Source organism: Achromobacter sp. (genome assembly GCF_050285565.1).
In the GTDB taxonomy this organism is placed as follows: domain Bacteria; phylum Pseudomonadota; class Gammaproteobacteria; order Burkholderiales; family Burkholderiaceae_B; genus Achromobacter.
On the sequence record NZ_JBLZXG010000005.1, the window covers coordinates 392,106 to 448,634 of the forward strand.

At 65.4% G+C, this 56,529-nt stretch carries 49 protein-coding genes and 1 pseudogene (2 of these 50 running past the window's edge); 28 read left to right on the forward strand and 22 right to left on the reverse strand.

Annotated features, from left to right (window positions below; genetic code table 11):
* Both ACN6O8_RS13150 and ACN6O8_RS13155 read left to right on the forward strand, forming a co-directional pair.
* A protein-coding gene (locus tag ACN6O8_RS13150) for an SPOR domain-containing protein (RefSeq protein ID WP_427991471.1) crosses the window boundary here: on the forward strand, nt 1-478 show its 3' portion. The gene continues 239 nt to the left of window position 1, outside the view; 478 of the gene's 717 nt are visible here — the last part of the coding sequence; its start codon lies off the left edge, out of view; it ends in the stop codon at nt 476-478.
* 85 nt (nt 479-563) lie between these two features.
* A complete protein-coding gene (locus ACN6O8_RS13155; RefSeq protein WP_427991472.1) occupies nt 564-1,196 on the forward strand; it encodes a thiol:disulfide interchange protein DsbA/DsbL in 633 nt (210 codons plus the stop codon).
* A gap of 162 nt (nt 1,197-1,358) precedes the next feature.
* On the opposite strand, the gene metC is transcribed toward ACN6O8_RS13155, so the two are convergent.
* Complete coding sequence (gene metC / locus ACN6O8_RS13160; RefSeq protein ID WP_427991473.1) at nt 1,359-2,552, reverse strand: cystathionine beta-lyase; 1,194 nt, start codon at nt 2,550-2,552, stop codon at nt 1,359-1,361.
* Nucleotides 2,553-2,636: 84 nt separating this feature from the next.
* Nucleotides 2,637-3,335, reverse strand: coding sequence for a nitroreductase (locus tag ACN6O8_RS13165; RefSeq protein WP_427991474.1), 699 nt, complete (start codon nt 3,333-3,335; stop codon nt 2,637-2,639).
* A gap of 78 nt (nt 3,336-3,413) precedes the next feature.
* Here ACN6O8_RS13165 and ACN6O8_RS13170 point away from each other — a divergent pair, with 78 nt between their 5' ends.
* A complete protein-coding gene (locus ACN6O8_RS13170) occupies nt 3,414-4,040 on the forward strand; it encodes a LysE family translocator (RefSeq protein WP_427991475.1) in 627 nt (208 codons plus the stop codon).
* 102 nt (nt 4,041-4,142) lie between these two features.
* Here ACN6O8_RS13170 and ACN6O8_RS13175 read toward each other — a convergent pair whose 3' ends face one another.
* A complete protein-coding gene (locus tag ACN6O8_RS13175; protein WP_427991476.1) occupies nt 4,143-5,210 on the reverse strand; it encodes an MBL fold metallo-hydrolase in 1,068 nt (355 codons plus the stop codon).
* Nucleotides 5,211-5,283: 73 nt separating this feature from the next.
* Here ACN6O8_RS13175 and ACN6O8_RS13180 point away from each other — a divergent pair, with 73 nt between their 5' ends.
* Nucleotides 5,284-5,667: a MerR family transcriptional regulator gene (locus ACN6O8_RS13180; protein ID WP_427991477.1), complete on the forward strand. Its 384-nt coding sequence runs from the start codon at nt 5,284-5,286 to the stop codon at nt 5,665-5,667.
* Nucleotides 5,668-5,677: 10 nt separating this feature from the next.
* Entirely contained in the window at nt 5,678-6,010 is a 333-nt protein-coding gene (locus ACN6O8_RS13185; RefSeq protein ID WP_427991478.1) for a YnfA family protein, read from the forward strand.
* Between the two features lie 99 nt (nt 6,011-6,109).
* Here the strand turns inward: ACN6O8_RS13185 and ACN6O8_RS13190 are convergent, their stop codons facing one another.
* From ACN6O8_RS13190 to ACN6O8_RS13200, 3 genes are all read right to left on the reverse strand, one after another.
* On the reverse strand, nt 6,110-6,709 hold the full coding sequence (locus tag ACN6O8_RS13190; protein WP_427991479.1) for a hypothetical protein: 600 nt from the start codon (nt 6,707-6,709) through the stop codon (nt 6,110-6,112).
* A 323-nt stretch (nt 6,710-7,032) separates the two neighbouring features.
* Entirely contained in the window at nt 7,033-8,004 is a 972-nt protein-coding gene (locus ACN6O8_RS13195; RefSeq protein WP_427991480.1) for a Bug family tripartite tricarboxylate transporter substrate binding protein, read from the reverse strand.
* 72 nt (nt 8,005-8,076) lie between these two features.
* A complete protein-coding gene (locus tag ACN6O8_RS13200) occupies nt 8,077-9,255 on the reverse strand; it encodes a M20 aminoacylase family protein (RefSeq protein ID WP_427991481.1) in 1,179 nt (392 codons plus the stop codon).
* Nucleotides 9,256-9,500: 245 nt separating this feature from the next.
* On the opposite strand from ACN6O8_RS13200, the gene ACN6O8_RS13205 reads away from it, so the two are divergent.
* The 6 genes from ACN6O8_RS13205 to ACN6O8_RS13230 all read left to right on the forward strand — a co-directional run bounded on the left by ACN6O8_RS13205 (nt 9,501) and on the right by ACN6O8_RS13230 (nt 18,210).
* On the forward strand, nt 9,501-10,679 hold the full coding sequence (locus ACN6O8_RS13205; RefSeq protein WP_054475320.1) for an isovaleryl-CoA dehydrogenase: 1,179 nt from the start codon (nt 9,501-9,503) through the stop codon (nt 10,677-10,679).
* A 17-nt stretch (nt 10,680-10,696) separates the two neighbouring features.
* Nucleotides 10,697-12,580 carry a bifunctional isocitrate dehydrogenase kinase/phosphatase gene (gene aceK, locus ACN6O8_RS13210; RefSeq protein ID WP_427991482.1) on the forward strand — a complete coding sequence of 628 codons (1,884 nt, stop codon included), beginning with the start codon at nt 10,697-10,699 and terminating at the stop codon, nt 12,578-12,580.
* A 33-nt stretch (nt 12,581-12,613) separates the two neighbouring features.
* Complete coding sequence (locus tag ACN6O8_RS13215; protein WP_427991483.1) at nt 12,614-13,795, forward strand: acetyl-CoA C-acetyltransferase; 1,182 nt, start codon at nt 12,614-12,616, stop codon at nt 13,793-13,795.
* A 235-nt stretch (nt 13,796-14,030) separates the two neighbouring features.
* A complete protein-coding gene (locus tag ACN6O8_RS13220) occupies nt 14,031-15,638 on the forward strand; it encodes a carboxyl transferase domain-containing protein (RefSeq protein ID WP_427991484.1) in 1,608 nt (535 codons plus the stop codon).
* A gap of 57 nt (nt 15,639-15,695) precedes the next feature.
* Nucleotides 15,696-17,711 carry an acetyl/propionyl/methylcrotonyl-CoA carboxylase subunit alpha gene (locus tag ACN6O8_RS13225; RefSeq protein WP_427991485.1) on the forward strand — a complete coding sequence of 672 codons (2,016 nt, stop codon included), beginning with the start codon at nt 15,696-15,698 and terminating at the stop codon, nt 17,709-17,711.
* Between the two features lie 58 nt (nt 17,712-17,769).
* On the forward strand, nt 17,770-18,210 hold the full coding sequence (locus ACN6O8_RS13230) for a hypothetical protein (protein ID WP_427991486.1): 441 nt from the start codon (nt 17,770-17,772) through the stop codon (nt 18,208-18,210).
* On the opposite strand, the gene ACN6O8_RS13235 is transcribed toward ACN6O8_RS13230, so the two are convergent.
* The 3 genes from ACN6O8_RS13235 to ACN6O8_RS13245 form a co-directional block, all read right to left on the reverse strand.
* Entirely contained in the window at nt 18,207-19,151 is a 945-nt protein-coding gene (locus ACN6O8_RS13235) for a helix-turn-helix domain-containing protein (RefSeq protein ID WP_427991487.1), read from the reverse strand. The genes ACN6O8_RS13230 and ACN6O8_RS13235 overlap by 4 nt on opposite strands.
* Before the next feature lie 78 nt (nt 19,152-19,229).
* The gene (locus tag ACN6O8_RS13240) at nt 19,230-21,314 is read right to left on the reverse strand and encodes a hydantoinase/oxoprolinase family protein (RefSeq protein WP_427991488.1); all 2,085 of its coding nucleotides are present in this window, start codon (nt 21,312-21,314) and stop codon (nt 19,230-19,232) included.
* Nucleotides 21,315-21,324: 10 nt separating this feature from the next.
* A complete protein-coding gene (locus ACN6O8_RS13245; protein ID WP_427991489.1) occupies nt 21,325-23,094 on the reverse strand; it encodes a hydantoinase B/oxoprolinase family protein in 1,770 nt (589 codons plus the stop codon).
* 215 nt (nt 23,095-23,309) lie between these two features.
* Between ACN6O8_RS13245 and ACN6O8_RS13250 the strand changes: the two genes are divergently transcribed.
* The 6 genes from ACN6O8_RS13250 to ACN6O8_RS13275 all read left to right on the forward strand — a co-directional run bounded on the left by ACN6O8_RS13250 (nt 23,310) and on the right by ACN6O8_RS13275 (nt 28,210).
* Nucleotides 23,310-24,533 (forward strand): MFS transporter, encoded by a 1,224-nt coding sequence (locus ACN6O8_RS13250; RefSeq protein ID WP_427991490.1) that lies wholly within the window; start codon nt 23,310-23,312, stop codon nt 24,531-24,533.
* 241 nt (nt 24,534-24,774) lie between these two features.
* The gene (locus tag ACN6O8_RS13255; protein ID WP_427991554.1) at nt 24,775-25,614 is read left to right on the forward strand and encodes a hypothetical protein; all 840 of its coding nucleotides are present in this window, start codon (nt 24,775-24,777) and stop codon (nt 25,612-25,614) included.
* 79 nt (nt 25,615-25,693) lie between these two features.
* The gene (locus tag ACN6O8_RS13260; protein ID WP_427991491.1) at nt 25,694-26,302 is read left to right on the forward strand and encodes an isochorismatase family cysteine hydrolase; all 609 of its coding nucleotides are present in this window, start codon (nt 25,694-25,696) and stop codon (nt 26,300-26,302) included.
* A gap of 8 nt (nt 26,303-26,310) precedes the next feature.
* Nucleotides 26,311-26,835: a DUF4189 domain-containing protein gene (locus tag ACN6O8_RS13265; RefSeq protein ID WP_427991492.1), complete on the forward strand. Its 525-nt coding sequence runs from the start codon at nt 26,311-26,313 to the stop codon at nt 26,833-26,835.
* A 28-nt stretch (nt 26,836-26,863) separates the two neighbouring features.
* On the forward strand, nt 26,864-27,496 hold the full coding sequence (locus tag ACN6O8_RS13270; RefSeq protein ID WP_427991493.1) for a LysE family translocator: 633 nt from the start codon (nt 26,864-26,866) through the stop codon (nt 27,494-27,496).
* A 12-nt stretch (nt 27,497-27,508) separates the two neighbouring features.
* Nucleotides 27,509-28,210: a hypothetical protein gene (locus ACN6O8_RS13275; protein ID WP_427991494.1), complete on the forward strand. Its 702-nt coding sequence runs from the start codon at nt 27,509-27,511 to the stop codon at nt 28,208-28,210.
* Between the two features lie 13 nt (nt 28,211-28,223).
* On the opposite strand, the gene ACN6O8_RS13280 is transcribed toward ACN6O8_RS13275, so the two are convergent.
* Nucleotides 28,224-28,610 (reverse strand): YkvA family protein, encoded by a 387-nt coding sequence (locus ACN6O8_RS13280; RefSeq protein ID WP_427991495.1) that lies wholly within the window; start codon nt 28,608-28,610, stop codon nt 28,224-28,226.
* Nucleotides 28,611-28,725: 115 nt separating this feature from the next.
* Here ACN6O8_RS13280 and ACN6O8_RS13285 point away from each other — a divergent pair, with 115 nt between their 5' ends.
* The 3 genes and pseudogenes from ACN6O8_RS13285 (at nt 28,726) to ACN6O8_RS13295 (ending at nt 29,728) form a co-directional block, all read left to right on the forward strand.
* Nucleotides 28,726-29,064: a VOC family protein gene (locus tag ACN6O8_RS13285; RefSeq protein WP_427991496.1), complete on the forward strand. Its 339-nt coding sequence runs from the start codon at nt 28,726-28,728 to the stop codon at nt 29,062-29,064.
* 115 nt (nt 29,065-29,179) lie between these two features.
* A complete protein-coding gene (locus tag ACN6O8_RS13290; RefSeq protein WP_427991497.1) occupies nt 29,180-29,332 on the forward strand; it encodes a hypothetical protein in 153 nt (50 codons plus the stop codon).
* Nucleotides 29,329-29,728 (forward strand): annotated as a pseudogene (locus tag ACN6O8_RS13295) (type II toxin-antitoxin system VapC family toxin). The gene ACN6O8_RS13290 and the pseudogene ACN6O8_RS13295 overlap by 4 nt, the downstream one beginning before the upstream one ends.
* A gap of 1,520 nt (nt 29,729-31,248) precedes the next feature.
* On the opposite strand, the gene ACN6O8_RS13300 reads toward ACN6O8_RS13295, so the two are convergent.
* The 5 genes from ACN6O8_RS13300 to ACN6O8_RS13320 all read right to left on the reverse strand — a co-directional run bounded on the left by ACN6O8_RS13300 (nt 31,249) and on the right by ACN6O8_RS13320 (nt 43,773).
* Complete coding sequence (locus ACN6O8_RS13300) at nt 31,249-31,443, reverse strand: contact-dependent growth inhibition system immunity protein (RefSeq protein WP_427991498.1); 195 nt, start codon at nt 31,441-31,443, stop codon at nt 31,249-31,251.
* 19 nt (nt 31,444-31,462) lie between these two features.
* On the reverse strand, nt 31,463-31,750 hold the full coding sequence (locus ACN6O8_RS13305; protein WP_427991555.1) for a contact-dependent growth inhibition system immunity protein: 288 nt from the start codon (nt 31,748-31,750) through the stop codon (nt 31,463-31,465).
* 3 nt (nt 31,751-31,753) lie between these two features.
* Nucleotides 31,754-32,245, reverse strand: a complete 492-nt coding sequence (locus ACN6O8_RS13310) for a pentapeptide repeat-containing protein (RefSeq protein ID WP_427991499.1) — start codon at nt 32,243-32,245, stop codon at nt 31,754-31,756.
* The gene (locus ACN6O8_RS13315; RefSeq protein WP_427991500.1) at nt 32,242-43,026 is read right to left on the reverse strand and encodes a hemagglutinin repeat-containing protein; all 10,785 of its coding nucleotides are present in this window, start codon (nt 43,024-43,026) and stop codon (nt 32,242-32,244) included. Before ACN6O8_RS13315 ends, ACN6O8_RS13310 begins: the two co-directional genes overlap by 4 nt.
* Nucleotides 43,027-43,347: 321 nt before the next feature.
* Nucleotides 43,348-43,773 carry a toxin gene (locus ACN6O8_RS13320; protein ID WP_427991501.1) on the reverse strand — a complete coding sequence of 142 codons (426 nt, stop codon included), beginning with the start codon at nt 43,771-43,773 and terminating at the stop codon, nt 43,348-43,350.
* Between the two features lie 153 nt (nt 43,774-43,926).
* Here ACN6O8_RS13320 and ACN6O8_RS13325 point away from each other — a divergent pair, with 153 nt between their 5' ends.
* Nucleotides 43,927-44,433: a hypothetical protein gene (locus ACN6O8_RS13325; protein ID WP_427991502.1), complete on the forward strand. Its 507-nt coding sequence runs from the start codon at nt 43,927-43,929 to the stop codon at nt 44,431-44,433.
* Nucleotides 44,434-44,467: 34 nt separating this feature from the next.
* Here ACN6O8_RS13325 and ACN6O8_RS13330 read toward each other — a convergent pair whose 3' ends face one another.
* Both ACN6O8_RS13330 and ACN6O8_RS13335 read right to left on the reverse strand, forming a co-directional pair.
* On the reverse strand, nt 44,468-44,896 hold the full coding sequence (locus ACN6O8_RS13330) for a CopD family protein (RefSeq protein ID WP_427991503.1): 429 nt from the start codon (nt 44,894-44,896) through the stop codon (nt 44,468-44,470).
* Nucleotides 44,897-44,899: 3 nt separating this feature from the next.
* On the reverse strand, nt 44,900-45,220 hold the full coding sequence (locus tag ACN6O8_RS13335; RefSeq protein WP_427991504.1) for a DUF3817 domain-containing protein: 321 nt from the start codon (nt 45,218-45,220) through the stop codon (nt 44,900-44,902).
* A gap of 142 nt (nt 45,221-45,362) precedes the next feature.
* Between ACN6O8_RS13335 and ACN6O8_RS13340 the strand changes: the two genes are divergently transcribed.
* Nucleotides 45,363-46,319 carry a GlxA family transcriptional regulator gene (locus tag ACN6O8_RS13340; RefSeq protein ID WP_427991505.1) on the forward strand — a complete coding sequence of 319 codons (957 nt, stop codon included), beginning with the start codon at nt 45,363-45,365 and terminating at the stop codon, nt 46,317-46,319.
* An 80-nt stretch (nt 46,320-46,399) separates the two neighbouring features.
* On the opposite strand, the gene ACN6O8_RS13345 is transcribed toward ACN6O8_RS13340, so the two are convergent.
* Nucleotides 46,400-46,732: a hypothetical protein gene (locus ACN6O8_RS13345; RefSeq protein ID WP_006392221.1), complete on the reverse strand. Its 333-nt coding sequence runs from the start codon at nt 46,730-46,732 to the stop codon at nt 46,400-46,402.
* Between the two features lie 361 nt (nt 46,733-47,093).
* Nucleotides 47,094-47,864: a DUF1883 domain-containing protein gene (locus tag ACN6O8_RS13350; RefSeq protein ID WP_427991506.1), complete on the reverse strand. Its 771-nt coding sequence runs from the start codon at nt 47,862-47,864 to the stop codon at nt 47,094-47,096.
* Between the two features lie 597 nt (nt 47,865-48,461).
* Between ACN6O8_RS13350 and ACN6O8_RS13355 the strand changes: the two genes are divergently transcribed.
* From ACN6O8_RS13355 to ACN6O8_RS13365, 3 genes are all read left to right on the forward strand, one after another.
* Nucleotides 48,462-48,962, forward strand: a complete 501-nt coding sequence (locus ACN6O8_RS13355) for a TIR domain-containing protein (RefSeq protein WP_427991507.1) — start codon at nt 48,462-48,464, stop codon at nt 48,960-48,962.
* Nucleotides 48,959-49,825, forward strand: coding sequence for a DUF4231 domain-containing protein (locus ACN6O8_RS13360; RefSeq protein ID WP_427991508.1), 867 nt, complete (start codon nt 48,959-48,961; stop codon nt 49,823-49,825). Before ACN6O8_RS13355 ends, ACN6O8_RS13360 begins: the two co-directional genes overlap by 4 nt.
* Nucleotides 49,826-49,949: 124 nt before the next feature.
* Nucleotides 49,950-50,789 carry a hypothetical protein gene (locus ACN6O8_RS13365; RefSeq protein WP_427991509.1) on the forward strand — a complete coding sequence of 280 codons (840 nt, stop codon included), beginning with the start codon at nt 49,950-49,952 and terminating at the stop codon, nt 50,787-50,789.
* 337 nt (nt 50,790-51,126) lie between these two features.
* Here ACN6O8_RS13365 and ACN6O8_RS13370 read toward each other — a convergent pair whose 3' ends face one another.
* Nucleotides 51,127-52,320, reverse strand: coding sequence for an acetylornithine transaminase (locus tag ACN6O8_RS13370; RefSeq protein WP_427991510.1), 1,194 nt, complete (start codon nt 52,318-52,320; stop codon nt 51,127-51,129).
* A 213-nt stretch (nt 52,321-52,533) separates the two neighbouring features.
* Here ACN6O8_RS13370 and ACN6O8_RS13375 point away from each other — a divergent pair, with 213 nt between their 5' ends.
* Nucleotides 52,534-53,499, forward strand: a complete 966-nt coding sequence (locus tag ACN6O8_RS13375) for a Bug family tripartite tricarboxylate transporter substrate binding protein (RefSeq protein ID WP_427991511.1) — start codon at nt 52,534-52,536, stop codon at nt 53,497-53,499.
* 176 nt (nt 53,500-53,675) lie between these two features.
* Here ACN6O8_RS13375 and ACN6O8_RS13380 read toward each other — a convergent pair whose 3' ends face one another.
* The gene (locus ACN6O8_RS13380; protein ID WP_427991512.1) at nt 53,676-54,533 is read right to left on the reverse strand and encodes a hypothetical protein; all 858 of its coding nucleotides are present in this window, start codon (nt 54,531-54,533) and stop codon (nt 53,676-53,678) included.
* An 11-nt stretch (nt 54,534-54,544) separates the two neighbouring features.
* Complete coding sequence (locus ACN6O8_RS13385; protein ID WP_427991513.1) at nt 54,545-55,012, reverse strand: type III secretion system chaperone; 468 nt, start codon at nt 55,010-55,012, stop codon at nt 54,545-54,547.
* A 279-nt stretch (nt 55,013-55,291) separates the two neighbouring features.
* Here ACN6O8_RS13385 and ACN6O8_RS13390 point away from each other — a divergent pair, with 279 nt between their 5' ends.
* Together ACN6O8_RS13390 and ACN6O8_RS13395 are read left to right on the forward strand one after the other, a co-directional pair.
* Complete coding sequence (locus ACN6O8_RS13390; protein ID WP_427991514.1) at nt 55,292-56,074, forward strand: transporter substrate-binding domain-containing protein; 783 nt, start codon at nt 55,292-55,294, stop codon at nt 56,072-56,074.
* 24 nt (nt 56,075-56,098) lie between these two features.
* A protein-coding gene (locus ACN6O8_RS13395; RefSeq protein ID WP_076408188.1) for an amino acid ABC transporter permease crosses the window boundary here: on the forward strand, nt 56,099-56,529 show its 5' portion. It continues 238 nt past the right edge of the window; 431 of the gene's 669 nt are visible here — the first part of the coding sequence; it begins with the start codon at nt 56,099-56,101; the stop codon falls past the right edge of the window.

A 56,529-nucleotide genomic window follows, 5' to 3' on the forward strand; every position in this document is an offset into this window, starting at 1 on the left:
CTCCCCGCCCACCGGCCCGACCGCCACGGCGCCCGCGCCGCTGCCGGGCGCGGGCGGCACCGAGCCAGGGCGCAAGTCGGACGATCTGGGCGCGCTCATCGCCACCCTGCCGACTTCCAACCCTCCCCCCGCGCCCCCCCCGGCACCGGCGGCCAGCGCGCCGCCCACGCCCATCGCCAAGGTGGCGCCGACCCCGGCGCCGGCGGCCAAGGCGCCGGTCGCCAGCGCCGCTCCCACGGCTTCGGCCAACGGCTCGTACTACCTGCAAGCCGGCGCCTTCCGGGGCCAGGACGACGCCGAATCGCTCAAGGCCCGCATCATCCTGCTGGGCCTGCCCGTGGCGGTGCAGAAGGCCGAGGTCAACGGCAAGCCGATCAACCGGGTGCGCGTCGGCCCGTTCGCCCGCCTGGACGACATGAACCGCGCCCGTGGCCGGTTGGGCGAGAACAAGATTGAAACGGCGGTGGTGCGCCAGTAACACGGCGCCCGCATCCTGGTTTTGATTGAACTAATCCGGGCCTGGCCCTGTCTGTAACCTTTTTGTTCAGGAACCTCATCCCATCATGCTGTCCCCCAAGCTCATCCGCATTCTGGCAGCCGCCGCGCTGACCGCCACCGCGTTCTTCAGCCCGGCCAGCCACGCCCAGGGCACCCAGGCCTACGTGCCGATCAATCCGCCGCTGCCGTCGGACACCCCGGGCAAGATCGAGGTCCTGGAGTTCTTCGCCTACACCTGCCCGCACTGCGCCGCCATGGAACCCATGGTCGAGGACTGGGCCAAGACCAAGCCCGACGATGTCGTGCTCAAGCAGGTGCCGATCGCCTTCAACGCCGGCATGAAGCCCCTGCAACAGCTTTACTACACGCTGCTGGCCCTGGACCGCCCCGACCTGCACGCCAAGGTCTTCACCGCCATCCATGGCGAGCACAAGCGTCTGATCGACAAGAAGGCCATGGGCGAATGGGCCGCCGCGCAAGGCGTGGACCGCGCCAAGTTCGACTCGGTGTTCGATTCGTTCAGCGTCCAGACCCAGGTGCAGCGCGCCAACCAGCTGGCCGACGCCTATCGCATCGACGGCACGCCGTCGTTCGCGGTGGGCGGCAAGTTCATGACCTCGCCGGTCATGGCGGGCAACAGCTACGAAGGCGCCCTGCAGGAAGTGAACAAGCTGATTCCGATGGCCCGCGGCAAGTGATGATTCCCCGCCACGGCTGAAATCGAAGCGCCCCGTGCCAGTTGGCCGGGGCGTTTTGCATGGGGTCTGCGGCAATGCGCACATACCCATGATGGACGACCACAGCGACGCCCTCGCCGGCCGCGTGGGCACGTGGATCCGCGCCCACGCCTGAGCCCGGCGTCAGCCCTTGACCGCGGCCGCCTTCTCCAGCGCCTGGGTCAGGTCGGCGATGATGTCCTGCGGCGACTCCAGGCCGATGTGCAGGCGCACCAGCGCGTTCTCGCCTTCGCCCCAATAGCGATGGTGCGACAGGTCCTTGGGCGACACCAGTTGCACCAGGCTTTCGTAGCCGCCCCACGAGAAACCGATGCCGAACAGTTCCAGTTCATCCACGAACACGCGCGCGGCCGCCGGCGACAGGCGCAGCTCGACCGACAGCATGCCGTTCGAACCGGTGCAGTCGCGCTGCCACAGCGCATGGCCCGGATCTTCGGGCCAGGCCGGATGGAACAGGCGCACGGTCTCGGGACGGTGCTTGAAGAACTCGCACACTTGCAGCGCGTGGCGCGCATGCTGCGCCATGCGGATCGGCATGGTGCGCACGCCGCGCAGCGCCAGCCAGGCGTCGTCGGCGCTGATGGAGTAGCCCATGGCGTACTGGGTACGGTTCAGCTTCCTGGCGATGGCTTCGTCATTGGTGACAACCGCGCCCAGCATCAGGTCGGAATGGCCGCCCACGTACTTGGTGCCGGCGATCACCGACACCTGCGCGCCCAGCGTCAACGGCCGGTAGATGTAGCCCGAGCCCCAGGTGTTGTCGGTGGCCAGCACCAGGCCGTGGCGCTGCGCGACGGCCGCCATGGCGCCCATGTCGAGCATCTCGAACAGCAGCGAGCCGGGCGATTCCACGTACAGCAGCTTGGTGTTGGGCTGTACCAGCGCGTCCAGATCCTCGCCGGCGGCGAAGTAGGTGATCGAGATGTTCATGCGCTTGAGCACCGCATCCTCCAGCTCGCGCATCGGGCCGTAGACGCAATCGGCGATCAGCGCGTGGTCGCCAGCCGAGCACAGCGCCAGCATCACCATCGTCATGGCCGACAGGCCGGACGGCGCCAGGTAGGCATGGCTGCCGCCTTCGAGCTGCGCGAACACCTGTTCCAGCGCGGCGTGCGTGTCCATGCCCATGCGGCCGTAGGTGGTGGCGCGGCCGCCGGCGGCCTTGTTGCGCTGGGCCTTTTCCAGCGCCGCCAGGTTCTCGAAGCGCACCGTGCTGGCCCGCATCGGCGGCAGCGGCACCGGCGCCGTGCCCGTCTCGGGGTTGAACGGGGCGGTGCCCGCGTGCTGCAAAACCGTATCGATGTGTTTGGTAGCCATCTTCAGAAGAGAGTGCCTGCGTATTGTCGGGAATCGGAACCGTAGCAGGAACGCGCGCGAATGTCGCGCCCTCGGGATCCGGTGTCAGTCGATCCAGCGCACCACCGCGTCCAGGTCGGCGCGGCGGGTGCGGTAACTGTTGGCCGGATGCGCGGTATCGGCATGGCCAAACGAAATCGCGCAGACCACGCGGCGGTCGGCGCCGATGCCCAGTTGTTCGCGCAGCACCTCGGGATACATCGCCAGCGAGGCCTGGGCCACCGTGGCCACGCCGTTGGCCTGCGCCGCCAGCAGGAAATTGGCGACGTAGCCGCCGCAATCGATGGCGCCGTACTCGCCCAGGGCTTCATCGGTGGTGATGATGGCCACGTGCGGCGCGTCGAACAATTGGAAGTTGCGCAGCTCCTGGCGGCGGTAGGCCTCGCGGTCGCCGCGCGCCACGCCTACCGCGCCATAGAGCTGGAAGCCCGACTCGCGGCGCCGCGCCAGGTAGTCGCCCCGGTATTCGCGCGGGAATGGGAAATCGGGCGTGAAGCCGGCTTGCTCGGCGCGCGCCAGCAAGGCCCGGCCCAGGCGCCGCGCGGCGTCGCCCGACACCACCGTCACCTGCCACGGCTGGCAGTTGCACCAGGACGCGGTGCGCTGCGCCAGCGTCAGGATGCGCTCGATGGTGGCGCGCGGCAGCGGCTCGGGCAGGAAGGCGCGGCAACTGTGGCGCGCGCGCAGCCAGTCTTCGAGCGCGGCGTCGGGGCGCGCGACGGGGGCTTGCGGTGCGGCGGGCATGGTGTCTCCTTGGTTTCCTCGTATGATGCCACTTGATTGCCGGCGCGCAAGGCGCCGCCCGACCGATGGCGAGATTCCATGCTGCCCTTCGATTCCCTGTTCGCGTTTTTCGGCATTGCCGTATTGCTGGCCCTCACGCCCGGGCCCGACAACCTGTTCGTGCTGATGCAGTCGGCCATCTGGGGCCGCAAGGCCGGGCTGTTCGTGGTGCTGGGGCTGTGCACCGGCCTGCTGGGCCATACCGCCGCCGTGGCGCTGGGCCTGGCCGCCGTGTTCGCCGCCTCGCCGGCGGCCTTCACGGTGCTGAAACTGGCCGGCGCGGCCTACCTGACGTACCTGGCCTGGCAGATCCTGCAGGCGCCAGTGCATGCCGATGAGGGCGAAAAACCGGCGCCGATGAAGGCGTCCGCGCTGTATCGCCGCGGCATCGTCATGAACCTGACCAATCCCAAGGTGCTGCTGTTCTTCTTCGCCTTCCTGCCACAGTTCACTTCGCCCAGGCTGGGGCCGGTGGGCTGGCAGACGGTGCAACTGGGCGCGGTGTTCATGCTGGCCACGCTGCTGGTGTTCGGCGCCATCGCCTTTTTCTCGGGCGCGTTCGGCGAACTGCTGCAACGCTCGGTCACCGCCAAGCGCTGGCTCAACCGCGTCGCGGCGCTGGTGTTCGTGGGGCTGGCCGTGCGGCTGGCGACGGCCACGCGCTAAAGCCAGCGGCCGGCGTCAACCGGACAATCGGCGGCCCGGGCGCACGACGCCTGCCGCCTCGTACCCGCCTGGCGCCACCGCGCCACGTGGCGGCAAGCGGCCTCAGGCCGCCTTGAAGCGGACAATGCCGTCCGCGCCTTCGCCGCGCGTCAGCTTGCCTTCAAAATACAGCGCGTGCAGATGCGCCAGCGCTTCGCCCATGGCGAAGGTGAGCTGATGCAGGTCGAGCTTGCGCTTGAACAGCACCGGCACAATGTCGGAAGTCGATTGCGGGCCGGCCTTACAGGCCTCCAGCACGTCGGCCAGGCGGTCGCGGTGATGTTCGTGCTGCTGCGCGATGCGTTCGTGCAGGCCCTTGAACGGCCGGCCGTGCGACGGCAGCACCAGCGTGTCGCGCGGCACGTCGGCGTAGCCGTCGAGCGAGCGCAGGTACAGCGGCAGCGGATTGGCGTCGGGTTCGTAGTCGAACACGCTGACGTTGGTGGAGATGCGCGGCAGCACCATGTCGCCGGAGATCAGCACGCCCAGGCCGGGCGAATGCAGCGAGGCATGCTCGGGCGCGTGGCCGTAGCCGACGATGACGCGCCAGTCGTGCGCGCCGATGCGCACCGCGTCGCCGTGCATGATGCGGGTGTAGCGGGCCGGCACGGCTGGCACCAGGTTGGGAAAGTAATTGGCGCGCTGGCGGATCTGTTCCTGCGCGTCCGGGTCGGTCAGGCCATGGCGGGCGAAGTGGTCGACCGCCGATTGGCCGCCAGGGCCGCCGCCGGCGTCGTTGCGGCGCGACGACCACAGCGACGCGACCATGAAGTCGGTCATGGTCATCCACAGGCGCGCGTCCCAGCGCTCGCACAGCCAGTAGGCCAGGCCGATGTGGTCGGGGTGCATGTGGGTGACGATGACACGCAACACCGGCAGGCCTTCCAGTTCGTTTTCGAACACCTGCTCCCACAGGGTCTTGACCTCGTCGCGCGAGATGCCACAGTCGACGATCGTCCAGCCGTCGCGGCCGTCGATGCGGTCACGCAACAGCCAGAGATTGATATGATCCAGCGCGAACGGCAGCGGCATGCGGATCCATTTCACGCCCTCGGCCACCACATGGGCACGACCGGCTTCGGGCTGGAAATCACCGAAGGGATACTGCAGCTTCTGCTCGTTGGGGTTCATTGCCTCGCTCTCCATGCTTGACGATCGCGTCAAGTCATCATAATTTACGTTTACGTAAACTGCCACACGTCGCATGTCCCCGTCAACCTGGACCATCTCCGAGCTCGCCCGCGAGTTCGACGTCACGCCCCGCACGATCCGCTTCTATGAAGACCAGGGGATCGTCAGCCCGGCGCGCGAGGGCCGCAACCGCATCTTCGGCCCGCGCGACCGCACGCGCCTGAAGCTGGCCCTGCGCGGCAAGCGCCTGGGGCTGCAATTGTCGGAGATCCTGACGCTGATCGACATGTACGACGGCCCCGGCGACACCGAGGTGCAGTTGCGCCAGTACCTGGCAGTGCTGGCGCAGCACCGCGCCACGCTGGAACAGCAGCGCCGCGACATCGAGGATACGCTGCAGGAAATCGCCGTGCAGGAACGCCAGTGCCGCGAGCTGCTGGCGCAGCAGCAGTCCTGAGGCGGATTCCATGGCCATGCTGCAAACCTTGGCGCTGTTCATCCTGACCGCGCTGGCCGAGATCGTCGGCTGCTACCTGCCGTACCTGTGGCTGCGGCGCGGCCATTCCATCTGGCTGCTGGCGCCGGCCGCCGTCAGCCTGGCGCTGTTCGCCTGGCTGCTGACGCTGCATCCGACCGCGTCGGGGCGCGTCTATGCGGCCTACGGCGGCGTGTACATCGGCATGGCGCTGCTGTGGCTGTGGGCGGTCGATGGCGTGCGGCCCAGCGTCAGCGATTACTTCGGCGTGGGCCTGTGCCTGGCGGGGATGCTGGTGATCATGTTCGGGCCTAAAACCGCCTGACGCGCCGCTAAGATTGGGTAGTGCGTCCCGAGGACATCCACGCGGATTGAGCCAAGGCCAACATGGAAGGCCTTTCGAAGCATGGAAGGTATGTCAGGATCAATCCGGAATGCTCTCCATGACCTTGCGCACGAAATCCAATGATGGCGCCTGGGTTCCCGCCACGCGAAGCGTCATCATTTTTTCGCCACTGCGCCAACGCACCATCGTCATCTCCTGACCGTCCTCGGGCCGCACCAGGCGGGTCGCCACAACACCGCGCGGATGACCTCCCGCCAACATCTTCACGTTCACTTGTTCAGCGGACAGCAGATTGACCATGCCTCCTTTACTCAACAGCGTTTCCGAAAGGATGACGGCGTCCATGCCGGGGCACTCATAGGCGCGAACCAGGCCGGTCAGCTTGGCGTCCACTTCGACACCGGCGGGTGTCTGGTACTGCAAGGCACAGCGGCTCAGCGGGCCTTTTGAGACGTCCGCCGGATGTATCCAGGAGGAGCGTAGTCGTGCGGGCAAGCTGTGACGTGCTTGCGCGAGTTGTTCAACGCGAGCCTTCAACGGCTTGAATGAGCGTTGCAGGACAGGCACGGACGCGAGGTCACTGAAGAGGATTGGCTTGGCGGTGCGCGCCGTGGCAGTCGCGCAGGCAAGTCCAAGCCCCAGAAGCCAAGTGAAAGTGAACAGTGTGCGTAACTTCATTCGAACGTTTCCGTCGCAGACCGCCGCGTTACATTGAGATCGCCGCGGCCTGCGGGTTCATCCCGACAGGCCAGAGGCCGCGCCCTGATAGGCATCAAGCCCCGCTTTGCGTAGGCCCTGCTTGAAGAGATTACCGGGGAGATAGCGACTCACACACGATCCTGTGGGCATATGTCAGACCATCACTCAGATCGGCTGGCGCCGTCCGAACGCCACGCCCGATTCGCCTGGCGCAACCGGCCCCGCCCGCGCCAATAAAAAAGCGCGCTCCCCAAGGAGCGCGCTTTGCATCGGGCCGCCCCAATACCCGGGCGGCGCCGGCGTCATTCCGCCTTGATGTTGCCTTCCTTGATGATGCGGGCGTTGTTGGCGTATTCGGCCTGCACCTGCTTGACGAAGGCGTCGCCGGACGCGGTGCCCGGCTGCAGGTAGGACTTGGCCAGCAGGTCCTTGAACTCGGGGCTGGCCGCGGCCTTGGCCAGCGCGGCCTGCAGCGGGCCCGACACGGCCGGCGGCAGGTTGGCCGGCGCGAAGATGCCGAAGTTCGAGTAGTACTGCGCCTGCGGCAGCTTCAGCTCAGCCATGGTGGGCACGTCGGGCCAGGCGGCCAGGCGCTCGGGCGCCATCACCGCCAGCGGCTTGAGCGCGCCGTTGGTCACGTGCGGCAGCACCACGTCGGTGTTGACCACCAGCAGCTCGATCACGCCGCCCAGGCCGTCGGTCAGCGCCTGGCTGTTGCCGCGATAGGGCACGTGCAGCATCCTGGTGCCGGTCTGCGTGGTCAGCGCCGCCATGCCGATGTGGGCCACGGTGCCCTGACCCGGCGTGCCGTAGCGCACGCCGTCCGGGTGCGACTTGGCGTAATCGATCAGGCCGGCGAAGTCCTTCACCGGCAGCGCCTTGGTGGCGACGATCGCCACCGGCGCCACGGCCACGCTGGCCACCGGCGTCAGGTCCTTCATCGGGTCGTAGTTGGTCTTGGCCAGATGCGGAAAGATGGTCAGCGGGCTGGTGGAGGCCAGCAGCAGCGTGGTGCCGTCGGGCTGGGCGCGCGCCACGAAGTCGGTGCCGACCGAGGCGCCCGCGCCGGGCTTGTTTTCGACGATGACGGTGGCGTTGGTCTCCTTGCGCAGCACATCGCCCAGGCGGCGCCCGATCGCGTCGGCGCTGCCGCCGGCGGTGTAGGGCACCACCAGGGTGATGGGCTTGGCGGGCCAGCCCTGCGCCAGCGCGGCGGCGCTCGTCATGATTGCCAGGGCCGCCCCCGCGGCCGTGAACAGCATCTTCTTTTTCATGGCTTCCTTGTTGTGTTGCGTAGCACTGCGTGAGGTAATGCGTGAAACGGGTAAAGCAAAAGGAAAACTCGATCAGCCGGCCAGGTAACGTTGCGTCAGGCGCACCCAATAGCTCGCGCCCGGCGCGATCAGGGCGTCGTTGAAGTCGTAGCTGGTGTTGTGCAGCATGCACGGGCCCAGGCCATGGCCGGCCATGCGGTGGTCGCCATCGCCGTTGCCCAGGAACACGTAGCAGCCAGGCTTGGCCTGCAACAGAAAGGCGAAGTCCTCCGAGGCCATCACCGGCTCGATCACGCGGGCGTGGTCGGGGCCGGCCACTTCGCGCATGACCTGCATGCAGAACTCGGTCTCGGCGGGGGTGTTGATCAGCGCCGGGTAGCGGCGCTCGAAGTAGACCTCGGCCTCGCAGCCGTGGGCGGCGGCGATGCTGCCGGCGATCTCGTGCATGCGGCGCTCGATCAGGTCGACCACGTCGGTGCTGTAGGCGCGCACCGAGCCGCCCAGCCAGGCGCTGCCCGGGATCACGTTGATGACGCTGCCGCCGGCCTGCACCTGGGTGATGGACAGCACGGCGGCGTCCAGCGGCCGCTTGCTGCGCGTCAGGATGGTCTGCAGCGACTGGCCGATGGCGAACAGCGCCGGCACCGGGTCGGCGCAATCCTGCGGCGCGGCGGCGTGGCCGCCCTTGCCGCGCACGGTAATCTTGAAGCCGTTGGCCGACGCCATCATCGGCCCCGCGCAGACGCCGAACGACCCGGCCTCCAGGCCCGGCCAGTTGTGCATGCCGAACACGGCTTCGCAGGGGAAGCGCTCGAACAGGCCGTCCTGGATCATGGCGCGGCCGCCGGCGCCGCCTTCCTCGGCCGGCTGGAAACAGAAATAGACGGTGCCGTCGAAGCCGCCATGCTGTTGCAGGTGGCGCGCGGCGGCCAGCAGCATGGCGGTGTGGCCGTCGTGGCCGCAGCCGTGCATCTTGCCGTCGTGGCGCGAGCGGTGCGCGAACTGGTTTCCTTCCTGCATCGGCAGTGCGTCCATGTCGGCGCGCAGCATGATGGCGCGGCCGGAATCGCCGCGCTTGATGACGCCGACCACGCCGGTCTTGGCGATGCCGGTGTGGGTCTCGATGCCCCAGCCGCGCAGCGCGTCGGCCACCACCTTGGCGGTGCGATGCTCTTCGTAGCAGAGCTCGGGATGGGCGTGCAGGTCGCGCCGCAGCGCCACAATATCGTCGAGATTGGCCAGGTCGGACACCACTTACTCCGTCACGTATTTCAGGTTTCAAGGATCGGGAGGGAATAGTACCCAGGGCCGTTCCCCGGGGCGCAAACATTTGCCTAGGGAAAACCCGACTCATATTTACGTTTACGTAAACGTAATATTTGCGCTGCATCATTGCGTAGCCATCGCCGATCGGCGCATCATGAGCCAAGCGGCGAGATTCGGCGCGGTTCCCTGCGCCCATAAGAATGTAAGTACCCACTATCACGGAGACAGCGATGAATCTTCCTGGCCTGAACTTCGATCTGGGCGAAGACCTGGACATGCTGCGCGACGCCGTGCGCACTTTCGCGCAGGCCGAGATCGCGCCGCGCGCCGCCGAAGTCGACCGCAGCGACCAGTTCCCCATGGACCTCTGGCGCAAATTCGGCGACCTGGGCGTGCTGGGCATGACGGCCAGCGAGGAGTACGGCGGCGCCAACATGGGCTACCTGGCCCACATGGTGGCGATGGAGGAAATCTCCCGCGCCAGCGCGTCCATCGGCCTGTCCTACGGCGCCCACTCCAACCTGTGCGTCAACCAGATCAACCGCAACGGCACCCCGGCGCAGAAGGCCAAGTACCTGCCCAAGCTGATCTCCGGCGAGCACGTCGGCGCGCTGGCCATGAGCGAACCGGGCGCCGGCTCGGACGTGGTCAGCATGAAGCTGCGCGCCGACAAGAAGGGCGACCGCTACGTGCTCAACGGCACCAAGATGTGGATCACCAACGGCCCCGACGCCGACACCCTGGTGGTCTACGCCAAGACCGACCCCGAGGCGCACCAGCGCGGCATCACCGCGTTCCTGGTGGAAAAGGGCTTCAAGGGCTTCTCGGTGGCGCAGAAGCTGGACAAGCTCGGCATGCGCGGCAGCCATACCGGCGAACTGGTGTTCCAGGATTGCGAAATTCCCGAGGAAAACGTGCTGGGCCAGGTCAACGGCGGCGTCAAGGTGCTGATGAGCGGCCTGGACTACGAACGCGCCGTGCTGTCGGGCGGCCCGGTCGGCATCATGCAGGCCGTGATGGACGTGGTGGTGCCGTACATCCACGACCGCAAGCAGTTCGGCCAGGCCATCGGCGAATTCCAACTCATCCAGGGCAAGGTGGCCGATCTGTACACCACGCTGCAGGCCAGCCGCGCCTTCTGCTACCAGGTCGGCAAGAACCTCGACCGCCTAGGCGCCGAGCACGTGCGCCAGGTGCGCAAGGACTGCGCCGCGCTGATCCTGTACACCGCCGAGAAGGCCACCTGGATGGCCGGCGAGGGCGTGCAGATCCTGGGCGGCAATGGCTACATCAACGAGTATCCGGTGGGCCGCCTGTGGCGCGACGCCAAGCTGTATGAAATCGGCGCCGGCACCAGCGAGATCCGCCGCATGCTGATCGGCCGCGAGCTGTTCGCCGAGACGGCCTGAGTCCGCCCGAGCCCGCCATGATCCGCACGTCCGACGTCCAGCACATCGAGCAGGCGCCCGCGCAGGGCCCCTCGCCGCTGGACGTCGCGCGCCGCATCCTGGCCGGCTTCGACCGCCACTACGCGCTGTTTCGCTACAGCGCGCAGCGCGCCAAGGCGCTGTTCGAATCGGGCGACTGGCACGGCATCCAACACCTGTCGCGCGAGCGCATCGAGTACTACGACATGCGCGTGCGCGAATGCGCCAGCCAGCTCGAAGGTGTGCTGCGCGGCCGGCCCGAGGGCGCGGTTGGCGCTCGCGGCGCCCATGGCGGCAACGGCCCCGATAGCGGCAACGGCGCGGCCAGCCCGGCGCTGACCGAGGCGCAGACCGCCTACTGGCAACAGATCAAGCAGGAATTCGTGGGCCTGCTGGCCGAGCATCGCCAGCCGGAATGCGCCGAGACCTTCTTCAACTCGGTGTCGTGCCGGCTGCTGCACCGCGACTATTTCCACAACGACTTCCTGTTCGTGCGGCCGGCCGTGGCCACCGACTACCTGGACAGCCGCATGCCGTCGTACCGGGTCTACTACCCGGTGACCGAGGGCCTGCACAAGAGCCTGATCCGCATGGTGGCCGACTTCGGCCTGGCGCTGCCGTTCGAGGACCTGCCGCGCGACACCCGCCTGCTGGCGCGCGCCGCCATCAACCAGCTGCGCCGGCAACTGCCACGCCACGTCGGCCGGCGCATCGCCAGCGACTGCCAGGTGCACGCGCTGGGTTCGCTGTTCTTTCGCAACAAGGGCGCCTATATCGTCGGCCGCCTGATCAACCAGGGCACCGTCTACCCCTTCGCCGTGGCGCTCAGGCGCAACCCGGCCGGCCAGGTGAACCTGGACGCGCTGCTGCTGGGGTCGGACGACCTGAGCACGCTGTTCAGCTTCACCCGCGCGTATTTCCTGGTGGACATGGAAACCCCGGCCGCGGTGGTCAACTTCCTGGCCAGCCTGCTGCCGCGCAAGCCCAAGGCCGAGCTGTACACCATGATCGGGCTGCAGAAGCAGGGCAAGACGCTGTTCTACCGCGACTTCCTGCACCACCTGGCGCATTCGCGCGACGCCTTCGACATCGCGCCCGGCATCAAGGGCATGGTGATGTGCGTGTTCACGCTGCCGTCCTATCCCTACGTGTTCAAGCTGATCAAGGACCGCATCGACAAGGACGGCATGGACCACGCCACCGTGCGGCGCAAGTACCAGCTGGTCAAGCTGCACGACCGCGTCGGCCGCATGGCCGACACCTGGGAATATTCGCAGGTGGCGCTGCCACGCGCCCGCTTCGCGCCGCAACTGCTGGACGAACTGCGGCGCCTGGTGCCCAGCCTGATCGAGGAAACCGGCGACACGGTGGTCATCCGCCACGTCTACATCGAGCGGCGCATGACGCCGCTGAACCTGTATCTGAGCCAGGCGCCGGACGCGCTGCTGGAGCCGGCGGTGCGCGAGTATGGCGACGCCATCCGCCAGCTGGCCGCCGCCAACATCTTTCCTGGCGACATGCTCTACAAGAACTTCGGCGTGACGCGGCTGGGCCGGGTCGTGTTCTACGACTACGACGAGATCCAGCGCATGACCGAAATGAATTTCCGACGGATTCCGCCGGCCCCCAACGAGGAAGCGGAAATGGCCGCCGAACCCTGGTATGCCGTCGGCCCGAACGACGTCTTTCCGGAGGAATTCGGCCGCTTCCTGCTGGGCGACGCGCGCGTGCGCGGCGCCTTCCTGCGCCACCATGCCGACCTGCTGGAACCGGAATGGTGGCAGGCCTGTCGCGCCCACGTGGCGCAAGGCCGGATCGAAGAATTTTTCCCTTACGATACGGACAGACGGCTGCGCCCGGCACCCGCCGGCGCGGCCGCGTAAAACACGCTGTCCCGACCCTCACAGGAGCTAGTCATGTCAGACCCCATCGTTATCGTTTCCGTCGCCCGCACGCCCATGGGCGGCATGCTGGGCAGCCTGTCCGGCCTGGCCGCGCACGAACTGGGCGCGATCGCCATCAAGGCGGCCGTCGAACGCGCCGGCGTCAAGCCCGAGCAGATCGAAGAAGTCATCATGGGCAACGTGCTGCAAGCCGGCCAGGGCCAGGCCCCGGCGCGCCAGGCCGCGCTGGGCGCCGGCCTGCCGTTGGGCGTGGCGTGCACCACCATCCACAAGGTGTGCGGTTCGGGCCTGAAGGCCGCCATGTTCGGCCACGACCTGCTGGCCGCGGGTTCGGCCAACATCGTCGTCGCCGGCGGCCAGGAAAGCATGAGCAACGCCCCCTACCTGCTGCTCAAGGGCCGCCAGGGCTACCGCTACGGGCACAACACCGTGTACGACCACATGGCGCTGGACGGCCTGGAAGACGCCTACGACAAGGGCAAGGCCATGGGCGTGTTCGCCGAGGATTGCGCCGCCAAGTACGCGTTCACCCGCGAGCAGCAGGACGCGTTCTCGCTGGAATCGCTGCGCCGCGCCCGCGCCGCCACCGAGGACGGCAGCTTCAAGTGGGAAATCACCCCGGTCACGGTCGCCGGCCGCAAGGGCGACACCGTGGTCGACACCGACGAGGCCCCCACCAAGGCCATGCCGGAGAAGATCCCGACGCTCAAGCCGGCATTCAAGAAGGACGGCACCGTCACCGCCGCCAACTCGTCGTCGATCTCCGACGGCGCCGCCGCCATGGTGCTGATGCGCGCCTCCACCGCCGAGAAGCTCGGCGTCAAGCCGCTGGCCCGCATCGTGGCGCACAGCCAGCACTCGCAGGAACCGGGCTGGTTCACCACCGCGCCGGTCGGCGCGCTCAAGAACCTGTTCGCCAAGACCGGCTGGAAGGCCGAGGACGTGGATCTGTACGAGATCAACGAAGCCTTCGCGGTGGTCACCATGGCCGCCATGGCCGATTTCAAGCTGCCGCACGACAAGGTCAACATCCACGGCGGCGCCACCGCCCTGGGCCACCCGATCGGCGCCTCCGGCGCGCGCCTGATGACCACGCTGATCGGCGCGCTGCGCAAGACCGGCGGCAAGCGCGGCGTGGCCACGCTGTGCATCGGCGGCGGCGAAGCCGTGGCCATGGCGATCGAGATGGTCTAAATCCGTCGGTTCGGCGCACGGACCCAGGTCCGCGCGCCGAACCGGATTCCGTTGCGTCTTTCTTGCATGGCAGTGTCCGCGACGGGTCGGTCGCGGGCCGTGCGGGAGAGGCGCAACGAAATCCGGACAAGCAACAAGAATCATCGACAACCAGGCCCGGACCACCGGGCGGCGAGACAAACCGCTCGACCCCGGGCGCCTTCAACATCCCAATCAGCAGGACGGGTGGAACCCCATGCCCATCATCGAATCCCGCATCAATCCGCGGTCGCAGGACTACACCGACAACGCGCGCGCCATGCAGGCGCAACTGGACGACCTGAGCCGGCAACTGGCACAGACCGCGCTGGGCGGCAGCGAATCCGCGCGCGCCAAGCACGTGGCGCGCGGCAAGCTGCTGCCGCGCGACCGCGTCGAGCAACTGATTGATCCGGGCTCGCCGTTCCTGGAATTGTCGCCGATGGCGGCGCACGGCATGTACGACGGCGATGCGCCGGGCGCGGGCGTCATCACCGGCATCGGCCGCATCGCCGGCACCGAATGCGTGATCGTCTGCAACGACGCCACCGTCAAGGGCGGCACCTACTACCCGATGACGGTCAAGAAGCACCTGCGCGCGCAGGAGATCGCCGCGCAGAACCGCCTGCCGTGCGTCTACCTGGTCGACTCCGGCGGCGCCAACCTGCCGCAGCAGGACGAGGTCTTTCCCGACCGCGACCACTTCGGCCGCATCTTCTACAACCAGGCGCAGATGTCGGCGCAGGGCATCGCGCAGATCGCGGTGGTGATGGGCTCATGCACCGCCGGCGGCGCCTACGTGCCCGCCATGAGCGACGAGTCCATCATCGTCAAGAACCAGGGCACCATCTTCCTGGGCGGCCCGCCGCTGGTGAAGGCCGCCACCGGCGAGGAAGTCAGCGCCGAGGACCTGGGCGGCGGCGACGTCCACACGCGCCTGTCGGGCGTGGCCGACCACCTGGCCGCCAACGACATGCACGCGCTGCAACTGGCGCGCGGCGCCGTGGCGCGCCTGAACCGCAAGAAGCCCGCGCCGCTGGCCACCGTGCCGGTGCGCGAGCCACGCTACGACCCGGCCGAGCTGAACGGCATCATCCCCGCCGACACCCGCAAACCCTATGACGTGCGCGAAGTCATCGCGCGCATCGTTGACGGCTCCGAGTTCGACGAATTCAAGGCGCGCTTCGGCCCCACGCTGGTGACGGGCTTTGCCCACATCCACGGCATGCCGGTGGGCATCGTCGCCAACAACGGCATCCTGTTCTCGGAATCGGCGCAGAAGGGCGCGCACTTCATCGAACTGTGCGCGCAACGCAAGATCCCGCTGGTGTTCCTGCAGAACATCACCGGCTTCATGGTCGGCCGCAAATACGAAAACGAAGGCATCGCGCGCCACGGCGCCAAGATGGTGACGGCGGTGGCCACCGCCAACGTGCCCAAGTTCACGGTGCTGATCGGCGGCTCGTTCGGCGCCGGCAACTACGGCATGTGCGGCCGCGCCTATTCGCCGCGCCTGTTGTTCATGTGGCCCAACGCGCGCATCTCGGTCATGGGCGGCGAGCAGGCCGCCAGCGTGCTGGCCACGGTCAAGCGCGACGGCATCGAAGCGCGCGGCGGCCAGTGGTCGGCGGCCGAGGAAGACGCCTTCAAGGCGCCGATCCGCGAACAATACGAACGCGAGGGCCATCCGTACTACGCCACCGCGCGGCTGTGGGACGACGGCATCATCGCGCCGGCCGACACGCGCCGCGTGCTGGGGCTGGCATTGTCGGCGGCGCTGAATGCGCCCATCGAGGACACGCGCTTCGGCGTCTTCCGGATGTAGAGCGCGCGCCGCGCTCCCCGCCTTTCGCCCAAGAATCATCCCAGTCTGGATAACGCCATGTTCGATACCCTGCTGATTGCCAACCGCGGCGAAATCGCCTGCCGCGTCGCCGCCACCGCCCGCCGCCTGGGCATCCGCACCGTCGCCGTCTATTCCGACGCCGACGCCAACGCCCGCCACGTTGCCGCCTGCGATATCGCCGTCCACATCGGCGGCGCCGAGCCGCGCGCCAGCTACCTGCGCGCCGACGCCATCCTGCAGGCCGCGCGCGATACCGGCGCCAAAGCCATCCACCCCGGCTACGGCTTCCTGTCGGAAAACGAAGCCTTCGCCGAAGCCGCCGAACAGGCCGGTATCGCCTTCGTCGGCCCGCCGGCCTCGGCCATCGCCGCCATGGGCAGCAAATCCGCCGCCAAGTCGCTGATGGAGAAGGCCGGCGTGCCGCTGGTGCCCGGCTACCACGGCGACAACCAGGAGCCGCAATTCCTCAAGGCACAGGCCGATGCCATCGGCTACCCGGTGCTGATCAAGGCCAGCGCCGGCGGCGGCGGCAAGGGCATGCGCGTGGTCGAAGCGTCCGGCGCGTTCCTGGACGCGCTGGCCTCGTGCCAGCGCGAGGCCGCGTCCAGCTTTGGCGATGACCGCGTGCTGATCGAACGCTATCTGCAAAAGCCGCGCCACATCGAGATTCAGGTGTTCGCCGACACCCACGGCAACTGCGTCTACCTGTTCGAGCGCGACTGCTCGGTGCAGCGCCGCCACCAGAAGGTGATCGAGGAAGCGCCCGCGCCCGGCATGACCGAGGAACGCCGCCGCGCCATGGGCGAAGCCGCCGTGGCTGCCGCGCGCGCCGTGGGCTACGTCGGCGCCGGCACGGTGGAATTCATTGCCGAGCCGGATGGCCGCTTCTACTTCATGGAAATGAACACGCGCCTGCAAGTGGAGCATCCGGTCACCGAGATGATCACCGGCCACGACCTGGTCGAATGGCAGTTGCGCGTGGCTGCCGGCCAGCCGCTGCCGGCGCGCCAGGAAGACCTGCGCATCCACGGCCACGCCATCGAGGCCCGCATCTACGCCGAAAATCCCGAGAAGGGCTTCCTGCCATCCATCGGCACGCTGGCCTACCTGGGCCTGCCGGCCCACGTGGCCTTCGCCAACGGCGACATCCGCGTCGACGGCGGGGTGCGCACCGGCGACACCATCACGCCGTTCTACGACCCCATGATCGCCAAGCTGATCGTGCACGGCGCCGACCGCGACCAGGCCCGCGCCCGCATGCTGCAGGCGCTGGCGCAGACTCAGGCGGTGGGGGTGCAGACCAACGTCGCCTTCCTGGCGCGCCTGATGCGCGACAGCGCCTTCGCCGCCGCGGATCTCGACACCGGCCTGATCGAACGCCAGCGCGCCACGCTGCTGCCCGAACCGGCACCGGCCGACGCCGCCACGCTGGCGCTGGCCACGGCCGCCGTGCTGGCCAGCCAGGGCCAGGCGCAATCGGCGCCGCAGGCCGCCGCCCCGGCCGATCCGTGGGACGCGCGCGACGGCTGGCGCCTGGGCGGCCGCTACCAGCGCACCCTGCAATGGATCGACAACGGCGAGACGCGCCACGTCACCGTGGCGCGCCAGGGCGCCGCCTGGACGCTGGACAGCGGCAACGGCGCCCAGCCCTTCGCCTGGCGCGCCGAAGACGGCAACGGCCCGGCGCGCGTGCTGCGCATCACCCTGGACGGCCGCGAGCGCGCCGGCAGCGTGGTGCTGCACGCCGACAAGGCTCACGTCTTCGGCGACGGCGGCGCGCGCGTGCTGGACCTGTACGACCCGCTGGCCCACGCCCAGGACACCCAGGGCGATCACGGCGGCGGCCTGACCGCGCCCATGCCGGGCAAGATCATCTCCATCGCCGTCAAGGCCGGCGACAGCGTCACCAAGGGCCAACCGCTGCTGGTGATGGAGGCCATGAAGATGGAGCACACCATCTCCGCGCCGGCCGACGGCAAGGTCGACGAGCTGTTCTACGCGGTCGGCGACCAGGTGACGGAAGGCGCCGAACTGGTGGCGATCGGCGCTTGAAGGCGCGCGCCATCGCCCGCTTGCACGGCGATGGCATGCCTTTCTACAAGGGGCACGCATGGCCAGCCAGACGTCCTGCGAGTTGATCCAGGTCCCGCCCTCGGCACGGCTGGCCAGCATCGTCTCGCACCTGACCGGCTACCGCGAAGGAGGCCAGGGCGCCGGCATGCAGTGGCTCGAAAGCGCGCCGCTGACCGTGCCGCTGGTGATCAACTTCGGCAGCCCTTTCGGCATCGGACTGGGCAACGCACTCGGTCGGGACGGCCCGGCACTGCGCGAACGGCTCGGCCCTATCCCGGACTGGCCGCGGCGCTTCGCCCTGGTCGATGCGTTCATCGCCCGCCGGCTGGGCCCCACCCCCTCGGAACCGGTGGCGCATGCCTACCGGCTGCTGGCGCGGGAGCTTGCCGATGAACCCATCCCCCAAAGAGCCGCCCCGCCTGTTTCCCTCCACGAGGGCAATCTTTGGTACTTCGGTACCTATTGGCCCCAGGCCTAGCGTTCGCGGCGCGCCTGCCCGGGGGTACAACCGAACCGGCGCTTGAACAGGCGCGAAAAATGCGACTGGTCCGCAAACCCCCACTGCTGCGCGACCCCGGCCACCGACACGGCCCGGGCCGCGCCGCGCAGCGTCTGCGCCGCGCGCTCCAGCCGCTGCTCATGCAACCATTGCATGAAGGTCTGGCCGACATCGCGGTACAACGCGTGCAGATAGCGCGCCGAAATGCCGCACGCCTGGGCCACGCGCTCCGGTCCCAGCTCGCAATCGGCCAGGTGCCGCCGCGCATAGGCCTCGATGCGGCACAAGTGCGCCGCCCGCACGGCGGAGTCGCCCGGATCCAGGACCCGGGCATCCTCCTGCACCGAACAAATCAGCAGAGCCACCAACTGCCGGGCCAGCAGCTCCCGCGCCGTATCTTCGCCACGGCCGAGCTGGCGGCCGACCAGGTCGACATACGAAGCGAACAGCCAGCCCGGCCCCTGCGTGGCGTCGAACGACAGCGCGCAATAGCGGCCAGGCTCGCGCAGGTGTCCGCGCATCAACGCGCCCGGCACCTTGAGCACCCAGAGCGCATTGTCGTGCCCGTACGAGAATTCGTACGGACTGTTGCCATGCTCCAGCAGAAATGCCCCCGGCTGGCAGCGCGTCTCGCGCCCGGCCTGCACGAAGCGGATGCCGCTCTGGCGCGGCACGGTGATCAGATAGTGTTCGTCGGAAGCGTCCCGCAGGTGCGTTGCCAACCGCCGGTAGCACAGCGGCGAGGATGCCAGCCGCGACAGCGACAGGTCGCCCAGGTTCCACGAATGCAGCGCGCCATCGAAGCGCCCGGCATCCTGGAATTGCAGTTGCAGGCTGAAATAGGTGCGGCCGACCGCGCTTTCCCAGTAGCGGGCGCGGTCGGAGGCGGCCAGGGAAGCGGTGTCGTAGCGGGCGTCCACAGAGCTGTCCTCGTACCGGGGCCGGCGCCTCCCTGCCCGTGCGAGGCCCCTTTTGATGTCAACAGGCCTTAATCTGAATCAGTCGCCAACACGGGTCAATAAGTAAGTACCCGAGCCGTGCAGGACCGCGTTCCAGCCCGGACGGACCACGATGGTCGTGGTGGGCTCCTCGATGACGGCGGGGCCCTCGATGCGATCCTCGGCCAGCAGGCGCGTGCCGTCGTACACCGGCGTGTCGATCCAGTCCCCCTCGGCCTCGAACAGCATCTCGCGCCGGCTTTCCAGCGCGGCTTCGGGGTGGCCGTTGCCCGGCGCCAGGCGCGGCAGCGCGGGCTTGTCGACCTGGCCCACCGCCATCACTTCCAGGTTCACCAGCTCCACCAGGTTGTGCGGTTCGGCGTAGGTGTAGAGCTGTTCGTGACGCGCGTGGAAATCCGCCAGCAACCCCTGCAGGGTCTCGCGGGTGAACGCCCCCGCGGGCACATCGACCTGGCACTCATGTATCTGGCCCTGATAGCGCATCTCGACCTTGCGCGTCAGGGAGATACGCGAAGGCGCAAAACCATCGGCGCCCAGCAATTCGTGGCCGCGCCGCTCCATGTCGCGGAACAATTCGTCCAACCGCGCGATGTCGGCGTGCTCGTCCAGCCGCATCACGGCGCTGGCCAGGAAGTGGTATTTGACGTCGGAGATCACCTGGCCGAAAGCGCACAGGCAAGAGGCGATCTTGGGCACCAGGACCGTACGGCTGCCGATCTCCTCGGCCAGGGCCACGATGTGCATGCCGGCGGCGCCGCCGGCGCAGACCAGCGCGAAATCGCGCGGATCGTAGCCGTTCTCGATGGAAATGCCGCGAATGCCATGGGCCATGTTCAGGTTCACCAGCGTGCCGATGCCGTGGGCCGCGCGCGCCTCGCTCAGGCCGAGCGGCTCGGCCACATGACGCCGCACCGCTTCGCGGGCCCGTTCGCGATCCAGGCGGATGGTGCCGCCCAGTACCGCGTCGGGGCGCAGATAGCCCAGCACCATGTTGGCATCGGTGACGGTGGGTGCCTCGCCGCCCAGGCCATAGCAAGCCGGGCCGGGCATCGAGCCGGCGCTGCGCGGGCCCACTTCCAGCATGCCGAAGGCGTTCAGTTGCGCGATCGACCCCCCGCCGGCTCCCAGGGTTTCCACATGGATCATCGGCACGCCGATGCGATGGCGCAGGAAGTCGATATTGCGGTTGAGGTTGGTCTGGCCCGCGCGCGCCATGGTGATGTCGAACGACGTGCCCCCCATGTCCACCGTGATGATGTTGTCGATGCCGAACGGCGCCGCCACGTACAGGCCGGCCTGGGGCGCCGACGCCGGCCCCGAATTGATGGCGTTGACCGCCCGCCGCCGCATGACGTCACCCACCGCCAGTCCTCCATTGGACTGGAAATAGCGCACCGCGCCGCGCGCCCCGAGGCCTCGGAAGTAATCATCGATGCGGGCCACATAGCGCCCCATGACCGGGCTCAGATAGGCATTGACGATGGTGGTGGAGGTGCGCGTGTATTCCCGCACCTGCGGATAGACCTCGTGGCCGGCGCAGACGAAGGCATCGGGCATGGCGGCCGCCACCATATCGCGGGCGCGCTTTTCATGCGCGGCATTGGCCGGGGCCCAGACGAACGACACCGCCACCGCCTGCACGCCTTCGCGCTTGAAGACCTCGATCGCGGCGCGCACATCGTCTTCGTTCAACGGCGCGTGCACCGAGCCGTCCGCCAGCACCCGTTCACGCACCGGCCTGCGCAGGTGGCGTGGCACCAGCTGTGGCGCGGGCGGATAGTCGGCGTCGTAGCGGTAGCCTTCCTCCTTGTGGCCCAGGCGGATTTCGATACTGTCCTCGTGGCCCGCCGTGCACAGCAGGCCAACCTTGACGCCCTTCAATTCGATCAGCGCATTGAGTGCCACGGTGGTGCCATTGATGCACAGATCGCAATCGCGCACGATCTCCTCCACCGGTCTGCCGAGCGCCTCCGACATCTGCGCCAGGCCGGCGGCAATGGCCTTGGTGCCGTCCTGTGGTGTCGATGCGCTCTTGAAGAGGCGGATGGCGCCGTCGCGTCCGGCCAGGACGAAATCGGTGAACGTGCCGCCGGCGTCTACGCCGAGGCGATATTGTCCTTGCATAGTGTGCTCCTCAGCGGGGATCGCGGATGCGTTGCGTGCGGGTCGCGGCGAAGTCGACATTGCCGTCCATCCCGACCACCACGCCGTACTCGGCGCGGGCTGCCTCGGGCGAGACCAGCCCGTTGCGGATGTCGCGCGCCACGTCTTCCGGCGCGCGGCAATACGGGTCGCCGTAACCGCCGCCGCCCGGATTGACGTTGCGGGCCCGTTCTCCGGGATGCAACGTCAGGATGGTGTTCTTGCGGTGCACGGTGACGCGGCCGTCGGCGTGGTGTTGTTCCAGTCGGCCCAGCTTGCGTTCGGGCAGCGTGTTGTAGGCGCCCGCCGCGCCGCCTGTCGGAATCTGGCGCCCCTCGCCAAACGCAATCACCGTCATGTCGTGGCCGATGGGTTCGACCTCCCAGACGGTGCCGCTGCCGCCACGGCGCTGCCCGGCGCCGCCGCTGTCTTCCTGCAGGCCATAGCGATGGATGATGATGGGATAGGCATACTCCAGCAATTCAATGTCGCCCGAGCTGAGCGCGCCGAAACAGCACAAGGGGCCGCACGCATGCCAGCCGTCCATCTGGCGCGTGGCGCCCGCGCCCGAGATGATGGAAGCCAGCACCATGGTCACGTACTGCTCCCCCGTTCTGGGATTGACACCGGCGATGTTGACGCCGCTGGCATGCCCCCAGGACGCCGTCACGCGGTCCGGCGCCGCCGCCTCGAAGGCCTGGCGCACCGCGTCGGTCAACGTCTCCATCGGTGTCGTGGTGCAGTTGACGTGCGGCGCCGGCTCGCGCGCATTGCACAGCGTGCCCTGCGGGCCCAGGTCCACCGTCACGCAGCGGTACAGCCCGGCGTTGTACGGCGGCGGCACCTGCGCGAACATCATCAGGCCCAGATAGATGCCCGACAGCGAATTGCCGGCATAGGAATTGATGAAATAGGGCACCTGCGGCGGACTGTCGATGCGGATGTGGACTTGATCGCCGGTCACCCGCACGCTGGCGGAAATGGTCATGTCGCCATGGCCGTGGCCGGCGTCCTCCAACCGCGCCCGGCCTTCGTAGACGCCGTCGGGGATCGACGCGATCAGCGAGCGCATGTGGCGGTCCGCCATGTCCTTGAGCTCGGCGATGGCGGCCCGCACGGTGGCCAGGCCGTACTTGGCGAGCAGGACGCGCAGATGGCGCTCGCCGACCCGGCAGGCGCCGAACTGGGCGTTGAGGTCGCCTTCCTGGTCGCGGCGCGATCTCATGTTGCACAGCAACAGGTTGACGACGTCATCACGCCGCACGCCGCGATCCCACAGCTTGACCGGCGGAATGCGCAGGCCTTCCGCATAGAGGTCGCGCGCGTCCGGGTTGTAGCCGGCGGGCACGGGGCCGCCGATGTCGGTCAGGTGGCCCTTGCACACCGCCCAGAACACCAGTTCGCCTTCGTGGAACACGGGCTTGTACATGCAGCAGTCGAGAATGTGGCTGCCCTGGTAGACCGGGTCGTTGTGATAGATGATGTCGCCTTCGTGGATATCGTCGCCGAAGAACTCGGCCACCGCCTTCATGGCGGGAATCAGCGAGCCGAGATGGATCGGGATGTCCTGGCCCTGCAGGATCATTTCGGGATGGTGGTCGAACAGCGCATTGCTGTAGTCGTGGGCCAGGTTGAAGACGCTGGACCGGCCCGTTTTCTCCAGGGTCAGTGTCATCTCGCGCTGCGCGGTCTCGAGTGCGCCGCGCACCACGGCCAGCGTGATCGGGTCTACCGGCCCGGCGGCGGCAAATGGCTTGCCCATCGTGTTCCCCTTGTATGGTCGCCATCTTCCGGATGGCTGCAGGGCAACGTTAATCAGCGCCACGCCGGCTGGCTTGTACCTGAGCGCACGAAAACTTGCCTGTGAAGGAACGCCGGCCCGGTGTTTTCCCTCATCCTCTTAGTTTCCCGTCAGCCGCTTTTCCCTAGAATGCGGGATTCCGATCCCCGCCCGCGCACCCGCCGCGCGCTGCCCCGATGCCCGCCCCCGACTCCCCCAGTCCGCTTTACCGCCCCGCCTTCCTGCACTTCCTGTTCGCGCGCATCGGCGCATCGCTGGCCTTCCAGATCGTCTCGGTGGCGGTGGGTTGGCAGATCTACGCGCTGTCGGGCAGCGCGCTCGACCTGGGCCTGATCGGCCTGGCGCAGTTCCTGCCGATGGCGGCGCTGACGCTGGTGGTGGGCCACGTCGCCGACCGCTACGACCGCCGCAAGATCGTCGCCATCTGCATGGCGATCGAAGCGCTGGCCACGCTGCTGCTGGCCGTCGCCGCGCTGCACGGCGTGGGCGGCAAGACGCTGATCTACGCCACCCTCATCATCATGAGCTCGGCGCGCGCCTTCGAGGCGCCCACGCTCACCACCCTGATTCCCGCCATCGTGCCGCGCGAATGGCTGCCGCGCGCCACCGCGCTGTCCTCCTCCGGCGGCCAGATCGCGCAGATCGCCGGCCCGGCGCTGGGCGGCATCGGCTACGGCCTGGGGGCAGGGTGGATCTACTGCGTGGCGGCGGCGCTGTACCTGTGCGGCTTCGCCTGCATCGCCAGCATGTCGATCGACCGCGCGCCGCCGCGCAGGGAACCCACGACCTGGCGCACGCTGTTCGCCGGCATCACCTTCATCTTCCAGCGCCGCATCCTGCTGGGCACGCTGTCGCTGGACCTGTTCGCGGTGCTGCTGGGCGGGGCCACCGCGCTGCTGCCGATCTTCGCCAAGGATATCCTCAACGCCGGCCCTTGGGCGCTGGGCGCGCTGCGCGCCGCGCCGGCCTGCGGCGCCATGCTGATGTCCCTGACGCTGGCGCGCCTGAGCCTGGGCGAGCACGTCGGCTGGCTGTTGTTCGGCGCGCTGATCCTGTTCGGCCTGGCCACCACCGTATTCGGATTGTCGACCTCGATCCCGCTGTCGGTGGGCGCGCTGGTGGTGCTGGGCGCGGCCGACGCCATCAGCGTGGTGGTGCGCTCGTCGCTGGTGCAACTGAACACGCCCGACCACATGCTCGGCCGCGTCAGCGCGGTCAACACGCTGTTCGTCGGCGCCTCGAACCAGCTGGGCGAATTCGAATCCGGCGTGATGGCGGCGCTGCTGGGCGCGGTGCCGGCGGTGGTGGTGGGCGGCCTGGGTACCATCGCGGTGGCGGGGCTGTGGATGCACTGGTTCCCCGAACTGCGCAGGCTCAAGAGTCTGCACGGGGCAGCCTAGCGGCTGCGGCCGCCGCGACCCGCTGTTGCTTTTACGCCCGCCAATCGCGACGCCACGGCGCGGGGCTTGCAGTCGGACACAATTGGCAAATTGCTGTCCGACGCCAACCGTGAGCGCCCACTAAGATGGCGCCGCATCATGCGCCACGGTGCGCCTACCGAAGACCGACGAGAACAAGTCCGCCATGAAACCGAGTCTGAACGCCAGCCCGTCCCCGCGCCGACCGCTCCTGCGGGCAACGGTGGCAGGCTTGCTTGCCACCGCCCTGGCCACGTTCGCCACCCCCGGCGGCGCCGCCGAGCCGGCCGCCCCCAAGTCCGCGAGCGCCCCGGCCACCGCCGTGACCCCGCCCGACGCGCCCACGGTGATGTACGCCATCTACCAGATCGACGGCAAGGGCGCCGACTCGTACGAAGTGGCCAACGGCAGCGTCGCCACCTACTGGTTCGGCCACGCCTTCGAACTGGACGGCACGCGGTACTTTACCGGCTTCACCTGGGACACCCGCGAAAAGTACGGCCAGCCCGGCGAAGACGAAGCCGGCCCCGAGACCCAGGTCAACCTGGCCGAAGCCACCTTCACCCTGACTGGCTCCAGCCCCGAGCGACCCTGGCAATTCCGCGGCATGGCACACACCATCGGCATGTTCGGCGCCTACGAACGGCCCGAAGCCGTCGACACCCGCCGCCAACCGCTCGACTACCGCACGCCCAGCGGCAAACTGGTGCTGGCCGTGCCGACACAGGGCTTCGACAACGGCACCAGCTTCGAAGGCTATGCCTTGTTCGTCTTCAACCCCGGCCCGCGCGACGAGCTCAAGGACAAAGTCTGGAGCTACGCCGGCAGCGTCCTCACCGGCGACGACAACAGCGCCGCCTGCGCCGACGGCGACGTGATGCCCTGCGTCGCCAAGACCGGCAAACTGACCTTCTCCACGCAGCACGGCAGCGACCTGCCGCGCCTGACCGTCACCCCCAGCGGCACCGAGATCTCCGGCCCGGGCAAGACCCGCCAGCTCAGCGCCGCCGACGCGGTTGCCTACGTCTTTGACGAGGCCGCCAGGAAGTACGCCGAAAAGTAAACGATGCAGCGGGCGGCACACCGGCCCACGACTGCCGCTACACTGACAGGTCATGCAGCACCTCTTCACGGAGCGAACCATGACCGCCCAGCCCCTGGCCATCACCCCGGCGCGCAGCGCCTTGCTGGTCATGCACTACCAGACCGACATCATGGATCTGTTCCCGTCGGTCGCGCCCAGGCTGCTGGCCAACACGCGACAACTGTGCGATGCCGCGCGCCGCGCCGGCGTGCGCGTCCACTTCGCCAAGATCCATTTCAGCCCGGGCTATCCGGAAGTCAGCCCGCGAAACAAGAACGGGCAGGGCATCAAGCAGCTCGGCCGCTTCGTGCACGACCGCGTCTCGCCCGAACTCGGCCGGCGCGACGACGAACCCATCATCCTGGCCCACCGCGCCAGCGTGTTCTTCGGTACCGACCTGCAACCGCGGCTGTCGGCCCAGGGCATCGACACCCTGATCATGGTGGGCGTCGCGTCCACCGGCGTCATGCTGTCGTCCATCGCCCACGCCAGCGACGCCGACTACCGCCTCCTGACCGTCAAGGACTGTTGCCACGACCCCGACCCGGTCGTGCACCAGCACCTGTTCGCGACCGCCTTCGAATCGCGCACCACGGTGCTGTCCCTGGACGATGCCCTGTCCCTGCTGGCCGCCACCGCCAGGCCCGGGCTGCCCCCTAACGAATGAGTCGACCCATGCGTACCCTGATCATTGCCTCCTTTCTCGCCGCCCTGAATTTCTCCCACGCCGGCCTGGCGCAAGCCGAACAAGGCTGCCCCGACGGCTACGCGCCCAGCGTCGGCACGCCCGACCAGCAATGCGTGCCGATTCCCGTGGAGATCGCGCCCGCCGCGGGCGCCGCTTCCACCCCCGCATCGCGCGACGCCCAGCGTTGGGGCGCCGTGGCCTATGACGCGCTGTCCGGCGCGATCGGCATCTCGGCCGACCGCACCAGCAAGGCCAAGGCCGAAAAAGACGCGCTGGCCCAATGCGCCACCAAGGGCGGCGCCCGCTGCGCCCTCAACACCACGTACCACGACCAGTGCGTGGCGGTGACCTACGGCCCGTCGCCCAAGGACAGCGGCGTCCTGGTGAATTCCGCCACCGCCGCCAGCGAGGAACTGGCCCGCATGCGCGCCCTGGAAACCTGCGAGAAAGACACCGGCGCCAGTTGCCAGGCGTTCTACACCGGTTGCAGCCTGCCCCCGCCGGCTCAATAATCGGCCGCCTCCGTCCCAAGGACTTCCCATGCTCGACCCCGCCACCCTCGTCCTCTTTGGCGGCGCCTGCGTCGCCCTGGCCATGACGCCCGGCCCCGACATGCTGCTGATCGCCTCGCGCAGCGCCGCCCAAGGCCGCGCCGCCGGCTTCGCCTCGCTCGCCGGCATCCAGGCCGGCACCTACTGCCACGCGCTGGCGGCGGCCTTCGGCCTGTCGCAACTGTTCGTGGCCGTGCCCATGGCCTACGACGTGGTGCGCCTGGCCGGCGCGTTCTACCTGCTGTACCTGGCCGTGCGCACCTTCCGCTCGCGGCCGGTGCAACATGTGCCCGACGCCGGCAGGGCCCGCCCGCCAGTGCGCGAGGTCTTCATGCAGGGCCTGCTGACCAACCTGCTCAATCCCAAGATGGCGCTGTTCGTGCTGGCCCTGTTCCCGCAGTTCGTGCGGCCGCAGGACGGCGCCGTCGCCGTGCAGATCCTGGTGCTGGCCACCATCCTCAACGTCATCGGCCTGTTCATCAACGGCGCCGTCATCCTGGCCGCGCACCAGCTCAGCAGGCGCTGGGCCGGCCGCCAACGCGTGTCGCGCTGGCCGCAATACGTGCTGGGCTCGGTGTTCGTGGCCTTGGCATTGCGCCTGGCCACCGCCAGCCGCAACTGACGCGCACCATCCATGCAAAAGATCGAAGGCCAGGAATTCCGCATGGCCCTGGACAAGGGCAACGCGCATTTCCACGACCTGCATCTGCACGACTGCGCCTTTGACAATTGCGGTCTGTGGATGGTCAAGCACCCGCAACGCATGGCGCGCGTGCAGAACGTGCGGTTGTCGAATTGCCGCGTCGTGAATTCGGAGATCAAGCCGTGTCTGTTCGAGGATGTGGTGGTCGAGGACCTGTCCACCAACCCCATCCTGCTGGTGTGGGCCGCGTTCCTTCGCCGGGTCACGCTGAAGGGCATGATCGGCAAGATCAACTTGAACCTCACGCCGGAAGCCTTCTGCACGGACGCGGATCGCCTGCGGCAATTCGAGACCGCCCGCGCCGCGTTCTATGCCGAAACCGACTGGGCGCTGGATATCAGCGACGCCAAGCTGCTGGGGCTGCGCTGCGAAGGCGTGCCGCTGCACCTGATCCGGCGCGATCCGCAAACGCAGGTGATCCTGGACAAGCGCGGGCGCTATCGCGGCCAGCAGGTGTTGGATGCGAGCTTCGCGAAGGCGTTTCCCGTTGCCGACAGCGTGTTGCGCGGCTTCGATGAATCCGACAAACCAGCCATGCTGCTGACGGCGTCGACGGGCGCGCCGAAGAAGCGGCGCGATGAAGAGCTGGGCGCGATCCAGGAACTGCGCAGGCTCGGGTTTCTGGAAGATTGAACCGGGCGCCGCGTCAGCGCCATAGCCCGTAGCCGAGCGCCGCCACCACTGCAACCCACAACACCACGATCACCACCGCGCCCACCCGGCTGCGCGGCTTTTCACGCTTGGCCTCTATCCACGCGTCCGCCTGGCTGCGGCATTCCTGTAGAACGTCGGGCGGCAACAGCTTGATGGTCAGCCATATCAGGCCCGGCAGCAACAGCACGTCATCCAGATAACCCAACACCGGGATGAAGTCGGGAATCAGGTCGATCGGGCTGAGGGCGTAGGCCACCACGAACACGCCAAGCGCCTTGGCGTGCCAGGGCGTGCGGGGGTGCTTGCCGGCGAACCAGAGGGTCAGGCCGTCGCGCTTGATGCGTTTGGCCCAGGTCTTGAGGCGGTCGCGGGTTGGCATGGGCTCTGCGGCTCGGGGGAAGGGCGATGAATTCCAGGTTGATAACCGAAGGATAAAACGTGATCGGGCGATCCATGAAAGAATCGTATAGCCCCACATCGCGCAGGACATCGCCATGCCGCTTTCCGCCTTGCTGCACACCACCGATCTCGCCGCAACCCGCGACTTTTACGGGTCTGTGCTTGGCTTCAACGTCACCGACTCCGCCGAAGGCACGCTCACGGTGGAGCAACACGGGGGCCGGCTGATCTTCACCACGCTCGATCTGTGGAGGCGGGCGCCGGGATTCAGCGGCACCCTGTATTTCTCGCTTCCCGATGTCGAAGCGTTCTACCGGCAGGTCAAGGACAAGACACCCATCGCCTGGCCGTTGCAACGCATGGCCTATGGCTCCCATGAGTTCGGGCTGGTGGATGGCAACGGATATACGCTGGCGTTTGTGCAGGGGGTGTGACGAAGACCCGTGGAAAATCAGACCAGCCGCTATGTGGGATGAGCAACCCTGGTGCTACCTTCAATCGACTGCAAAAGTCGGTTGCAGCGTTTGTGACCGGCGATAGACGACCACCATGCCAGACCAATCCCTCTTTATTGAACCGGTAATCGGGCCACGCGACATCGTGGAATTATTGGCCAAATGGCGACAGGACGAACCGCTTGGGCCGGAAGATCAATTTCCACACATCGCCGACGCGCCGCTCAAGTCGGAAGACGTCCCGTGAGCGGTTATCTGCTGGACACCGACAATCAGTGCGCTGCTGCGTGATCCCAACGGCCCGGCGGCCCGCCACATCGAGCGAGTAGGCCCAAAGGTGATCGTCACCAGTGTCGTCGTCGCGGCGGAACTGCGCTACGGCTGCGCCAAAAAGGGGTCCGCGAAGCTGCAAGCGAAAGTCGAAAGCCTGTTGGGCGCGCTCCCCGTCCTGCCCCTGGATGTGCCCGTCGACATCAAGTACGGCAACCTGCGCGCCGAACTGGAAGCCGCTGGCGAGCCGATTGGCGCAAACGATCTGTGGATAGGCGCGCACGCCTGCACGCTCGGGCTGACGCTGGTGACGGGTAATACCCGGGAATTCGAACGCATCCCCGGGCTCGTCGTGGAAAACTGGCTGGCCTGAATCGAGCACATCGTCTCGTTCTTTTGCAGCATCGAGACCACGCGCCCCATACCGCCAATCTGCAATAGCTCCATTCGACGGAGCAACTTCGGCCGCGTTCAAGGCTAGATCACCCCTCCACCAGCCTTGGAGGCGTTGAGGTTCGGTCTGCCCAACTGCTCCCCCCATTGGCAATCCTCAGATATCAGTTCCTTTCGCCGCTCCTTGAAATAACGGAGCGCGTGGGCCGTTTGGCTCATTCATCGCTTTCTGGCCAAACTTCAGCTTCGGGTTCTATGGCGTATCAGAATCGTCAGCGCCATACTTTGACTGCACCTTGGGGCGATCAGCAAATGGCTTGATGCCTAGCATCGACGCCTTCGATGCATACATCCCGACTGAACCGATCAAGAAGCCCAACAAAATCACGAGGTAGGAGCCATACCTAAGCCCACCAAGTAGCAACGAAATGCCCACAAGGGAGAGTAGGACGCGTACCCAGCGCTTGAAGTTTCCATTTTCTATAAACACGTTCTTCTACCCATTTAAAACAAAGCCGACATACCAAATCCAGCCAGCATTCCAAATTTGATATCTGCAACTCCTGCCAAATGACAGCAGCCGCGGCCGCTACCAAAAAAATAGAAGAATGGCATCTGATCTAACTAAGGCAATAAACCCCGCAACTCCAAGAGAAAATAATGCCAATGGCCACTTGCTCGCCCAAGGCCAGCGTATGCACATCCATATGAACACGAGCAACCCACTTACCAGGGAAGACTTGAACCAATACATGAATCCCCCGAACCATCCTTTTATTTCTTTTCGCCCAAATAAAAACCACGTGAGGCCCAGCGATAGGATAGAAATAACCAGCATGCCAAAGGCAGTTAAGTCCACTGCAATTAAATGCATCAAGACTACTCTCCAGAAAATCTTTCCCTAATGTTATGTGCGCCCCACCATGCATTCTGGGCAGGATCAAAAATCGGATCGATTGAACTCGCCATCCCAGCAGCGTTTCCGTTGACCCTAACCCCGAATTAGTCCGGATCAGAATTAGAGATTTCCGGCTCAGGAGCTTCAGCCACAATATCCTGCCTACAACGACCCGTACCACAGGAACTGCCGAAGGATATTTCCTTGCCACTAACTCGATATCCCTGAGTAGCAGTTGATCTTTAATGTCATTGACCTGCCCCCAGCGAGACGCTGCTCGACCCCGCGCAGTAGGGCGGGATGCACAGACTCACGCCGAAGCCGGTGCTCTTGTTGCTGGAGGCGTACTGGCTGCTGTACTGCAGGCTTTCGAGCAGCAGATCGCCGCCCACCGACGCGATGACCTGGTTGGCTTCACCCGTCGCCCCCCTTGAGCGTGGTGTCGCCTCCCGACTGGATAGCCAATACCTTGCCGGCCGAGCGAAGTGCCCAATCGCGTATATGGCAGCGCGTGCCGCCTGCACTTTGGGACCATCTCTCAAACCGGAACGATCGTCTTTACATCCGACGCCACCATCCTTGGAGATAATTGATCGCGACCGTTACGTGCATCTGGTGAAAGTTAACCGCAATGCGGCACCGACTTGTTTCGGGGAGCTATCGGCAGCCAAAATGACATAATCTTTCTCGGTCAATCCCTCTCCGCTCCAAGCTTCCAGCTTCTCGTGATGGCTGGGCTGCATTACAAGTGAATCCCCCATCAATTCCACTGAACAACTTTTCATATCCTTGAACATGGAGCGCTTGGTTTTATACTCAAAACCTCTCCATCATTTCGGCCACCCATTTTTTGTATTGCGGAACGACTCTCCCAGCAATATCGAAAAATTTCGGATCGTTCTTGGGGTCAATTTGGCGACTCGCACAAAGCGCTTCAACTGCAGCTAAGCCCAGCTCAGCATCAAAAGAAGACGGCGGCAACAAGCACTTTTTCCCTTTTGGGTCCGGCAGGAAGTCCAGAACGCCGATCCTTCTTAAGGAGGGACGCTCACTCTGCCTCCTTAGCGGACCGATCAGAATATCTCCCGTAACATCACGAGCCAGCTCTTATAAAGCACGTTCAACCTTGATAGCTCCCCATTCAATAGGATCGAATCCTGCCGGCCAGATTGTTCGGTCATCGTAAAGCGCATCGGTAAAATTAGCTTTATCGATTCGGTTTGCTCTCAAGTTAGCCCCACATAGATTTGCTTTAAAAAAATTGGCAGCGCCAACATCAGCATTATCTAAATTGGCGGCAGACAGATTAGCTTTAGAGAAATCTGCAGAGATAGCTACCGCCCCCGACATGGTCACCCCCTCCATATTTGCGCCAATAAGAACAGCATTCATTAACGCCGCGTTATTCATCACCGATTTAAATAAAACTGAATTTATAAAAGACGCGTTTCTCAAATTCGATTTAGTAAAATCAGCTCGCGTAAGATCCAATTCATCAAAAATTGCACGATGAAGCTCTAGTCCTTTCAAATTCGAACCGCTAAGAGTCTCGACAGGCAAAGCTAATACCTCACCCGTCTCAAAATATATTTTTATCATTGATTCCCCCAATCGGTTAGATCAACCTTAACATCAGATACGGGTCTAGTTTGGCTAACTTTACTCGAAGACAGAATCCCAGGAGCAACCTCCGGATTTCTTCCCAATATTTTTGCTGCAATATAACGATGATTTCCATCGATAATTGCCTTTCCATCCATTTTAATTGCGGGGGCAATATCGCCCTTAAGAAGCCTATCAACATATCTTTGTACGGCTGGCAATGAGACAGAATCTTGCGCACTAGTGGCGGGATCACCTTGCAATGCCTTTTTAATAATTTCGGGAGTTACCTCAGAGCCTTTAGAGACGAGAGGCTTCCCAGTTGTCGCCGTTCCTTTTAAAACATTCAAAGGCGCAGGCTTCACATTCTCAGCCGTTGAACGTACTTGCCGTCCTCCAACCGATCCTATCCCCTTCATCACGCCATCGGCCACCCACGGCAATACCGCCAGAACCCCCACCTTCAGTCCCTGGCTTCTCATCGCTTCCAGATCCTGCACCTCCTGCGCCGTCAGATAGCCACTCGCAGACAGGTCTTCCTTGGACAGCGAACCCAGCCATGATCCCAGGCCCTCGCGCTCGCGCGCCTGCTCGGCGGCAAGCGCCCGCGACTCCAAGTTCGTGTAGTACTGGGTGCGCGCCTGCAGCAGATTGTTGGCGGCCGTGGCTGCTTCCGTGCGGTCCAGGCTCTTGGCCTGTGCCTCCAAGGCCGTGATGTCGGCGCGCAGCACTTGTGCCACCACCGCGCAGGCGTCCGGGTTCTCAAGGCAAGCCCGTTCCGCCCCATTGTTGCGATTCACACTGATAGCATTGAGCCGATCCACTTCCTTGCGGGCTTGGGCGCAAACATCCCCGGCGCAATCCTTCAATGTCTGCCGCGCCGCAAGGTACGACTTCATTTCATCAGGCCTGAGATAGTTGTTTTCCGTCTCATTGATCGCCGCGAAGACCGCCTCCGCGCCCGGCACGCCTGACGCTTCCGCGATTCCCGCCACCAGTGATCCGACCAGGTTGCGACGCACCTCCTTTTCTTCTGGGGTCATCTTCGAGGCATCGCCTGCCAACAGTGCATTCAGCACTGCCCCGGAACCCGCGCCCAATGCGCCCGCGCCGCAATCGCCGCCTTTGCCCGCCGCGCCCGCGCAGCCCACAATCGCGTGCATGGCGGCGCGAGCCGTCTCCGCCGTGGGACCATCCCCCAGTGCCGAGACGATCGTCTTTACTTCCGACGCCGCCAATCCTTGCAGATAATTGACCGCGGTCGCCTGTATCGCGTCGCTGGCAACTCCCGTCACATTGCCGCTAGCGGCTCCCACGATCGCGGCCAGCCAGCGACGGTTCTCTCCACCCGGCTGCCATTTCTTGGCGTCCGCATAGGCCAGTTCCAATTGCTTCCGGCGTTCACCTTCGGGCTCCTTATCCAGCGCGTCTTCCAGCGCCTTCGCTTCCCTGGCCCGAGTCGCCAGGAACTGCCCGGCCTGCCGCTGAGCCTCCGACGCAATCTCGAACCCCGCCTCGATCTTCTCCTTGTCGAAGATCGGCTTGAGCGCATTCAACGTATCCGAGGCATCCCGATTCAGCGCGGCGACCGTCTGGACCGCCGTCATCCCCGTCAGGTCCTGCTGCGCGGCCTCATCGCGGATCACAAGCGCGCCCGCGCTGATGGCGCTCTGCGTCGTCGAGCCGCCGCTGCCGCGCGCCGCGACAATCACCGGCGCGCCCATGCCGAAGCCGTTGCCGTCCGTCGCGATGGACGAGCCATGCTGCTTGCTCGCGCCGCCGGCCACGTCGCCGTCCTTGCTGGTCCCCAACCCGGTGTCCGCGCCCTTGCCGCCGCCAAAACCGAATCCCCCGCCTATCGACACCTGGCTGCCGCTGTACTTGGCACGGTTGCCGATGTTCTCGGTGACCAGCGTGCCGCTGCCAAGCTGGTTCAGGCCATCGACGATCGCCCGGTCGCTGCTGGCGATGACGCTGCCGATCAGTTTGGTGTTGTTCTGGACGTCTATCTGGAAGCCGCCATCGCCCGCGCGCAAGCCTGTCTGTTCCGTGACCGATTGGAAGTTGCTGTTGATCTTGCCCGTGCTGGCGTTGGCCGAGACGCTGCTCGACCCCACGCAGTAGGGCGGGATGCACAGGCTCACGCCGAAGCCGGCGCTCTTGTTGCTGGAGGCGTACTGGCTGCTGTCCTGCAGGCTCCCGAGCAGCAGATCGCCCCCCACCGACGCGATGACCTGGTTGGCTTCGCCCGTCGCCCCCTTGAGCGTGGTGTCGCCTCCCGACTGGATTGCCAACACCTTGCCGGCCGAGACGTGGCTGTTGGTCCAGCTTTCGTCCTTGCCTTCGGCCTTGCCGCGGCCAAGCGAAGCGCCCAGTTCGAGCGTGAAGCCGTTCTGCTGCCCGCCGGTCGAGTAACCGATGCCGATGCTGGCGCTGCTGCTCTTGCTGTCCGTCTTCTGTTCGGCCGCATTGCGCGCGGCTTGCAGCAGAATGTCGCCTTCGGCCTTGAGCACTGCGCTGTTGCCCGCGGACAGGTCTGAACCGATCAGGTTGATGCCGGAATCCCGGCCCGGGCCCTGGGCAACGATCGTCACATCACGCCCGGCCGTCACCGCCGAGCCGAAGGCCGTGGACACACTGCGATCGGTTGTGCTGCTGCTTTTGCTGGCGCCCAGGCTGAGTTTGATGCTGACGCCGCCCACCTGATCGATAGGGTTGCTCGACCCGGGCTTGGCCAATTCCGCCGCGTCGGCGGCCTTGGCCGAGGCGCGCACGGCATCGTACGCGTTGACCGCCGCCAGGCCTGTCGTGGCGCCGGCCAGGCCCTTCATGACGGCGTTGTCGGTCTTGCCCGACGCCTCGGCCATGCGCGCGCCCGTTTGCAACGCGCTGACGATGGGGTTGCTGGCGGTGAGCGTCAGGCCGCTCTGCTTGATCTCATGGAATTCCTTCTCGCGGCCGGTATTGTGCGCGGCGCCGATGTTCACTTCCTTGCCGATCAGCGTCACATCGCCCTGGCGGGCCAACACGTTGCTGCCCACGACATCGAGGGACTGCCCGGCACGGATCAGCGTATCCCCTTCCACGCTGCCGACCGTGCTCGCGGTGTGGAACGTCTTCTTGCCATCGAGCGAGTCCGTTTGCCTGCGCGTGCCGTAGCTCAGCCCGCCCATCGCGCCCAAGCCCGACTTCTTGACCATTTTGTAGTCATAGCGGTCGGAAGTGTTCTCGCCGGGCTGAATGTTCACGTCGCGCCCGGCGGATGCGGTCAGGTCATGCCGCGCGCCGACGTTGGAGCCGGCCGCCTTCAGGTCGCGTCCCGCGGTCAACACTGCCGTGTCACCCGTCAGCGTCGAGGCCTGTGCTTGTTCCCAGGCCGTGGAACTGATGGTGTGGGAGGTCCTGCTCGACAGGAATCCGCGCTTTTTCCGGTAGCTCTCGGCATAGGTGGAACCCGTTGCCACCCCCGCGGCCACGTTGATATCCCGTCCCGCGGAGACCGCCAATTGCTTGCCGGCCGTCGCGTCCGCCGCGCGCACATCGACGTCCTGGCCCGCGATCCATGTCATATCGCCGCCGGCCGTGATTGTCGTGCCGACCTCCCGGCTGGCGGTCAGTTCATGCCGATTGCGCGCATCGCCCGCTATGCGTTCGCCATGGTTCTGAGCGACTGTTTCGAGCCTGATGTCACGTCCGGCCTGCAAACGCGCATCCTCGCTGGCCGACACCTGCGCGGCGGTCAGGGAGATGTCTCGTCCCGCCTGCATGTAGAGCCTGCCGGCATCCACGCGGGCCACGCCGCTCAGATGCGTGCCCCAGGTGCTGCCGAAATTCTCGGATCCCGTTGTCGATGCCAGCGCAATGTCGCGGCCCGCCGATAGCGCGACCTCATCGCCGTTGATCAGCGAGGCCAGATTGGTCAGTTTCTCGCGGGCGGCAAGGTCGACCAGGGCGCCCTGGATACGGCCGCCAGCCTGATTCAGAATGTTGGCCGACGCCATCACGGCCGCTTTGCGCGCGCCGACGGTGCCGCTGTTGACGATGTCGTCCTCGGCTGCCAGTGTCACGTCGCGCCCGACCATCAGCGTGCCGTCGCCCTTCAGGTCGGTCGGCCGAACCAGCAGGTAGACCCGTGGAACCAGCACGGCTTCGGTCGTGCCATCAGGCAGCGTGACCGTCTCTTCCACCAACCAGACAAGGTCGGCGGTCAATTGACGCTGCTGCGCCTCGCTCAGTGCCACCCCGACCTTCAAGCCGCTACGCTGGGCGAACCGCGCCCCCTCGGTCATCAGCGCCTTGTATTGCGCGTCGTAGTCGCTGTAATTCTCCAGAAAACGCTGGCCAGAGGAAGCCAGGATCTGATCAGACACAAGCTTCTGCTCATAGAAACCGTCGCCCAGGCGCCTGGGCTGGCCGGTGGGCGTCAGAAATCCTGCGCCAGGGGGAAGCAGGGCGCTCCAATCCGGCAAGCGCGCGTCGGACGGCTTGCCGGCGGTCGCGTCGCCCATTGGAGTGTCCGGCGAAGCACTGGGCTGGCGCAGCAAGTCCAGCAGATAGTCGCTGGACACCAACGGATGCTGGCCGACGAAGCGCGGGTCGTTGGCAACAATGTAGGGCGCGTCCGGCTTGCCGCTGACAGCAAAGAGCTGGCTGTCCGGAATGCTGACGGGATTGGAGACGCTACGCACCGCCGCATCGTCAGGCAGGGTCACGCTGGCGATCTGTACCGGCTCAGGCGCTGGCGGGCGACTGGCGCCAGGACTGGAACCCACGAGCGCAACCCCGGCATTGCTGCCCGACGTCCCCACCGGCAACTCGATCGGCTCCGCGGCCATGGTCTCGTTATAGGGAGATCGACTCTCCGTGCGCCTGCGACCATGCTCGTCCGTGAAAACTTGCGTACCCGCACGCGTGATGGTGCGGGTACCGGCCGCGCCGATATTGACGATTGCCGGACCTTGCACAGACAGCATCCCACCTGCTGCAATCTGGCTCTTGTCGTTGGTGACCACGCCGGTAAGCGCCATGTCCCCGCCCGACAGGATCTTTGCGGGATCGGAGGCGGTCGTGCGTGTCTCGGTGACGGCTTCCGTGACGATGTAGTAATAGAACCCTTCGACCAGCCGTCTTTTGTAGTCCTGGTTGAACGCGTAGATACGCGCGTTCAACTCCTTAAACGGAGCCTGATACTGCGCGAAGGCCTGCTCGTAGGCACGCCGGCGCGCGGTCTGCGTCTCGGCGCACACCCCTGGCTTGTCGCTGCACGCGATATAGGGGATCCAGGTTGGCATCGGGCCGTCCGGCGGCGTCACGCCGAACACTTGCCAGATACTCGCGTCCGTGGCGTACACATGTATCGGTCGGGTGGCTCTGTGTACGCTCACCAATGGCCCCTCGAATTGGCAACCCCGACTGCCATCCGCGCTGTCGCAAGCTGTTATGCGGGGCACAACCGCCGGAGCAATAGGCACATTCGGGCCTTTCTTATCACCGACCACGAACGGCGCATAATCGAAGGGCGGCCCGTAGCGCGATGCCGGATACTTCTCCGACGGCAGCAAGAACTGATGATTTGAATCGTTCTCCAGGAACGTCAACGGATCCTTGCCGCACACGAGCCGATCCGTCTCGCATAACCAGTTCATATCGGCGTCGTACATGACCTGCGAGTTGCGGGTTCTGAAGTACACCTTGGGCTTGGACGACACCTGCACCGTTTCACTGGCATAGTGGTCGTTCTGGTTGCGAATGGAGGCGGCCGAGATATCGGCATCGCCCACAGCCTCGATGACGGCCGAGGCATTCAAGACCGAGGCGGCCTGATCGATAGCCGCGCCTTGCGCATCCAGCGCACCGCCCATGCGCAGATCAGCGCCCGAATAGATGAGTGCATGGTCACGATTGGTGAGCGCTCCCACCCCGAGATTCATGTTCCCGCGCGAGGCGACGACGGCGCCACCGCCCGCTCCCGCACCATTGACCAGCGCGCCCGCCTCGATGGACAGCGTGCCACCGTAGATGCGGCCGGTGTTTTCCACGCCGTCCGCAGCAATTCGGGTCGAGCCACCGTCGATAAGGCCCGCGTTGGCCACGCCCCGCGCGACCGTGATGGCATTGGCGCCGCCGGCCAATAGTTGGCCCGAGGCCTGGTTGTTCAGCGAGTCCGCCGTGATGGTCAGATCGCGGACGGCGCTGATCCGGGCGCGGTTGTCCATGTCGCCCCCCACGGACAGCGCAAGGTCGCGGCCGCTGGCGATGTCGCCTTCCTGGTTCAGGGACCCGGCGTATTGGAACGACAGATCACCCGCCGACTGCAACGTCCCCAACCCTTGCAAGACCTTCGTGGTCACCGCCAGGCGCTTGTCCGCCAACAGCTTGCCCCCGGCGTTTTCCAGCCGATCGGCAAGAATTCGCGCATTGCCTTGGGAGGCGATTTCGCCATCGGTGTTGTCCAGGTCCTTGGTGGCCAGCGTCAGGTCTTCGCGCGCCTGCATGGAACCCGTCTGGTTGCCAACACGGTCCGCCAGAATGTCGACCACCTTTGCCAGCACGCCCTTGGATGGCTCGCCGGCCATGGTCAAGGTGCCGCTGTTGTCGAGGCTGGCGGCGCGTAGTGTCAGCGCGTTGTCGGCCTGGATCAGGCCTTCGCGGTTGTCCACCGCGTCCGTGGGGGCAGGGGAGGAGGTTGCGGTGATGGTCACATCGCGCCCGGCCAGCGTCCCGTGGCGGTTGGCGATGGCAGCGGCCTCGATGCGCGCAGCGCCCGCTGCGGTAATCCGCCCATCAGTGTTGTCGAGATTTCCACCAAGCCTGATCGCGGCATCGCTCGTTGCAGCCAGCTCGCCACCCTGGTTGTGCAGATTGGCGGCAGTGACGTCCAGGGTCCCGCCCTGGACGACCGCGTTGCGGCTGTCCACGTCGCCCGGCGTGGACAGCGCGACCTTGGAGATGGCGGACACCTTGCCGTCCGTCAGGTCCAGGCCATCCGCGGACAGGCTCAGCGCCCCGCCAGCCAAACTCGCGCCCCGGTGCACGATGGAACCTGCCACCAGCGTGAGGCTGCCGGGCAGGCTGAGGGCGCCATCGGTGTCCACGCCAGCCACGAACTGGCCGGCGTTCGCGAGTTTTCCGGCGGCGCTGGCGATCAGATCGCCGCCAGCCAGCACCGAGCCCGTGTTGTCCAGCGTGGTTCCGGCCTTCAGGCTAGCGCGCCCGGCCGCCGTGGCGATACCGGCGTGGCCCAGCGCACCGCCTGCGCTCAGGTCCAGGGCCGCGCCGGACTGCAAGCGGCCGTCCGCCGTGGTGCTGAGTGCGCCGGCGGCATGGATATCGAGATCGCCCGTTTGCGTCGCGGCGAGGCCGCCCAGCGCTGCGTCGGTGCCCGCGCGCAGGGTCATGCCGTGTTGCGCGACCACCGAGCCCAGCGCGATGAGTGCACCGCCTGCTTGAGCCGTCAGCCCACCACCCGCCTGCTGCCGCGAGGCAGCGTGCAGCGCGAGGTCGCCGCGCTGCGCGGTCAGCGAGAGATCGCCCTGCAACGCGGCGGCCGTGCCATCGACGCTGAGGGTGTCGCCCGCGGTCAATGATTGCGAGCCGCCCGACAGCATGCGGCCAGCCACTTCCAGTGTCCCTGACGCGGAGGCGTTCAACGTGCGGCCAGTTTGCGCCAGCCCGGCTATGCCAACCGCCACGTCACGGCCAGTCAGCGTCAGGGTCGCATCGGTGGCGGCGGATCCTTCCAAGTGCGCGACGTGTGCGGCGGCAAGCAGCATGTCGCCCACGGAACTCAGGACGCCGGTCGCAAGCAGGTCACGCTGCGCGTCGGCGATCAGCGTTCCCGCCGCCTGAAACTGGCCGTTCCCCTTCACGACAACGTCGCGCCCAGCCGTGATCGAGGCATCGCCCGCGGCATGCTCGCCAAGCGCGGCCGCCAGACCTCCCACGCGGACATCGTCGCCAGCGGCGAGCGTCAAGCCCGCCCCCGCGGCGATGACACCGTCGGCGTCCAGGTCCGCGCCCGCACTCGCGTTCAGGCTCTGCGACGCCTGTATCCTGCCGGTTGCACCGACGCGCAGTTCTGCGCCCGCGTCGGCCGTGAGTCCGCCATCCAGCGCAGTGGCGATACCATCGATACTGATATCGCGCTGCGCACCCAAGATGATGGGCGAACCGGCAGTCGCAGTACCCGTGATGAACAAGTGGCGGGCCGCCTGTGCCTGCAGCACGCCCCGGCCGGCCCCCACTTCGGCGCCCTTGGCGGTACCCGCGATGCCAGCGATTCGCAGATCCTGGTCCGCGCGCAGCAGCAAACTGACGCTGCCCTGGGCCAGGCCCGTCTCGCCAATGGTCAGATCATCGCTCGCGTCGATGCGCAAGGTATCGTTGGCGACGGTCTTGCCATTCAACTCCGCATTCGTGCCGGCTTTCAGGGTGATGTCCTGCCGGCCGGAAATCGTGCCGTTCGCCAGCAGCTTGCTCCCTGCCTGCGCCGCCAGTGATCCGCCGGCCTGCAGCGCACTCGCACTGCCGAGCGTCATGGCGCCACCGCTGCTGGCCTCGAGCGCTCCCGCATCCACCAGTACCGAGCCATCCACGGTCAAGTCGTTTGCGACTCGCAGCGTCGCGGCTTGACCCGCCACCAACGTACCCGCCAGCGCCCCGGTGTCCGCCCGTGCCAGGATCGAACCATTGGCCTGCTGCTGCGATCCCGCCAAGGTGATCAACCCGCCGGCCGCCTGAATGATCAGGTTGCCGGCGGCGAAATGCTGGCCCGCAAGCTGCTGATTGCCGGCCGCCTCCAATATCAGGTCGCCTAGCGATGTCATCGTGCCCGCCGCCATCAACGTGCTGCCCGCGCGTGCTTGCAGTACGCTGCCCGCCAGCGTCTGGCCGTCCGCAGACAGGTTCATGCCACGTCCGGCGATCAGATCCAGGGGCCCGTTGACGGACGCAGCGATGCCGGACAAATCCATTTGGCCGCCGGCTTCCAGGCGCAGGCCCATGTCACCGCGTGTCGTGCCGGTCAGCGATAGGTCGTCTGCCGCGAGCAGGCGTACCTTGCCGGATGCGTCTGCTTGTCCGCTGGCGCCGATACGTAGATTGCGGCCGGCGTCCAGATCCAACGATCCACCGGTACTGAGCTTGCCTTCCACATGCGTATCGCGTGTGGCGCGCGCGTGAATGTCGGCCATGGACACCAATGCGCCGCCCATTGCCAGATCGCGGCCAGCACTGACCTGCACCTGCTTGCCTTGCAGCTTGCCCGTTGATCCCTGCACCAGATCATTGCCGCTTGTCAGGCTCAGTGCCGCGACGGTCAGGATGGCCCCATCCAAGGTCGCATCCTGGCCCGCTCGCATCGTCACGTTGCCGACCGACTGCAATTGCGTGCCGGCCGCCAGGGTCAAGTTCCCGTCGGCCTCGGTCAGCAGCGTTCCCGCCGTAACCACCTGTTGCGGCAGCACCAGGTCGCGCCCAGCCTGCAGCGTGACGCCGTCCTTCGCGGACACCACGCCACCCTCCAGGGATACGCCGCCGCGCGAGTCGGTCGGCGCGTTGGACGGCTCGACCGGCGCCGCGCCGGTTTGCGCAGCGGCGTCGGCGCGGTCGCCGCTATCGGCGGCTCCACTTTGAACGGGTGGCGGCGTCTCGGCCTGACCCGCCACCGTCAGATTGCGGCCAGATTGCATGCGCGCGTCCTGGCCGGACATCAGCAGTCTTGTCGATATCGACAGATCCCCGCCCGCGACCACGTGCAAGGCGCCCTGTGTGCGCAGGCTGCCCTGCGGACCCACCGCCACATCGCCACCCGCGTCCATGCTCAGCAACGCGCCCGCGCCGACCGCGCCCTGCACGGCCAGCTCGCCACCGCTGCGCATGCGCAGATCGCCGGCCGCCTGCACGGTGGCGCGCGGCGCAATGCGAACGTCGCCGGCGGCATTGACTTGCAGGGCGCCTGTCAGCGCGGCAAGATTTCCGCCGATGTTCACCCCCACGCCGGCCTCGGTGCCGATCAGGCGAATGCTATTGGCGTACATGCCGCCCAGCGCGGCCGTGTCCAGCGCCACGGCGGGTGCGGGGCCATCACCCGCCTGCGCGGAGACGGCGCCCGTGCCATAGTCGACCCGCGACGCGCCGGCCGTCACGTTCAACCGGTCCGCCCAGATGCCCGCGTTTATCTCCAGCGTGCGCGCGATCAGGTCCACCTGGCTGAGGTTCATGCCGTTCAGGCCTTGCCCCTCGATGCCAAGCCGGCCTGCCGCCACGTCAAAGCCGATGCCGCCGTCCGGCCCGACGCGTGGTTTGCCGGTGGTCAGCGTGGCCCGGTCGGCATTCAGGAACCCGCAGCCATTGCACGTGATGCCTGCGGGGTTGGCGACGATGACGTTGGCCCGATTGCCGGCCACTTCCAGCGGACCGAGCAGTTGCGACGGATTCGGCGCGGTAACCTGGTTGAGAATGGTGCCCGCATGCCGATTGCCCAGCATGAGATTGCCCGGCACTTGCCCCGCCAGTTGCGTCTGGCTGGCGCCGCCGCTGTTGTTGAGCACCACCCCGGACGGGCCGACGTTGAATTGCGTGTAGCGGTTGTTCGACACGCCGCCAGCCGAAGGTGGCGCGATATTGACCACCGGCACACCGTTGCTGACGCTCACGAAGGGCTTGGCGCCCGGCACGCCCCTGTCCACCGAGATCGGCAGGGTCTGCGCCAGCACCGGCGCCCAGGCCTGCGTGAAGGCCACGGACCACGCGATCAGGGAGCGGAGCTTGGACATCATTCGTACTCGGTTGAAGAAGGCGAGGAGAAAGGGCATCGCAAGCGTCTTGAAGACCGCAAGGAACCGCCACACCCCTTTGCCCGCGACGAATCGCCGGCGCTATCTGCGATCGGCAATTGCGCGTTTCGCAAAGCGCCATGCAGGACTTCATTTTTAGTCGCGGTCAGTTCGCGCAAGGCGTAGGAACGATCCGAGATTCGGCGAGACACGCGCGAAAATCGGATGAATGACGTGTTGTGTGGGCGCGCGCGCATCGGCGGCAATCACCCTGGACCGAGATCGCAAGCCCCGCGCCGGCCTCCCGCAATGCCCAGCGTCCGTTCAGCCCGCTCCCACCTTCGCCGAATGCTTCGGCGCCCGATAATGCGACGAACGCTTGCGTGCTTGCCGCGTCGCGGCCTCAATAGGTAGTCCCGCCTTGCCCAGCGCCCGCGCCAGTTGCTTGCCTGACACGATTCGGCTGCCGACGGTGTCGTCGTCCACATCCACCTTGACATACAGCCGGAACAGCCAGAATTGCCGTTCGGCGTCGCACCAGTAATAAATCACCCGCAAGCCGCTGCGCTTGCCCCGGCTGCGGTGGGGATCGGCGTAGCGCAGCTTGCGCAGTCCGCCCGTGCCTTCGATCACCACGCCGGCCTCCGGCATTTTCAACATCATGCCTTGCAGCGCGCGGAATGCGTCATCGTCCAGGAACTTCTCGCGCTGGCGCGAGAACTCGGGCAGTTCGACAAACAGGGCATTCATGGCAATGCACGCGTATCACTATCGGGGATCGACTGAAACCCATTTTGACGGGCTTCAACGCGTCCATGCGCGTGCGGGCCGTGGGTTTCGGACGAAGCGAATGGCCGCGCGCCCCTGTGTAATATCCCCCCACACCGCCATCAAAGGACCGACATGGAACTGACCCTGCCCGGCAAGCTGCAAAAGGCCCTGGAGCGCGAAGCCGAAGACGCCAAGCGGACGCTGCACGCCCACCTGATCAGAAAGCTGGAGAACATCACGCCGCCGGCCGAGTCGATCGACCCGAAACCCTTGCATGCCAACCTGCCGCGCCTGGTCGCCTACCTGGAACGCATGCCGGGCGTGTCCGTGCTGTCGTCGGAAGTGACGCGCGATGCGTACTGGTGGGTCAAGCTGACGATCGACCTGGCGCATCCCCTGGCATGGCGCGTGGTGCAGGAACTGGGTTTCGTCCTGAACGACCTGTCGTTGCAAGAGAAGCTGCCCACCGTGTTCAAGCCGGTGTCACCGCCGCCGTACCTGAACGGCGGCCCGGAGGAATGCCTGGCGTGGGTCATCGAGTCGACCTGGAACTACATCGACCCGGGCTGGATCGCCGAGACCTTGGAGGGATATCTGCCCAAGCCGGTGAATGAGGCGCAGGCCTGGGAAGGGCAATAGCGGCGCGTCGCATGCACCGCGCGGCACATCGGCGCTAGAACGGCTTGACCACCACCAACAGAACGATCAGCACCGGCACGACCAGCACCGCCGGCAACAACCGCGCGCGGCCCGCTTCAGTGCCTTCGCCCGGGGCCTCGGCCAGCCGCCGCAAATACCCCGCCTGCATCCCATGCACGGCCGCCAGCCCCAGCACCAACGCCAGCTTCGCCGACAACCAGCCACTACCAAACCACCCTGCGCTAGCCGCCAGATACACGCCACTGGCCAACGCACCCACCATCGCCGGCGTGGTCAACAGGCGCTCGCCCTTGCGCAACAAGCGCAACCGCGCCAGCTCCTGCGGCAACGCCGGACCCGGCAGCTTCGCCGCCGCCGCCAGCACGAACCCCTGCACCACCATCCCCGCCACCCAGAACAGCATCAGCGCGATGTGCAGCGCCTTGATCAGCAGATAGCCCATCGCTCACGCCCTCCCGGCGTCTGTCGCACGGCCCAGCGATCGCGCGATCACATAGCCGCCAAACGGCGCCAGCGTCGCCAGCAACGTCAGCAGCAGCCGCTTGCGCGGCCAGTCCTGCGCCGCCGCCACATTGCACGCCAGCGCGATGTACACCATGAACGCCACGCCATGCACCCGCCCGATCCACGACACCGGCGCCGGCATCCCGGCCAGATGCTTCAACGGCACCGCGATGCCCAGCAGCGCCAACAGCGTCGTCCCCTCCAGGACCGCCGCCCACTTGAACAGCAAAGGTGTCGAACCGCCGGAATCTTTCATGGACATGGCCACCGCGTCGCAAAGGGAACCGGCATTGTCCGGGCTGGCGCAATCGCCAGCCATTGGCCAAAATGCCAATCTTCGAAAGAAACCCGCCAACCGTGCGATCAGGCCGATCGGCCCCGTCGCCACCGCCGGAACCCCAGGCATGCCCAGAAAAGCCCCCCATCGCATCGCCGTGCTCGCCTTCGACGGCCTGGTCGCGGGCGACCTTGCCGCGCCCTGCGAGATCTTCCCGCTCGCCGAAACCCTGGACGGCCGCCGCCCCTACGACGTGCAGGTCTGCGCCAGCAAACCCCGCGTCCGCACCCACGCCTACGACCTGCACGTCCGCGCCCGCCTCGACGTCGCGCGCCACGCGCACACCGTCATCGTCCCCGGCCTGGCCGACCCGAGCCACGACGTCCCCCGCGACATCCTCGACCTGATCCGCCACGCCCACGCCGCCGGCGCCCGCGTCGCCTCCATCTGCACCGGCGCCTTCGTCCTGGCCGCCAGCGGCATCCTCGATGGCCTCAAGGCCACCACCCACTGGAAAGCCGCCGACCAACTGGCGCGCCGCTACCCCGCCATCGACGTCAACCCCAACGTGCTGTTCGTCGACAACGGCCAGGTCCTCACCTCCGCCGGCGCCGCCGCCGGCATGGACCTGTGCCTGCACATGATCAAGCGCGACCACGGCGCCGCCGTCGCCGCCAACAGCGCGCGGCTGGCGGTAGTGCCGCTGGAACGCGCCGGGGGGCAGGCGCAGTTCATCGTGCGGCCCACGCCGGCCTCGCACACCGACCTGACGCCGCTGCTGCACTGGATCGAGAGCCGGTTGACGCAGAACCTGACCGTCGGCGCGCTGGCCGATCAGGCCGCGGTCAGCGTGCGGACGTTGAACCGGCGGTTTCAGGAGCTGCTGGGGGTGAGTCCGTTGCAATGGGTGATCCAGGCCCGCGTGAACCGCGCGCGCGGGATGCTGGAGACGACGGACCTGCCGGTGGAGTGGGTGGCGATGGAGGTGGGGTTTGGGTCCGCGGTGTCGCTGCGCGAGCATTTCACGGGGATCGTGGGGACGAGCCCGATGGGGTATCGAAGGGCGTTTCGGCGGGCGGGGTGAGGGTGGCTGGGGCGGCCTGCCGCTTGGTGGCCTGGAACTGGCCTGACGCGTTGCGCGGCAGGCCGTAGGTTTTTTTCGGGTTACTGGATCGAGCGCGGCGCGTTGTGCGTGGCGGCGTCGAACGCGGCGTCATCGGCGTAGGCGCGGGCCGATTCCAGCATGGCGTCGGTCAAGGTGCCGAGGTGATCGCACAGGCCTTCCACACCGCCCATCAAGGCAGCTACCGTCCATGCGTCCAGCGGTTGGCTGCCGGTGGCAGCGGGTTCCGAGGCGCTGTTGCCGACCAGGCGGGCGATGGTCTGGATGGCGTAGCGGGCGCGTTCGATGTTGTAGAGGTGGGAGAGGGGAACCGGGCCGAGTTCGGGGTCGGTGTCGACCAGCCAGGGGTTTTGGGTGAGGGGGTGGGATTGCATGACAGGCTCCAAAGACTGATGAAGCCCGCTCCCCACTTCCAAATGGGGCGGGCGGGCGCAAGGCAAGGTTGGAAGACCGGCGTCTTTGGAAACCGGCGTGCGCGAACGCACCCTTGCCAGGGCCCGCCCATAGGGACGTGCAGAGGCGTACGGACGTGAAAAAGCCGCCAAGCGGCGGCGGTCCGCCAAAGACATTGCCGGCTTCCAAACCGGGCTACCGTTGGTGACAGTAGTGTAGGGAGTATAAGGCGATGGGCAGCGCCTTATCTGCAAAGTGAGGCAATTTGGCCACTGGCACAGGCACTAAGTGAGGTCTGCTTTCGACCCTAAGCAGTCAGTCCAGTGGAAGGGTTCGGGGTGATCACCGCTTGCTTGCAATTAATTCGGCGATTTCCTTCGCAATTTCTTCAACCGTGTGCGTCGCGGTGCTCCGTGCCACCTTATCTGCTAGGGACGGGCTATACGAAACGACTTCCTGCTTTGAGATGTTGTGCCAGATGGGCAGTAGGACTTGCTCGCCCGACACCGAGCGAGTGACGATTCCATCAAGTTCGTAGTTGGTCCAGCCCTTTGCGATAAAGGAGTGGGAAAGAACTACCAAGCCAACGAGGCTATTGGCCAGACCTTGATCAATCTTCCTTCGCAAACTATCGCCGATGCGAAGCTCAAATTCGTCATACCAAACATTGAGGCCTTCCGCGACTAGCGCCGCCGCCAAGGGCCTAACGACGGCGTCCTTGTCCTCAGAAGCATGAGATATGAAAACGTCATGTTCACGCCTCACGGAATCAACCCCGGGTGGGTCATCTCGCTGCACCAAACTTGGCACATTCGCCAACGGAATCGATCTCGCCGTAGGTAAAGAGCCTGGCAACACCCGAGCGGCAGAGCGAACCGTTCCTCGAAGGCCATTCATATCAACAGTAACGTGCCACCGCCCGGAACTTGGAATTCGCACACGGTACGGAGACTGCTTGACCAAGCCTCCGACGTAGCGGTGTTGCCTCCCCGCCTTGAAGTTGCTGAAGTTGGACGAGTCCATCAATTTCACATTTGCGGCGCTTCCCGACAGTGTGACTTCGACGATCTGTCCCGAACTTAGTTGACCGAGATCGTAGTGAGTAAAGTTCATTCATAGGCTCCAAGGCTTCTTGTGACTTTTAACGTATTACCGATCGATTGTCGCTTATAGCACCAACGTTTGGATACGCGAATGCTCACCGGTTGCGCCTGGATGTCCTACGTCAAGACTAACCCCTTGAAGCCGGCAGGTGGCCGGGCCGGGGTTGTGCGCATTTTTTGCATAAGTAACGTGGGCATTCGGTGTCTTCTTGAAAGTCGCGCTGATAAATAGTGCGTTCATCATTTGTGCACAAAATCCACCGTCGCCCCAATCCGGACCTCAAGCCTTGTCTCACATCTAAGTCCTTCTTGAGATGTTGGCCGAACATCCAAAGGTGTGGGCCAGCTGGTATTCGAGGCCCCAGTGCGGCCCAGCGATTGATGTGCGTCCTCCGGCGAGCATCCGGATGTTGCCCACCGTCAGTACTCCGGGACTCATCGATATACCTTCCCCGAAAGTCAGTGTTTGAACCCGGTGCTGCAGGTTCCTGTTGACCGTGAAGGTCAATCGCCCAGACAATATGCCACTAGAAAATTTTACAACTAGTATTCCCCGGCAATATTGATAGCTTCTCGTTATCTGGGAAGAAACCATAGGTACGCGATTATGGGTTACCGGAATAAAACATACGTCATTTTTGACGGTGACAAGGACATGTGGGCGTACGGTTTCATGCTCGGCTGGAACAAGAACGAGCACATGGAATTCAGCTTCTATAATGCGCACGACCTGAGGCCGATGGAAGGTACAGCTAGCGAAGGGTACGTCAAAAGCGTCCTCAGGCAACGCCTTCAAAACACCAAGCAGGCCATCGTCATAGTTGGAGACAGCACCAGATATCTGTACAGGTTCGTGCGATGGGAAATTGAGACGTGCATCGCGATGGGCATCCCAATTGTGGTCGTGAACCTGAATGACTCGAAGACAATGGACACAAATTTGTGCCCTCCAATCCTACGCGGTACATGCACGATTCATGTGCCGTTCAGGGCAAAGGCCATCCAGTTTGCGCTGGACGACTTCTGCGATGGATTTGCCAACTACAAGGCGCAGGGCCTTATCGACTTGTATCTGAAGCCCCACGTCTACACCTCGCTTGGTCTATGAAAGAGAATGATTTTCCCCCGCTGTATCAAGCGGCTGACGCCGCCTCGAAGAAGGCGCAGAAGAAGTTTCTCTTGGCGTTGGGTGGAAATCTGACGCTACTTGTGATCGCCGCCGCAATGTCTGTGGCAAACGTCCAAACAAGTTATTTCGCGCTTCTCCAAATGAGTCCGCTTGTCGGAACGCTATTACTGATCTTGTACCTTGCCGTCATGCGACCGCAGCGCATTTGGTATGGCACGCGTGCCTTAGCGGAATCGGTGAAGACAGTCTCTTGGAGGTACATGATGCGCGCTGAGCCATTCAACCGGGATGAGGCTTCTGACCGCGACCACTTCAAGGACTCGCTCACTGACATCTTCACTACGAACACCAACATCTCGGCTCACGCAGTAACAATGGCATCCGGCTCGCAAATTACGCAAGAGATGATGCGCGTTCGAAATCTGCCGCTTCTACAGCGCATCGACTTGTACGAGGCGGAAAGGGTTGAAGATCAGCAAGGCTGGTACAGCCGTAAAGCGAGACTCAATCAACGCTCATCTACGCTATGGTTTGGCGGTTTGATCCTGATGAACCTGCTGGCACTGGGGTTCGCTGCAGCAAAGATCGCTCACCCAACCGTCAACTATTGGCCGACTGACATTCTCGTGGCGTTCTCGGCTTCCGGCATGGCATGGATACAGACGAAACGCTATCAGGAACTGGCTGCCTCATACACGCTTACGGCACACGAAATCGGGCTACTGCGGATAGCCTTGCCAAATCCACCGACGGCTGACAAGTTCTCGAAATATGTAGGCGATGCTGAGAATGCCTTTTCACGAGAGCATACCCAGTGGCAGGCGCGACGGGATGTTGACTAGCGGTGCGCGTTGCGGCCCGTCAGCAGCTCCGACCTATTTCAAGGAAGTAATTTCCGGCGTCTCTGACTTGTGACATCTGAGAAAATCATCGGCTAAAAAAATCGACAGAGGCAAGGAGATCGGTTTGTTTAATCTATTGGTACAGTTCAGCCCTTGGGGCGCAGGGCGAGACACAGTTCCGATTAGTCGGTTGTTTGAATACACCAACGACGACGTCGCTGCATCCTTTCGCAACGGAGATCGAATCGCCCTCGACCGCCTTATCCGCCTGCCGTGCATTTTCATGCAAGAAGGAACGAACGATCAGCTGGCCCGGGTCGGGACAATTACGCATGCTCGGCTTTCCGGACGCGATATTGCCATCGAATACACCTTCGATATGGATATCCCTCCACTCCTGAATAGCGCAATTTTCGCGAACAGGATCGATTTCGACATGCCTCATGACTTCGAGTTCTCTCGGAGTCATTGGGCGGTAAAGGAGGTCGACCTTTACAGGGTTCTTATCCGAAATACACAGTCACGCCGGCAGCGTCCCACCGTATTCAATATCACGGAGCATGAACGGATTGAACCGACGCTGCTTTCGGCTATGATGCCGTTTGACGCGTCCTTCACTCCCGTATACGAAGCCCTTCGACAGACTGCAGAAAGCATCGGGCTTCGTTGCCGTCGCGCTGACGATATCTGGGAAAATCCCGCGATCATTCAAGATATCGTTTCGCTAATCGACCGCTCGCGCGTTGTAATCTGCGATTGCACAAACCGAAACCCGAACGTCTTCTATGAAATCGGCATAGCCCATACTTTGGGCCGCGAGGTAATTCTCATCACCCAGAACACCAACGACATACCGTTTGATCTTCGCCACCTTCGCTATGTCTCATACCTAAACAATGCAGAGGGTCGCCAGGTCTTGGGTCAAACGCTCCAGCGACGCCTTGAAGCCATCATTGGGGGCTAGTTAGCGTCCTGCGTCGTCGAACAGTTGCCCTTGCTCTGTTGGTCGTGATCTTCCAGAAAAAAGGTGAAATTGCTGCGCGCGAGGTTACAGTAAAGACGCGCCGCGTGTGGCTGGATCTGCCGAATCTGCATGAGACCCAGCAACGCCCGGCTGCTACCTCTGGTCAATGACCACCTGCGAGGAACAACGCTCGACTGAATGTCCAAATTTCATTGCATCCGGATGACCGTTGATGGCCGAAAGCAGCCGTAATTCGATTTCGATGCCAAATAAATAGTCATATGGAAAAAAAAAGGCCGCAGAAGCGGCCCTTGTTTCACCTACGATAAAAAAATGCTCAACCCTTACGCACCTGCGCAATCAACCCATCCAGCTGCGTGAGCATCGTGTCGATTTCTTCCGCCGTCACATTCAACGCCGGCATAAACCGCAGCAGATTCCCCCGCGGCGCATTCAGCAGCAGACCATTGGGCGCCAGGTTGCGCGCGGCTTCGACGATGGCGGGGCCGTCATCGCGATCCATCACCAGCGCGCGCAGCAGGCCCATCCCGCGCTCGCCCTTCATCCCATACTTGGCCGACAAAGCCAGCAGCCCTTCGGACAGTTGCTTGGCACGGGCATTGACCGATTCCATGAAGCCCGGCGCGGCCAGGGCGTCGAACACCGCGACGCCGACAGCCGCCATCAGCGGATTCCCGTTATACGTGCCCCCCTGGTCCCCATGCGAGAACACGCAAACCTCTTGACGCGCCAACAGCGCAGCCAGCGGCACGCCACCGCCAATCCCCTTGGCCAGCGTCATGATGTCCGGCACCACGTCGGATTGCTGGTAGGCGAACAGGGTGCCGGTGCGGCCCATACCCGTCTGCACTTCATCAACGATGAACAGCAGCTTGTGCTCATCCGCCAGCTTGCGCAGGCCCTGCATGAATTCCTTGGTCGCCGGAATCACGCCAGCCTCGCCCTGCACCGGTTCCAGCATGATCGCCACGGTCTGGTCATCGATCAGCTTGCGCACCGATTCCAGATCATTGATCTCGGCCTTCGGGAAACCTTCCACCTGCGGCGCGAACATCTTGTCCCAGCCCGGCTTGCCGGACGCCGACATCGTCGCTAGCGTGCGGCCGTGGAAGCCGTGGTTCATGGTGATGATCTTGTAGGCGCCCTTCTTGTTGACCTGGCCCCATTTGCGCGCCAGCTTGATGGCGCCTTCGTTGGCTTCGCCGCCGCTGTTGGCGAAGAAGACGCGGTCGAAGACCGACGCGCCGGTCAGGCGGCTGGCCAGTTCGATGGACGGCAGGTTGTAGAACGCCGGCGACGGGTTCATCAGCAGCTTGGACTGGTCCAGCAGGGCCTTTTGCATTTCCGGGGCGCAGTGGCCCAGGGTGTTGACGGCCCAGCCCTGGATGAAGTCCAGGTATCGCTTGCCGGCGTGATCCTCCAGCCAGGACCCCTGACCGCGCACGAACACGAGGTCCGGGCGGGAGGTGATCTCCATGAGGGCGTTGACGTTGTACTGGCTGAATTCCATGGCGGTGCCTGCTGAATTGTGAGAACCGGGTTGAAAAAGGGTGGGAAACGCGTAAATGCCGAATTTAGCATCGGCGGCGGGATGCTATCGTGACGCACCCCCAGCCGATCCGCCCCACGGCCGCCTCAAAAGGGCCGCTTGCGCGGGGCTCTCTATTTTATGCAACAGGGCAGGCGCCGGGCGCCGCCCTTTGTCGCTTTTTACTGACCGATCATGACACGAATTCTTTCCAGTCTTGCCGCCGGCCTGGTGCTGGCGGCGGCCGCGACGGCCGCGCATGCCGAGTATCCCGACCGTCCCATCCGCCTGGTGGTGCCGTTTCCGCCGGGGCAGGCGACCGATATCTTCGCCCGCGCGCTGGCCGAGAAGTTGGGCACGGCGCTCAAGCAGCCGATCGTGGTGGAGAACCGCGCCGGCGCCGGCAGCAATATCGGCATGGAGCAGGCCGCGCGCGCCACGCCGGATGGTTACACGCTGGTGATAGCGGGCTCGGCCGCGGCGGTGAACCAGACGCTGTACAAGACCATCAACTACAGCCTGACCAAGGATTTCGCGCCGGTGTCGGGGGTGTTCTCGGTGCCGCTGATGTTCCTGGCGACGCCGGCTTCGGGCATCACGTCGCTGCAGCAACTGGTGAAGCAGGCGCGCGCCAATCCGGGCGAGCTGGCGTATGCCAGCGCCGGCATCGGCGGCACGCAGCATTTGTCGGCCGAGATGTTCAAGGCGGCGGCCAATATCGACATCCGCCATATTCCGTACAAGGGCAGCGGCCCGGCGCAGGCGGATTTCCTGGGCCATCAGGTGCCGCTGATGGTGGATTCGGTGACGGCGGGGCTGCCGCACGTGCAGAGCAAGAAGGCGGTGGCGCTGGCGGTGACGACGGCCAAGCGCCTGCCGCAGTTGCCGGACGTGCCGACGGTGGCCGAGAGCGGCTATCCGGGTGTCGAGGCGATCGGCTGGGCGGCGGTGCTGGCCCCGCGTGACACGCCGCCGGCCATCACCAACTACCTGAGCCAGCAGATCGGCCAGGTGCTGGGCACGCCCGAGATGCAGAAGTTCTTCCGCGATCGCGGCGCGGAACCGATGCCGATGAAGCCCGAGGCCACCGGCACGTTCATCGCCGGCGAGGTCGAGAAGTGGGGCAAGGCGGTCAAGCAGTCGGGCGCGCAGGTGGACTGACGCGTGGCTTGAAGGCTGGCGCGGTGGCCTGGCGGGCCTTCGCGTCCGGCTCGCGAAAAGGGCTGGCCCGGCTTGTCGACCACGGCCAGGCCGCTGCGAGGGTGTCGCCATACCCTGTCCGCGACAAAACCACCAGCGCAACCACAAACGCCGGGCCCTGGCCCGGCGTTTGTGCGTCAGTTGATGACGACGTGGTTGTTGTCCTTCTCGCTGCCTTCGATGGCGCCGTGCGGGCCGATCTGCACGTAGGATGAGCTGGAGCCGATGTGCATGCCCCACGACAGCATGTGGCCGCCGAATTCCTGCGCCCATTCGCCCCAACCTTGCTGCGGGTTGCCGACGCCGTGCGATTCCAGTTGGAAGAAGCTGTCGCCGGTGTTGGTGCGGCCGATCAGCAGGTGGCCAACGCCGGGCAGATCCATGCCGTATTGCTGGTGCGGCGACCCCTTGTAGTGGCTGGAGCCGCGCGCCTGCATCTGCCCGCCACCATCCTGTTGCAACTGGTTGGCGAGCGCGCCGCCATCGTTGACGACGAAGTGGCCGCCGCACATGAGGGCGGCGTGGAACTGTTGCTGATTCATCTGTAGCGCCTGGCCGCCGCGCGTCAGGTTGTTCAGCGCGACGCCGTTCAGGCGGTTCATCACGGCGGTTTCCTGCGGCGTCGCCTGCGGGTTGTTCAAGGCATTGGTGAGTAGCTGCGAGCGCGCGCCGTTGTCGTTGGTGGCATTCTGAAAACCCGGGGCGTTGGGCAGGCTGCCCAGCACGGTGAAGCGGGAGATCTCGGCCAGATCCGGCGCCGGAGCGCCCTGCGCCTGCGCTTCTGACTGCACGTAGAGATCGATTCCGCGCACCACGTTCGACAACTGATGCACGGTGCCGCCGATCACGTTTTCCAGCAGCCGGTTGAAGGCGCTGGACAAAGACCAGCCCTGCGCCTGCTGCACGTTGCCATTCTGCGGCGCCTGCTGCACGCCGACCGGCGCCACGCCGTTGAGCTGGCCGCCGCCGACCTGTCCGATTCCTCCTCCAGCCATGTCGTTCTCCTTCAGGCGAGGTTGATGGCGGGGGACACGGCGGGCGCGGCGCCGGCCGGGGCTGGCGCATCCTGCGCGGTCAGCTTGCCGTCGGCGTAGGCCTTGCGCCAGGTCTGTTGCACCAGGCGGAAGTCGCCCAGCGCGCGCACCAGGCCGTCGGCGTCCAGGCCGTCCAGCGGCAGCGTCTTGAACAACAGGATCTTGCTGGCGTCGGCGTCGACGCTGAAGGCACAGCCGTCGGTCAGCAGGCCGTACAGTTGGGCTTGCAGCAGCGTTTCGAACAGGCGGGCCTGCTGCGCCTGCGGCGGATAGAAGCCGATCACGCCGGCCAGGCTGATCTGGCCGCGGCTGTCGTGGTGCTCGATGCGCACCGGGTGGTCGTCCTGGAACTGGATGTCCAGCGCCTGGGCCTTGGCGTCGACGCCGCCGCCCAGTTGCAGGCGGTCCGCGGCCGCGTTGATGAGGTCATGAAACGCCATTGTTGTTCTCCTTGGAATGGATGACTTGACAAGGCATGAGTAACGCGGCGCGGGGCCGGGTTCCGTGGCGTTACGAATTGGGCCGGCGCGCCGTTCCGGTGCCGCCGATGCGCCGCCACGGCGCGCCGCGCACCACGCCGGTGCGCCGAGGGATTCGTTCTCGCCAGGCCTCACAGCGGCCGCCAAATGGCATGGAACTTGCTTTTCAGGTTTTGTATACCGAATTGGTGTGCAACGCTCGACCCCGCTCCCGGGGCGGCGCGCCCTGGAGAGTTCCTCATGAAGCGTAGAACCCTGTTGCTGTCCCTCTGCACTGCCGCCACGCTGCTGGCCGCGCCGCTCACGCATGCCGACACCCTGGATGACATCGTCAAGGCCGGCACGCTCAAGGTCGCCGTGCCGCAGGACTTTCCGCCGTTCGGCTCGGTGGGCGCCGACATGAAGCCGCTGGGCTATGACATCGACACCGCCGCGCTGATCGCCAAGCAACTGGGCGTGAAGCTGGAGCTGGTGCCGGTGACCAGCGCCAACCGCGTGCCGTACCTGCAGACGCGCAAGGTGGACCTGGTAATTTCCAGCCTGGGCAAGAATCCCGAGCGTGAGAAGGCGATCGACTTCTCCGACGCCTATGCGCCGTTCTTCAATGGCGTGTTCGGCCCGGCCGATCTGAAGGTGGCATCGGCCGCCGACCTGGCCGGCAAGACCATCGGCGTGACGCGCGGCGCGGTCGAGGACATCGAGCTCACCAAGATCGCGCCGCCCACGGCCACGCTCAAGCGCTATGAAGACAACAACGGCACCATCACCGCCTTCCTGTCGGGCCAGGTGCCGCTGATCGCGACCGGCAACGTGGTGGCCGCCGCGATCCTGGCGCGCAATCCGCCCAAGAAGCCGGAGACCAAGTTCCTGATCAAGGATTCGCCCTGCTACATCGGCCTGAACAAGGACGAGCCGAAGCTGCGCGCCAAGGTCAACGAGATCCTGGCCAATGCCAAGCGCGACGGTTCGCTGGCGGCGATCTCCAAGAAGTGGCTGGGCGCCGATCTGCCCAAGGACCTGTAAGGCGGGCGCGTCGGAGCGCGGTTCATGGCTTATCAATTCGACTTCGCTTCCGTGTTCGACTACACGCCGGTGCTTATCAAGGGCATTGGCGTGACGGTCGAGCTGATCGCGTTTGGCGCGGTGGCGGGCGTGGCGCTGGGCATCGGCTGCGCCTGGGCCCGCACGCAGGGGCCGCGCTGGCTGCGCGCGCCGGTCACCGCCTATGTGGAGGTGGTGCGCAATACGCCGTTCCTGATCCAGTTGTTTTTCGTGTTCTTCGGGCTGCCGTCGCTGGGCGTGCAGTTCAGCGAGATGCAGGCGGCCTGCCTGGCGATGGCGCTGAACCTGGGCGCCTACAGCGCCGAGATCATCCGCGCCGGCATCGACGCCACGCCCAAGGGCCAGTACGAGGCCGGCGCCAGCCTGGCGATGACGCGCTTGCAGGTGTTCCGCCATGTCGTGCTGAAACCCGCGCT

What these genes read in the sequence shown, in the direction of transcription:
- ACN6O8_RS13360 (WP_427991508.1), top strand. Translation starts at nt 48,959, where the DNA reads ATGAAAGAGAATGATTTTCCCCCGCTGTATCAAGCGGCTGACGCCGCC.
- ACN6O8_RS13375 (WP_427991511.1), top strand. Translation starts at nt 52,534, where the DNA reads ATGACACGAATTCTTTCCAGTCTTGCCGCCGGCCTGGTGCTGGCGGCG.
- ACN6O8_RS13385 (WP_427991513.1), bottom strand. Translation starts at nt 55,012, where the DNA reads ATGGCGTTTCATGACCTCATCAACGCGGCCGCGGACCGCCTGCAACTG.
- ACN6O8_RS13280 (WP_427991495.1), bottom strand. Translation starts at nt 28,610, where the DNA reads ATGCCAACCCGCGACCGCCTCAAGACCTGGGCCAAACGCATCAAGCGC.
- ACN6O8_RS13265 (WP_427991492.1), top strand. Translation starts at nt 26,311, where the DNA reads ATGCGTACCCTGATCATTGCCTCCTTTCTCGCCGCCCTGAATTTCTCC.
- ACN6O8_RS13175 (WP_427991476.1), bottom strand. Translation starts at nt 5,210, where the DNA reads ATGAACCCCAACGAGCAGAAGCTGCAGTATCCCTTCGGTGATTTCCAG.
- ACN6O8_RS13350 (WP_427991506.1), bottom strand. Translation starts at nt 47,864, where the DNA reads ATGAACTTTACTCACTACGATCTCGGTCAACTAAGTTCGGGACAGATC.
- ACN6O8_RS13260 (WP_427991491.1), top strand. Translation starts at nt 25,694, where the DNA reads ATGACCGCCCAGCCCCTGGCCATCACCCCGGCGCGCAGCGCCTTGCTG.
- ACN6O8_RS13185 (WP_427991478.1), top strand. Translation starts at nt 5,678, where the DNA reads ATGGCCATGCTGCAAACCTTGGCGCTGTTCATCCTGACCGCGCTGGCC.
- ACN6O8_RS13205 (WP_054475320.1), top strand. Translation starts at nt 9,501, where the DNA reads ATGAATCTTCCTGGCCTGAACTTCGATCTGGGCGAAGACCTGGACATG.
- ACN6O8_RS13245 (WP_427991489.1), bottom strand. Translation starts at nt 23,094, where the DNA reads ATGGGCAAGCCATTTGCCGCCGCCGGGCCGGTAGACCCGATCACGCTG.
- ACN6O8_RS13355 (WP_427991507.1), top strand. Translation starts at nt 48,462, where the DNA reads ATGGGTTACCGGAATAAAACATACGTCATTTTTGACGGTGACAAGGAC.
- aceK (WP_427991482.1), top strand. Translation starts at nt 10,697, where the DNA reads ATGATCCGCACGTCCGACGTCCAGCACATCGAGCAGGCGCCCGCGCAG.
- ACN6O8_RS13370 (WP_427991510.1), bottom strand. Translation starts at nt 52,320, where the DNA reads ATGGAATTCAGCCAGTACAACGTCAACGCCCTCATGGAGATCACCTCC.
- metC (WP_427991473.1), bottom strand. Translation starts at nt 2,552, where the DNA reads ATGGCTACCAAACACATCGATACGGTTTTGCAGCACGCGGGCACCGCC.
- ACN6O8_RS13285 (WP_427991496.1), top strand. Translation starts at nt 28,726, where the DNA reads ATGCCGCTTTCCGCCTTGCTGCACACCACCGATCTCGCCGCAACCCGC.
- ACN6O8_RS13275 (WP_427991494.1), top strand. Translation starts at nt 27,509, where the DNA reads ATGCAAAAGATCGAAGGCCAGGAATTCCGCATGGCCCTGGACAAGGGC.
- ACN6O8_RS13190 (WP_427991479.1), bottom strand. Translation starts at nt 6,709, where the DNA reads ATGAAGTTACGCACACTGTTCACTTTCACTTGGCTTCTGGGGCTTGGA.
- ACN6O8_RS13220 (WP_427991484.1), top strand. Translation starts at nt 14,031, where the DNA reads ATGCCCATCATCGAATCCCGCATCAATCCGCGGTCGCAGGACTACACC.
- ACN6O8_RS13225 (WP_427991485.1), top strand. Translation starts at nt 15,696, where the DNA reads ATGTTCGATACCCTGCTGATTGCCAACCGCGGCGAAATCGCCTGCCGC.
- ACN6O8_RS13390 (WP_427991514.1), top strand. Translation starts at nt 55,292, where the DNA reads ATGAAGCGTAGAACCCTGTTGCTGTCCCTCTGCACTGCCGCCACGCTG.
- ACN6O8_RS13340 (WP_427991505.1), top strand. Translation starts at nt 45,363, where the DNA reads ATGCCCAGAAAAGCCCCCCATCGCATCGCCGTGCTCGCCTTCGACGGC.
- ACN6O8_RS13270 (WP_427991493.1), top strand. Translation starts at nt 26,864, where the DNA reads ATGCTCGACCCCGCCACCCTCGTCCTCTTTGGCGGCGCCTGCGTCGCC.
- ACN6O8_RS13315 (WP_427991500.1), bottom strand. Translation starts at nt 43,026, where the DNA reads ATGATGTCCAAGCTCCGCTCCCTGATCGCGTGGTCCGTGGCCTTCACG.
- ACN6O8_RS13380 (WP_427991512.1), bottom strand. Translation starts at nt 54,533, where the DNA reads ATGGCTGGAGGAGGAATCGGACAGGTCGGCGGCGGCCAGCTCAACGGC.
- ACN6O8_RS13290 (WP_427991497.1), top strand. Translation starts at nt 29,180, where the DNA reads ATGCCAGACCAATCCCTCTTTATTGAACCGGTAATCGGGCCACGCGAC.
- ACN6O8_RS13250 (WP_427991490.1), top strand. Translation starts at nt 23,310, where the DNA reads ATGCCCGCCCCCGACTCCCCCAGTCCGCTTTACCGCCCCGCCTTCCTG.
- ACN6O8_RS13335 (WP_427991504.1), bottom strand. Translation starts at nt 45,220, where the DNA reads ATGTCCATGAAAGATTCCGGCGGTTCGACACCTTTGCTGTTCAAGTGG.
- ACN6O8_RS13155 (WP_427991472.1), top strand. Translation starts at nt 564, where the DNA reads ATGCTGTCCCCCAAGCTCATCCGCATTCTGGCAGCCGCCGCGCTGACC.
- ACN6O8_RS13170 (WP_427991475.1), top strand. Translation starts at nt 3,414, where the DNA reads ATGCTGCCCTTCGATTCCCTGTTCGCGTTTTTCGGCATTGCCGTATTG.
- ACN6O8_RS13195 (WP_427991480.1), bottom strand. Translation starts at nt 8,004, where the DNA reads ATGAAAAAGAAGATGCTGTTCACGGCCGCGGGGGCGGCCCTGGCAATC.
- ACN6O8_RS13325 (WP_427991502.1), top strand. Translation starts at nt 43,927, where the DNA reads ATGGAACTGACCCTGCCCGGCAAGCTGCAAAAGGCCCTGGAGCGCGAA.
- ACN6O8_RS13310 (WP_427991499.1), bottom strand. Translation starts at nt 32,245, where the DNA reads ATGATAAAAATATATTTTGAGACGGGTGAGGTATTAGCTTTGCCTGTC.
- ACN6O8_RS13240 (WP_427991488.1), bottom strand. Translation starts at nt 21,314, where the DNA reads ATGCAAGGACAATATCGCCTCGGCGTAGACGCCGGCGGCACGTTCACC.
- ACN6O8_RS13230 (WP_427991486.1), top strand. Translation starts at nt 17,770, where the DNA reads ATGGCCAGCCAGACGTCCTGCGAGTTGATCCAGGTCCCGCCCTCGGCA.
- ACN6O8_RS13300 (WP_427991498.1), bottom strand. Translation starts at nt 31,443, where the DNA reads ATGTTCAAGGATATGAAAAGTTGTTCAGTGGAATTGATGGGGGATTCA.
- ACN6O8_RS13215 (WP_427991483.1), top strand. Translation starts at nt 12,614, where the DNA reads ATGTCAGACCCCATCGTTATCGTTTCCGTCGCCCGCACGCCCATGGGC.
- ACN6O8_RS13320 (WP_427991501.1), bottom strand. Translation starts at nt 43,773, where the DNA reads ATGAATGCCCTGTTTGTCGAACTGCCCGAGTTCTCGCGCCAGCGCGAG.
- ACN6O8_RS13165 (WP_427991474.1), bottom strand. Translation starts at nt 3,335, where the DNA reads ATGCCCGCCGCACCGCAAGCCCCCGTCGCGCGCCCCGACGCCGCGCTC.
- ACN6O8_RS13330 (WP_427991503.1), bottom strand. Translation starts at nt 44,896, where the DNA reads ATGGGCTATCTGCTGATCAAGGCGCTGCACATCGCGCTGATGCTGTTC.
- ACN6O8_RS13180 (WP_427991477.1), top strand. Translation starts at nt 5,284, where the DNA reads ATGTCCCCGTCAACCTGGACCATCTCCGAGCTCGCCCGCGAGTTCGAC.
- ACN6O8_RS13345 (WP_006392221.1), bottom strand. Translation starts at nt 46,732, where the DNA reads ATGCAATCCCACCCCCTCACCCAAAACCCCTGGCTGGTCGACACCGAC.